We start from the raw sequence: 56,783 nt of genomic DNA on the forward strand, positions 1-56,783 counted from the left end.
TCGACACCGACCAGCTCGGGAAGAGCCTGCAGACGATCTCCGATACGTTCCGGAACACCTCGCCGAACGTCCGCCAGGCCATCGAGGGCCTGTCGAAGCTGTCCAAGACGATCTCCTCACGGGACGCGCAGCTCGCGCGGCTGCTGGCCGGGACCAAGCAGATCACCGCGACTCTGGCCGCGCAGAACGGCAACTTCACCGCGCTCATGCACGACGGCAACCGGCTGCTGGCCGAGATCTCGCGGCGCCGGCTGGCGATCCACGCGTTGCTGACCGGCACTCAGCAGCTGTCCGCGCAGCTCAGCGGCCTGGTCAAGGACAACCAGGCGCAGCTCGACCCGACGCTGCGCGCGCTCGACCAGGTGACCGCGATGCTGCGGCGCAACCAGGGCAGCCTCGACCACGCGCTCGCCGTCGCCGGGCCGTACTACCGTCTGATCGGCAACACGCTCGGCAACGGCCGCTGGTTCGACGCCTACCTGTGCGGCATCGTGCCCAAGAACTACCTCCCGCCGAACACGCCTCCGGATGTCGGATGCATGCCACCGAAGCAGGACGGTCGATGATGCCCAGACTCTCGGTCGCTCCGGCCCGCCGACCCGCCGTGATGAGCGCCGGCCTCGCGCTCATCGTGGTCCTCGTCGGCGCGCTGTACCTGCTGTCACGCCCCGCCGGGACGAGGATCACCGCGTACTTCGGCCAGGCCGTGGGCGTCTACGCCGGCTCGGACCTGCGCGTCCTCGGCGTGCGGGTCGGCAAGGTCGACACGGTACGGCCCGAGGGCCGCCAGGTGCGGGTGACGATGACGGTGGACCACGGAGTCGCCGTGCCGGCCGGGGCGATCGCCGTCGTGGTGGCGCCGAGCGTCGTCGCCGACCGCTACATCCAGCTCTCCCCCGCCTACACCTCCGGCCCCCGGCTGACCGACCACGCGGTCATCCCGGCGAACCGTACGGCGACGCCCGTGGAGATCGACCAGCTCTACGACAGCCTCAGCCGGCTCGCCAACGCCCTCGGCCCGAACGGCGCCAACCGCAAGGGCGCGCTGTCCGACCTGCTGAACACCGGCGCGGCCAACCTCGGCGGCAACGGCCAGGACCTCGGTGACATGGTCGGCGACCTCGGCCAGGCGTCCAAGACGTTGTCCGGTGCTTCGAGCGACCTGTTCTCGACCCTGACGAACCTGCAGAAGTTCACCGCCATGCTCAAGGCCAACGACGGGCAGGTCCGGCTCGCCGAGCAGCAACTCTCGCAGGTGACCGGCTTCCTCTCCGACGACCGGCAGAACCTCGGCGCGGCGCTCCAGCAGCTCGCCACCGCGCTCGGCCAGGTCCAGCGCTTCATCCACGACAACCGTGCGCGGCTGAAGTCCAACGTGACCAAGCTGGCCACGATCACCCAGACGCTGGTGGACCAGCGCGCGTCGCTCGCCGAGGCGCTGGACACCGTGCCGCTCGCCGCCGACAACGTCCTGAACACCTACGACCCGGACAACCGGACGCTCGACGGCCGCGGTGACCTCAACGAGCTGAGCATGGGCGGGCCGCTCACGCCGGAATCGGCCGCGCAGACCGCCGGCGACCAGGTCTGCTCGATGACCGGTTTGGCCCAGTCCATGAAGAACCTGTGTGTCAAGTACAAGCTCGGCTCCGGCTCCGACGCCCTGAAACCCCTGCCGCGCTCGAGCCGGGCGCCGCTCCCGCTACCGCCGGTCGGCGGCGTGTACGGAGGCCGATGATGCGCGCGATGCGGCCGGCCGCCGTCGTGGTCGTGTGCCTCTCCCTGGCGGGCTGCGGCTCGGGCGGCTTCGGCGGCGTGTACGGACTGCCGCTGCCGGGCGGCGCGGACCTCGGCTCCCACCCGTACAAGGTCACCGCGCAGTTCGCCAACGTGCACGACCTCGTGCCGCAGGCGGCGGTGAAGGTCAACGACGTGGCGGTCGGCCGGGTCTCCAAGATCACGCTGCCGCGGAACGGCTGGACCGCGAACGTCGTCATGCTCGTCAACGGCAAGGTCCACCTGCCCGCGAACGCGTACGCGCGGCTCGCCCAGTCGAGCCTGCTCGGCGAGAAGTACATCGAGCTCAGCGCGCCCACCGGCGGTGGTTCGGGCACGCTGGCCGACGGAGCGGTCATCCCGATGACGCGCACCGACCGCGACCCGGAGATCGAGGAGGTCTTCGGCGCGCTGTCGCTGCTCCTCAACGGCGGCGGCCTGAGCCAGCTGCGCACCATCACCCAGGAGCTGAATAAGGCGTTCGACGGCAACGAACCCCAGATCAGGCAGTTGCTCAGCGACCTGAACACCGTCGTCGCCAACTTCAACGACCATCGCCAGGACATCGTCGACGCCATCGACGCGGTCGACCGGCTCTCCGCCACCCTCGCCTCCCGCAAAAAGCAGATCGGCACCGCCCTGGACGACCTCGGACCCGGCCTGGACGTGCTCGAACAGCAGCGCGGCGCGCTGGTCACGATGCTGCGGTCGCTGCAGGAGCTGTCCGGCGTCGCGGTCACGACCATCAACAAGAGCAAGGCCGACATGGTCGCGGACCTGCAGGCGCTCGCACCGGTGCTGGCCAACCTCTCCGCCGCCGGGCGGAACCTGCCGAAGTCGCTGCAGGTGCTGCTGACCTACCCGTTCACCGACGAGGTGCTGAACGGGGTCAAGGGCGACTACCTCAACGTCTACCTGTCGGTGACCGCGCTGCCCGGCACCCAGGTCATCCCACCGCTGGTGCCGGGGCAGGAAGGGCAGGCGAAGTCGTCCCGGCGCAAGGCTGGGAGCGTGCCGCTTCCGCTGCCTCCCGTCGGCGGAACGCAGACCACGCCGACGGGCTCGTCGCCGGTCACGTCTCCGTCCACGCCCGGGTCGCCGCCGGGCTCCGTACCACCGGGGACGCCGACGGCGACGCCGTCCTCCTCTCCGAACGGGGGTGGCTGATGCTCACGCTCGGAACCCGGCTGAAGAACCTGGCGTTCCTCGTCATCGGTGTGCTCGTCATCGGCTACATCGGCTACCGGTACGCCGACCTCGGGCGCTTCGTCGGCCTGCGCGGCTACTACGTCGTGCGGATGGACCTGCCCGAGACCGGCGGGCTGTTCCCCGGCTCCGACGTCACGTACCGAGGCGTGTCGGTCGGCCGGGTCGGCGACCTGCACCTGACCGGCGACGGCGTACGGGCGGACCTGCACATCGACGACTCCGCGCCCCGGATCCCCGCCGCGTCGCAGGCCGTGGTCGCCAACCTGTCGGCGGTCGGCGAGGAGTACGTCGACCTGCGGCCGGCGAGCGGCGACGGCCCGTACCTGAAGGACGGCGCGACCATCGCGCGTAGCGCCACGCAGACGCCGCCGCCCGTGACCAACGTGCTGACGAACGTCGACAACCTGGCCGCCTCGGTGCCGCTCGACTCACTGCGCACCGTGGTGGACGAACTCGGCAAGGCGTTCCAGGGGCAGGGCGAGAACCTCCAGACGCTGCTCGACAACTCTGATGAGTTCCTCCGGGACGCCAACAGCGCCGCGCCCGAGACCAACCAGCTGATCTTCGACGGGCAGACCGTGCTGCGCACCCAGCGCGAGGAGGGCGCCGCCCTGGTGTCGTTCGCCCGCAGCGCGCGGCTGCTCGCCGGACAGCTCGACGCGTCCGACACCGACCTGCGGCGGCTGATCACCACCGCGCCGGTCGCCGCCACCGAGATCAGCGGGCTCCTGCGCGACCTCGATCCGAGCCTCAGCGTGCTGCTCGCCAACCTGACGACCACCTCCGAGCTCACGGTCACCCGGCAGCGCGGCATCCAGGAGCTGCTCGTACGCCTGCCGCAGGTGGTGGCGGCGGGCGCGTCGGTGGTCGACTCGAAGGGACTCAACTTCGGGATGGCCCTGACGTTCTTCTCCCCGCTCCCCTGCACGACGGGGTACGGCGGCACGACGTACCGCAACGGGCTCGACACCTCGGCCGGGCCGCCGCTGAACACGGCCGCGTCCTGCCGGATGCCGGCCTCCAGCGGGGTGGACGTACGCGGCTCGGGTAACGCCCCGTACGGCGGCGGAGTGCCCGCGCCCGTACGTCCGGGCACGTCGGCGTCGGCGGCCTCGGCGTCGCTGCCCGGGGCGCTCGGACTGCCGTCGGTGCCGGCCGGACCGGCTTCCATGAGCGACCTTCTCGGGCTGGAGCGGTGATGCGCGTCCTTGGAGTGGCCCTGCTGGCGGCCGCGGCGGTCTTCTGCGGGTGGTCGGGCTGGAGCTATCACCAGAGCGCGCACTCGTCGTCCGTGCCGTTCGCGCGGGCACGCGACCAGGTGCGGCGGGACGCCCGGCAGGAGATCGCCGTCCTCAACACCCTGGACCCGCGCAAGAGCGACGCCGGGCTGAGCCGCTGGCTGGACGTCTCGACCGGGACGCTGCGCGAGTCGCTGCGGCGTACGTCGGCGCAGGACCGGCAGAAGGCCCTCAAGTCCGGCACCCCCGCGGTGGGCACCGTCACCGACCTCGCGGTGACCGAGCTCGACACGCACGCCGGCACCGCCCAGGTCATCGCGACCGTCCAGGTCAAGCTCGGCAGCTCCCTGGAACGCAAGCGCTTCACCGCCGTGCTGGCGCGTACGGGCTCCCAGTGGAAGCTCAGCTCGCTCACCGCCGTGCCGGTCGGCGCCTAGGAGGAGGGTCGTTGAGCGTCACCGAAGAGCCCAAGGTCACCGAAGAGCCCGAGGCCACCGCGGAGCCGGAGGTCGCGGAGGATTCCGAGGCCGCCGCGGAGCCCAAGGCCGTCGCGAAGCCCGAGGCAGGTGAGAAGCCCAAGACCGTTGAAGAGCCCAAGGCCGCCGAGGAGGCCGAGGCCACCGCTCCCGAGCCGGACGCCGAGGCTCCGCGGCGCCGGTGGATCCGCCGGCCGCGGGTGTTCGTCGTGGTGCTCACGCTGTTGTTCGCGCTGGCCGGAGCCGGATTGCAGGTGCTGAGCGTGCGGGCGCGGCACGATCCGGCGCTCGCCGACCGGGCGCTCGTCGACACCGAGGCGACCTCGGTCGTCATCGGCGACGTCAGCAACGGGCTCACCAAGATCTTCTCGTACACCCCGGACAGCACGGCGACGACCGAGCAGGCCGCGGCCGAGGTGCTGAGCGGCACCGCCGCGAGCGAGTACCGGACGCTGTTCACCCAGGTGAAGCAGCACGCGGCGGCGGAGCGGCTGACGGTCAGGACCCGGGTCGTACGGGCGGGCGTCGTGCGGCTCACCCACGACACGGCGCAGCTCCTGGTCTTCCTCGACCAGGTCATCGTGCGCAAGGACCGGCCCAAGGGCATGTCGGCGGCGGCCCAGCTCTCGGTCACCGCCCGGCGCCAGGGCGGCCACTGGCGCATCGTCGACATGCACGCCCGGTAACCCGTACGGCTCCACGAAAGGTGACAGTAGGTGGCACGGACCACAGCCGAGAAACGGCCCACGGAGCCCGACGAGCACACGGAGCCTCCGGCCGAGGAGCCGGAGCCTGCGGAGACGACGTCCGAGGAGGCCGAGCCTGAGCAGGCGGCGTCCGAGGAGACCGAGGCCGAGTCCGGGTCCGAGGAAACCGCATCCGAAGAGGATGAAGACGCGGAGACCGAAGGCGAGGAGGCCGACGCCGGAGAGACCGAGGTCGAGGACGGCGAGGGCGACTCCGGGGGCGGTTCGGCTGAGGAGGGTTCGGACGGGGAGGCCGCGGAGAAGGCGTCGCGACGGCGCCTGCCCCGGCTCTCCGATCCGGTGCTGCTGGTGGCGACCGTGCTCGTCGTGGCCGCCGCCGCGTGCGCGGGGTACTTCGGGTGGTCCTGGTACGGCGCGGCGCACGACGACTCTCTCGCCTACTCCCGCGACCGCGACGCCGTGCTCCGCGCCGCCGAGCAGGGCGTGCAGAACATGAACACCCTCGACTACCGCAAGGTGGACCAGGGCCTGGCGACCTGGGAGGCGTCCTCGACCGGCGACCTGCACCAGGAACTCGTCCAGGGCCGCGCCCAGTTCGCCCAGCAGGTACGGGCCGCCAAGACGGTCACCAGCGCGAAGATCCTCGACGCCGCCGTGACCGAACTGGACGACCGGGCGGGCAAGGCCGGCGCGATCGTCGCCGTGCAGATCACCGTCACGCCGCCGACCGGATCGCCGGCCACCAAGCAGAGCCGCATGCGGGCGCAGCTGACCCGTACGTCGTCCGGCTGGAAGCTCAGCGCGCTCGGCCAGGCTCCCCTCGGCACGACCGCCGGCTGAGCCCGCCGCCCCTTCGTGAGAGGAACCTCCGCATGCCCTCCCTCCCGTTCGTCATCCGCCGCCGTACCCCCGAGGACGACAAGGCGCCGAAACCGGCCCGTGAGCGCCGGGTCCGGCACCGGGTCCGGCGGCTGCCGGTCGCCCTGGGGGTTCTGACGGTGCTGCTGGGCGGCCTCGCGGTGTGGTTCGCCGAGGAGGCGAACGCGGTGCGCGACCGCGCCGGAGCCCACAACGTCGCCCTCACCGATCCCGGCCGTACGAGCGAGGTCACGGGCCAGGTGACCGACGCGGTGAACACGCTGTTCTCCTACGACTACACCGACGCGGGCCGGACGCAACAGGCCGAGAACGGCCTGCTCACCGGCAAGGCGGTCGGCCAGTACGACACCATGATCGCCCAGGTGCGTGCCCAGGCTCCGGCCCAGAAGCTCGTCCTGACCACGACGGTGACCGACAGCGCGGTGGAGATGCTCGAGGGCGACCGCGCCCGCCTGCTGGTCTTCGCCGACCAGCGCAACACCCGCACGAGCGGCAAGCAGACCACGTACGCGGCGGCCATGCTCGCCGTCGACGCGGTCCGCCAGGGCGGGCGCTGGAAGATCAGCAATCTGGACACGCTGAACGTGCCGCGCTGAGCATTCGCCGCGTCCGCTCGGCCCCGGCCCGACCTCTGTCAGAGCCCGCCCGGAGCCCGTGCCCTGCGGTGCGGCGTGCGGGTTCCCGGGCGGCCTCTCACCCGCGGTTCGCCTCGGCGATGACCGCGGCGGCGAGCCGCGCGGACCGTCCCGCGATCTCGCGCGGAGGCATGGCCTGGCCGTGCTCCAGCCACCAGGTGATCGTCTGCACGAACATGGCCGACAGCACGCTGGGCACCAGCGCCCGCGGATCGTCGTCCGCGAAGTGCTCGGTGGTCATCGCGGCGAGCGCGGCGCGCATCCGGTCGGCGAACCAGGGGCTGCCCCGGCGGCCCAGCAGCGCGCCGTACAGCCGGCGGTAGGCGGCCACGTGCTCGAAGAAGCCCACCCACCGCTCGCCGCTCGGCCGTTCGTCGCCGCCCATCGTGCCGCGCAGCTCGGCCATCGCCTCGTCGAAGATCTGCTCGACCAGGTGGTACTTGTCGCGGTGGTTCCGGTAGAAGGCCGCCCGGCTGACCATCGCCCGTGAGGTGATCTCCCCGACCGTGATCCGGTCGAAGCCGCGCTCCTCGACCAGCTCCACGAGCGCCTCGCGCAGCAGCTTGCGCGTCCGCCGGACCCGCACGTTGTCCTGGGACGGCACGTTGGGCTGAGACACTTCCGGCTCCTTGTCTCGAATGGGACGGAATCCCCGGATCGACGCTTGTCGTGGTCGCGCCGCGCGCCAAGACTGATCGGTCGAGACAAGTTGTCTCGATTCGACCAGAGTGTCACAAAGAGGAGTCGAGCATGCGGGTGATCGGGATACGTGCGTTCGGGCCGCCGGAGGTACTCGACGTGGATGAGAGGCCGGAGCCGGAGCCCGGTGCGGGGCAGGCGGTGGTGGCCGTCGAGACGGCCGGCGTCGGCTACGGCGACGTGATCGTCAGGTCGGGACGGTATCCGGTCCCGCTACCGTACGTGCCCGGCATCGAGGTGGGAGGAGAGGTCGTCGCGGTCGGCCCCGGGACGGACCGGTCACTGCTCGGCCGCCGTGTCGTGGCCACCACCGTGGGCAACGCCGGCGGTTACGCGGAGCGCGCCCTGGTGCCGGTCGCGTGGACGTTCCCCGTGCCGGACGGGATCCCGCTCGCGACCGCGCTGGCGGTCTTCCAGGCCGGCGCGGTCGCGGGCGGCATGCTGTCCGCCATGCGGGTCCGCGAGGGCGAGACGGTGCTGGTCACCGCCGCGGCGGGCCGGATCGGATCGCTGCTGGTGCAGCTCGCCAGGGCGGGCGGAGCGACGGTGATCGGCGCGGCCGGGGCCGGCAAGCGGGCCGCGGTCGAGGACTTCGGCGCCGACCACGTCGTGGACTACGGCACCGAGGACTGGCCGGACCGGGTGCGCGGGCTCACCGGCGGCGGCGTGGACGTCGTGCTCGACGCGGTCGGCGGCGAGGTCGCCGCCCAGGCGCTGCGGGCCGCCGCGGACGGCCGCGGCAGGTTCGGCGTGTACGGTTTCGCCTCCGGTGACTGGCTGCCGCTCGACGCGCAGGAGATCGCCCGGCGGGGGCTGACCGTGGCGGGCCCGCTCGGCATGGTGTTCGCCAAGCCGGAGGCCGAGCAACGCGCCGACGCCGAGCGCGCCCTGGCCGCGGCGGCGGACGGCCGCCTCAGACCGCGCATCCACGCCACCTTTCCGCTGGACCGCGCCGCGGACGCGCACGCCGAGATCGAGAAGCGCCGCTCGGTGGGCGCCGTGCTGCTCACCGCCTGAGAAGCACCGCCCGTACGGATCCGGAGCCCCGAGGTCGGCGGACGGTGGCGGGGTCAGCCGATGGGGGTCACGGCCTCGCCGTGGGCGACCGGGCCGGGCGGCGTCCCGTCGCCGAACGGCCGTCCGCCGAGGTGCTCCCGGTTGTGCGGGGTGAGCCAGCCGGAGGTGTCCGGGCCGAGAGGCACGACGCCGGTGGGGTTCACGTCGCGGTGGACGACGTAGTAGTGCTCCTTGATCTGCGGGAAGTCGATGGTGTCCCCGAATCCGGGGGTCTGGAACAGATCCCGGGCGTACGCCCACAGCACCGGCATCTCGGCTAGCTTGCTGCGGTTGCACTTGAAGTGCCCGTGGTAGACGGCGTCGAAGCGGACGAGCGTGGTGAACAGCCGGATGTCGGCCTCGGTGATGGTGTCCCCGACGAGGTAGCGGCGGGTCGCGAGGCGTTCCTCCAGGAGGTCGAGGCGCCGGAACAGCTTGCGGTAGGCGCGTTCGTAGGCGTCCTGCCCCTTGGCGAACCCGGCCTCGTACACGGCGTTGTTGACGTCGCGGTAGACGTCGGCGTTGATCGCGTCGATCTCGTCCCGGTGTCGCTCGGGGTAGAGATCGGGCGCGCCGGGCCGGTGGTGCCGCCTCCACTCGGTGGACAGGTCGAGCGTGATCTGGGCGAAGTCGTTCGTCACGACCTTGCCCGTGGGGATGTCGACGATGGCCGGCACGGTGATCCCGAGCGGATAGTCCGGGTCGCGCGCGAAGAAGGCCTCCTGGAGCCGTTCGATCTTCAACACGGGGTCCCGGCCGCCGGGATCGAGGTCGAAGGTCCAGCTCCGCTCGTCGTGCGTGGGCCCGCAGACGCCCATGGACAGCACCGGCTCCAGCCCTAGGAGCCGCCGCACGATGACGCTGCGGTTGGCCCACGGACACGCCCGGCTGACGACGAGCCGGTAGCGTCCGGGCTCGACGGGATACCCGTCCCGCCCGTCGGCGGTGATACGCGTGGTGAGATAACGCTGATCTCGGACGTATTCGGACCCATCGGCATTCATGCGACCCTCCGCCTTTCCACCGACAACACGGTAGCCCCTACCCACGGCCGGACCTCGTTCACCACGCCCCGGTCGCCCCGGCCCGGCGGGGATCGGGCCTCATTCGCCGCGCGGGCGGGCGAGCGCCTGGAACCCGCTCCAGCGGACCCGGGGCCGGGCCAGGTCACGGCGGCTCACGTAGCGCCTGGTCCGACCCACAACGCCCCACAACGTAAGTGATTCCTGACACCGTCCAGATGTCGGCACGGCACGAGATCCGGCCGAGTTCAGGGTCGCGCCGCCCGATGGCTGCGAGGGTAAGGGTGTCGCTGTTCCGGCATTCTCGGGTGAACATATTCTCGGCCCCCACAAGGAGACCCGAAACCGAAGATGGCGAGGGCCGCAAGGACGTCGGCGAGAGGACCCCCGGACACCGGGCGGCGTCCGCCATATTCGTCCGTAGTGCCCCACCCGCGTGGTGCGGGCCGCAATGGGAGCGTATGCGCAAGATCCCGACGCGAGAGAGCGCGGGATGAACCAGATCTGTACCGCGGTCCGCGCACAGACGGAGGAGAACGCCTTTTCGATCAGCATGATCTCCGCCGCCCGGCCAAAGGGCGCGCTGCGATTCACGGACGATGAAGGCGGGCCCGCCCCCCGCGAGCTTCATCGACTTCCGTGAACGGCCGCTGCGCCGACCGTGAGAACCCAAGGCCGCACCTCCATTGCAGGGCCCGGGACGGCCGATGGCGGGCAGGCGTACGCCACGACCCGCGTGACCGCGGATCGCACTCGAAGGGATCTTCCCGATCCGCGGCGCCGGCGGTGAGCGGCGCGAGGTCCCGCATCGGCGGTCCGCGGCGCTGTGGTGGCGCCGCGGTCACGCGCGACAGTCGGTGCCCGGCCCGCCCGGCGGCGGCCGGTCCGGCGGCGGCTCGGTGGCGATCATCGTGCCGGGCGGGCCGGACGGCGGCGAGGCCGGTCAGCGCCCCGCGGCCTGGAACTTCGTCTGGGGGACCTTTCCGCCGGGGTTCTTGGCCCGGCTGGGGTCCTTCGCCTCGTACGCCTGGACGATCTCCGCGGGGATCCGGCCCCGGTCGTTGATGGAGATCCCGTGTTCCTTCGCCCAGCCCCGGATGTCGGCAGCCCGCTCACGGTTGTGCGCCGTGCGGCCGCGTCCGCCGCGTCCGGTGCGGCGAGGGCCCGCCTTGCGCCCCTTCTCAACGTACGGCGCGAACACCTTGCGAAGCTTGTCCGCGTTTTTCGTCCTGAGATCGATTTCGTAGGGGACGCCGTCGAGTGAAAAGCTCACCGTCTCGTCCGCCGGCTTGCCGTCGATGTCATCGAGGAGCCGAACGATCGTTTCTTGTGCCATCTCAATATCTCCTGCAGTCTCTCACGGCCAGTCAGTCATCCGGGTTGGCGTCGGGGTGAGCCGCTATGAACTTCTCATAGACCTCATCACCGATCTTTCCCCGCGCGCTGACCTCGACGCCTTCCTGCCTGGCCCATTCACGCACGTCACTATTAGAGTATCCGCGCAGGCGAGGGGCCGTGTCGGCGGTGGGCCGACGAGACCGGCCCGCCTGCTTCACCCGGGTCGCCTTCTCCAGATACGGCCTGAGGACCTCGATCGCCTCTTGCAGTTTCTTGAAGTTCTCATCACCGAGATCGATGGTGTAAGTGGTCTCGCCGATCTCGAAATCCCGCTTCGCGACGTCCTCGCCGTCATGACCGTCGAAATCATCCACCATGATGACCCTGGTTGCCACTAATCGTTCCTTTCTCGGGGACGTTGCCTGAGCAAGGATAGTATTTCGGCACCCGCAGAAGGGGCATCCGGGCGGCCTCGACGCGTCGGTTATGGCGTCCGGCCGCCGTCGCCGCCGTCCGGCGTCCGGATCTTGTGCGACACGCGCGGTTCTCTATGCTGTCGCCGTGGGCGAACCAGCGGGCGAACGTGTGGAAGCGGTCCTGTTCGACTTCTCCGGGACGCTGTTCGACGACACCGGGGTCCTCGACGCGACGGCGCTGGTCACGGCGGCCGCGAGGCAGGGAGTCACCCTCGGTCCGGCCGAGGCCGGGGACGTCATCCGGCGCACCCTGCGCCACGTCGACTCACCCGAGGGGTTCGCCGCCCGCGAGGGCTGCGACCTGTCCCAGCAGGCGCACCGGACGATCTGGACCAAACTGATCGCCGAGGCCGGGCCGTTCGGTCCGGAGCTGACCGAGGCCGTCTACTCCTGTCTCACCGACCCCGGCGCCTGGAGCCCGTACCCGGACACCGTCCCGGTGCTCGGCGCGCTGCGCGACGCCGGTGTGCCCGTCGGGGTGCTGAGCAACATCGGCTGGGACATCCGGCCGGCCTTCGAGCGGGTCGGCGCGCTGGCCTCGCTGCGCGCGGTCGTCCTCTCCTGCGAGCAGGGGGTCGCCAAGCCCGACCCCGCGCTGTTCGCCCTCGCGTGCGAGCGCCTGGGCGCCCCTCCGTCGCGCGTGCTGTACGTCGGCGACGACCCGGTGAAGGACGGCGCGGCGGTACGCGCGGGCCTGCCGGTCTACCTGCTTCCGAGCGAACGCGACGTGACCACCCCCCGCGGGCTCTCGGCCGTGCTCCGCCTCGCGCTGTAGACCGTTCTCAGGTGGAGAGGCCGGACAGGAGAAGGTTCACCGGCATCCCCGTCGCCGGCGAGGGGACGACCCGTCTGATCGACGCCCGGCCGCCGCCCGGGGACCACGACAGGACAAGATCGTCCTTGACCTCCCCGGGATGCCCGTGCCGGCTCATGGCCGAGCCGCCCGCACCGGTCACAGCTGCTACCGGCCTGCCGGTTCGGCGCCGTGGAGAACCTCTCGTCGCCACTGGTCCCGCGGCTGGGTGTGCAACCGCCAGTAGTGCTCGGCGATATCGTCCGGGTCGAAGGCGGTGCCCGGGGCGACGGGACCGGCCACGGTGACACCGGCCACGTGGACGCCGGAGGGCCCGTACTCCTCGTCGAGCAGGTCCACGAGCGTTCGTACGCCCGCCTTGCCGAGCGACAGGCTGACATAGGCCGCCTTCGGTTCGGGCATCCCGCCGGTGATGAGGAACGAACCGCTCCCGCGCCGCGCCATCTCCGGTGCGACGTGGGCGGCGGCGGTGAGCGCTCCGACCACGTTGACCGCCCAGGCGTCCAGCTGGGCCCGCACGGGCAGTTCCCCGGGCCGGTCCGGGCGGATGAGCGCCGCGTTGTAGACGACGGCGTCCGGGAGGCCGAGTTCGCCGGACGCCGCGTCGAGTGCGGCGCGCAGCGCCGTCTCGTCGGCGCTGTCGGCGGTCAGCGTGACGACGGGCACACCGAACGGTGAGACGGCCTCCGCCACGCCCGCGAGCGTTCCGGGGCTCCGCGCGATGAGGGCGACGGGCAGGCCCTCGCGCGCGAATCTCCGGGCGACCGACCGGCCGATCCCCGGTCCGGCTCCGATGACCACTGCTCCCGGCATGACCGGCTCCTTCGCTGGATGATGACCGACAAGCGGGACGTTAAGGTGTCACATCGGTGAGAAGGTCAACCTCGGAGCGGGAAGTCACATGCGGATCGGTGCCCTGGCTCAGCGGACAGGGGTCAGCAGGCGACTGCTGCGCTACTACGAGGAACAGGGCCTGCTCCGACCGCGACGGCTGGCCAACGGCTACCGGGAGTACGCCGAATCGGACGTCACCGCGGTGCGTCACATCCGCGTTCTGCTGGCGGCCGGCCTGCCCACCACCGTCATCGCCCGGCTGCTGCACTGCGTTCACGACGACGGTGAGCGGCTCGTCCCGTCGTCCTGCCCGGGAATGGTCACCGACCTGCGGCGAGAGCGCCGGCGCATCGCCGATACGATCACCCGGCTCCAGTCGTCCCAGCACGCGATCGACACCATGCTCGACGCCGCACTGCGGCGCCCCGGCGGCGACGCCCGGCTCGGGCTTCGATGACCGGCTGCGACGCGTTCGCGGGCCGTCCGGTGTGCGTGCCAGTCGGCGGGAACCGCGCCGAGCTCAAGGACGCATCAGCACCTTGCCGAACGACCGTTCCTCGCTGAGGCGGCGCAGCGTCGCGGGAAGCTCGGCCAGCGACACCTCGGCGGTGACGAGCCGCTCGACGCCGAGGCCGTCCGGCGCGCCGGACAGCACGCCCAGCGCGTGCTCGAAGTCCTCACGCGTGGTCCCGTAGCTGCCGCCCACCAGCGCCGGGCGCCCCTGCCACACGACCGGCTCGGCCAGTTCGGAACGCCGTACGCGGTCCAGGTCGCAGGGCAGGCCCGGTAGGTGGTCGCCGGGCGCGGTGCCGCCGTACAGCATGACGAGGCCGCCGCGGCGTACGCACGTCAGGGCGCGCTCCAGCAGCCCGGGCAGGACGAAGCTCGTCGCGACCACCGCGACGTCGTACGCGCCGCCGGGCGTCTCGGACAGTGGCGCGCCGCCGCCGGACGGGAGGGCGTCGCGCCCGGCGAGGAAGTCCAGCCGGTCCCGGTCGCGGTTGGCCAGCAGCACGCGGGCGCCGTCCGCCTCGGCCAGCCGGGCGATCAGCACGCCCGCCATGCCCGCGCCCAGCACGCAGATCCGCGCGCCGCGCAGATCGCCCGTGCCGAGGTGGCGGCGGGTCATGGTGAGGCAGTGGGCGGCACAGGCCAGCGGCTCGGCGAAGACCAGCCGCCGCTCGCCGACTCCCGGTGGGGCCGCCGGCAGCGCCCGCGCGAGCGCGGAGGCCTCCCCGCCCGCCCACATCCGGCGGGCGAAGCCGGTCCCGCGCCGCAGCGGGACGTTCGGGTCGAGGCAGACCCGCGAGCCGACCGGCAGCAGCGGCGTCGAGCTGCGCGTCACGAGCCCGACGAGCTCGTGGCCGAACTGGCTCGGGCCCGGCCGCCGGCCGCCGATCTCCTTCAGGTCGGAGCGGCAGACGCCGACGAGCGCCGGCTCGACCAGCACGGCGTGAGGCGTGTCCGGGCGCCGTGGCCGCTCGCAGGACAGGCGCGGCCCGGCGGGCGTCAGCTCGACGCTCACGGGCGTCCGCGTGGCCGGTTCGGCGCCGGGCGTCAAAGCGTCTCCAGCGCCTCACCGAACCGGTCCGCGACCAGGTTCGCGTCCTCGACCGACAGCACCAGCGGCGGCCGCAGCTCGATGACGTTGCCCAGGCCGTGCTCGGACACCCGGGTGATGACCCGCAGGTCCGTGAGCGCCTTGTTCAGCGCGGTGGCCAGCCGGTTCGAGCGTGAGCCGTCGGGCTCGACCAGTTCGACGCCCAGCATGAGGCCGACGCCGCGGACGTCGCCGACGCACGGGAAGTCGTCCTGGAGCCCGCGCAGCCGGTCCACGAGGGCGGCCCCGCTGGTCCGCACCCCGGCGAGGAACTCCGGGCGCCGCACCTCGTTCAGCGTCGCGACGGCCGCCGCGGCGGACAGGGTGTGGCTGCCGTAGGTGAAGCCGTGCATCGAGCGCGGCATGCCGACCAGGCGTTCCTCGGTGAGGATGGCGGCCAGCGGGAAACCGCTGCCGGTCAGGCCCTTCGACAGCGTCATGATGTGCGGGGCGACGCCGAAGTGGTCGGCGGCGAAGAGGCTGCCGGTCCGCCCGAGGCCGGTCTGGTTCTCGTCGAAGATCAGGATGATCCCGCGCTCGTCGCAGAACTCCCTGAGGCGCGCGAGGTAGCCCGGCGGCGGCACGACGTTGCCGCCCACGCCGCTGATCGGCTCGATGATCATCGCCGCCACGCTGCCGGAGCTGGCGTAGGTGATGAAGTCCTCGATCCGGTCGACGCACCACATCCCACAGGTGTCCGGCGTCTGCCGGTAGAAGCAGCGGAAGCAGTACGGCTCGGGCACGTGCACGGCGCCCGGCAGGTGGTACGGGAACGGCTCCCGCATGCGGGAGGTGCCGTTGTAGCTGGTGGCGGCGATGCTCTGGCCGACGTGCCCGCGGAAGGGCACGATGACGTCGCGCTTCCCGGTGAGCCACTGAGCGATCTTGATGGCGCCCTCGTTGGCCGTCGAACCGCCGGTGCTGCGCAGGTTGACCCGGGTGAGCGACGGCGGGCTCAACTCCACGAGCAGTTCCATCACGCGGTCGGTCGGCGTGGTCCGGAAGGAGGAACTGGCGAACACCAGGTCGTCGAGCTGGCCGCGCACCGCCGCGAGCACGGCCGGGTGGTTGTGCCCGAGCACGAGGTTGAAGGTGCCGGACACGCAGTCGAGGTACTCCCGGCCCTCGGAGTCCCACACGCGGACCCCCTCGCCGTGCACCAGTTCCGCGTCGCCGAGCTCGTAGTAGGCGAAGACCCGCGCGTCGGCCGCCTCCATCAGCGCACGTCCAGGCTGGCGAGCTGGGCGGTGACCCACGACTCGAGCGTCCACGGCCGCGCGGTCTCGCGGCGGCGCCGCGCCGCCTCCGCGCGTTCGGCCGGCGGGGCGAGCAGGCCGGCGGCGATCGCGTCGGCCTGCTCGACCAGGTCGTAGGGGTTGACCGTGCGGCACACCGGGCCGAGGATCTCGGCCGCGCCGGCCAGCTCCGACAGCACCACGTCGGCGTCGCGCTCGTTGACCAGCGGCGCCTCGAAGACGCTGAGGTTCTGGCCGTCGACGGTGGAGTTGAACACCAGCAGGTCGGCGCGCTCGAAGCAGCCGAAGGTGTGGCCGACGTCGTTGTCGCAGTCCGTGCGCACGGTGTCGGGTCCCAGCTCGGCGTTGGCCTCGGCGACGGCCTTCTCCACGCGGCGCTGGTACTCGGCGTTGGCCTCGACGTACAGCCGGTTCGGGTTCATCCGCACCAGCATCCGGGCGTCGCGCAGCCGCTCGTCCCGCCGGACGGCGAGGAGGAAGGCGCGTACCGCGCGCTCCCCGTTCTTGATCGGGTCGGTACGCCCGGAGTGCACGACGAGCGGGCGGTCGCCGGCCCACTCGGCGATGCCGTCGGGCAGCCGCGCGTCGCGGCGGTGGAGCGTCTCGGGGCTGTAGCCGAGCGGCTGGGTGCGGACCCGGGTCAGGTGCCCGCCGCGCCGTACGGTGCCGGCCTCGGTGTCGACCTCGGCGTCCGGGAGCAGGTCCGCGACGCAGGCGAGGAAGTTCGCGCTCCAGCGGCGCGCGAAGAAGCCGATCGTGTCGGCGGCGAGCATGCCCTCCAGCACGCCGGTGCGCACGGCGCGCGGCAGGATCCGCCAGTAGTCGGCCGCGGGCCAGGGGATGTGCACGAACAGCAGGATCGGCGCGCCCGGCCGCCGCTCCCGCAGCCGCGCGGGGACGCAGACGAGCTGGTAGTCGTGGACGAGGAACACCGGGTCCGGCTCGCCCTCGGAGCGCCGCAGCATCTCGCCGGCGAAGTCCTGGGTGAACTCCGCGAACCGCTCCCAGGCCGCCCGGGTCTCGGCGCCGAACGAGGGCTGCGTCCACCGGTCCCAGCCGTAGTTGTTGCCCGCCCACATCAGCTCGGCGGTGAGGAAGTTCTGCACGACGCGGAAGGTCTCGCGGTCGTGCCGCAGCAGGTGGAGGCGCACTCCGCGCCCCGAGGGCAGCTCGATGCGCATGCCGTCGGGGTTCTCCAGGGCGGCCCGGTGGTCGTCGTCGCTGTCCGCGCTGACGATCCACGCGACGTCCAGGTAACCGGCCTGCTCGGCGACGACGTTCCCCGTGCCGCCCGGGGCCAGCCACGCGCGCAGCTGCCCCGTCTCCGGATCGGGCGCGTAGCTCACCACCGCGCGCTTGCTGGCGAGGAAGACGCGTTTCGTCACAGGCGATCCTCCGCAGTTCGTGGTTCGGGTTTCGCTCCGGCGAGGGCCACGGACGCCAGCCGGCGGGTGCCCTCGTCGACGTCGACCGGCCGCAGCCCGGCGAGCTCCGGCAGGTCCGCCGCCCGCTCGCTGTGCAGGCAGGCGTTGTCCGGCCGGCAGGCGTACGGCGTACCGGCCTTGCCGGCCGGGCGGATCGAGCGGCCGTCCAGGCCGAGTCCCTTGGCGATCCGGCCGGCCCACTCGTACCGGGACAGGCGTTCGGGCCCGCCCAGGTGGAGCACGCCGGTGCGCCCGGCGTGCAGCAGTGCGCCGGTCCAGGCGGCGACGTCGTCGACCAGGACCGGGGTGTTCCAGTGGTCGGCGGGCGCGACGACGGGACGGCCGTCCCGCAGGCCGCGCACGCAGGTGGTGAAGTAGTTGGGCCGGTGCCCGTCGGGGTCCCAGCCGTAGACCAGGCTGACCCGCAGCACCAGGGCGTTGCCGGTGTCGAGCAGGGTCCGTTCGCCGGCCAGCTTGGCCCGCCCGTACGCGTTGGCGGGCGCCACCGGGTCGGACTCACCGTAGCTGTGGCGGGTGCCGGGAAAGACGTTGTCGGTCGAGATCAGCAGGATGGGCCGCCCGTCGGCCGCCGCCGCGAGGTTGGCGGCGCCGGCGCCGTGCGCGGCCATGGCCTGGTCGGCGTGGCGCTCACACCAGGTGATGTCGGAGGGGCCGTGCACGACGACCAGGGCGTCCGGCGCGAGGCGCCGCACCACCTCGGCGCACGCGCGGCCGTCCCGTACGTCGAGCTCGCTCCAGGGCGTGCCGTCCGCGGACCGGGCGGCCGGCGGGCGCCGGGAGCACAGCACCGCCCGGCCGCCGAGCGCGCGCGTGCGGGCACCGATGCGGCCACCGAGGTAGCCGCTGCCGACGACCATCGTCAGCACGGTCCGGCCTCGCGGTACGCGCCTTCGGGGATGAACGGCCGGTTTCCGGATTGATTCGTCGGTCGAGGTGATCGGTGTCCGTCGGTCGGCGCGCCTCGTACCGGCGGCGTCACTGGTTCGGCGCCGGGAACGGCGCTCTCGCTCAAGTGCATCATCACGATCTTTGGCCAAAAGTCGTGTTTGATAAACATTGAGTCGAGAAGGTTACTCTCGCACCGGTGCGGCACCTCCTGACCCGATTGGTGGATCTTGGTAAAAAAGGAGTCCGATGGCGGAGAACAGCTATATCGTTCGTGACCGGATCCCCCTGTCCGCGATCTCGTCGGCCATCGAGGTCAGCCTCGAACGACGGGACACCTACCGCATCCATGTGGTGCCCGAAGCGTCGGCCGCGACCGACGTCCTGATCGACGAACTCGACGGCCGCCGCGCCGCGGTGATCACCGAGCGCACCGTCGCCTCACTACCCGCCTATCGGATCACCGAGACCCTCGACCAGCGTGGACTCCTGCTGGGCAGCATGGTCGTCGACGCCGGCGAGCGCAGCAAGAGCCTGGACACCGCCTACCGTCTCATCGACTGGCTGGCTCAGCTCGGCCTCGCGCGCCGGGACGTGGTGGTGGCCCTCGGCGGCGGAATGATCATGGACACCGTCGGCTGGGTCGCGAGCGCCTTCATGCGCGGCGTGCCGTACGTCAACGTCCCCACGACCCTTCTCGCCCAGGTCGACGCCGGCATCGGCGGAAAGGTGGCCGTCGACCACAATGCCGCCAAGAACCTCGTCGGCGCCTTCTACCAGCCACGTGCCGTCATTTCCTGCCTGGAGTTCCTGGAGACGCTCGATCCGCGGCAGGCCCGCGCGGGGCTTGCCGAAGCGCTGAAAAAGGCGATAATCGCCTCACCGGAACTCTTCGAATACATCGAGCGGCACGCCGACGAACTGGTGCGCTGCCATTCTTCGGCGGTCGGGCCGCTCGTCCGGGCCGCCAGTGCGATCAAGACCGAACTCGTCGGCCGCGACCCGTACGAGGTGGACCTGCGCCGCCCGCTGAACTTCGGGCACACCGTCGGCCACGCGGTCGAGACGATCACCGGTTACGGGCCCGTCCTGCACGGCGAGGCGGTCGCGTACGGGATGGTCGTGGCGCTGGACATCTCCCGCGCCCGCGGCCTGCTCGACGCCGCGCTCGCCGAGCGGATCGTCGACCTGATCCGGCGCCTCGGCCTTCCGGTGCGCCTCGAACAGCTCCGCTCCGTGCCGCCCATCGAGGACGTGCTCGGCGCGCTGGACAAGATCCGCGAAATCCGGGACGGGAGCCTGCGCTTCGTCCTCCCGGTCGAGCTGGGCACCACGCTCATCGCCGAAGACGTCACCGACGACGAGGTGCGGCAGGCCCTGCTGCGCACCGCCGCCGACCACGTCCCGGCGGGCCGCCCATGACCGAACGAAGCGAAGAAGTTCTGTGGGCGGTCGACGCGGGCGGCAGTACGACCACGGCGATCCTGCCCGGGAGCGGGGAGGCCAGGACGTACGGGCCGGTCAACCCGGCCTCGGTCGGGGCCGGGCCGGCGGCGCGGACCCTGCGCGACCTGTTCGGCGACGTCGCCGCGGCGCTGGACGGGAGGCACGGGACGGGGTGGATCGCCACCGCCGCGGTCGACCTGACCGGTGCCGAGGACGAGCCGCTCCGCCTGCGCGACCTCGCCCGCGCGGCCGGGGTGCGCGGGCGGCTGCTGGTCTCCAACGACTGCGTGCCCTGGCTGGTCGCGCCGCCGCTCTCCGGCCGCGGCGTCGTGCTGGTGTGCGGCACCGGTTCGGGATTCGCCGCCGCCGACGGCGCGGACGCACTGTACCGGGTCGGCGGGTGCGAGTACCTGGGCAGCGACGAGGGCAGCGCCTTCGCCCTCGGCCTGGACGGGCTGCGCGCCGCCGTCCGCGCCGCCGACGGGCGCGGACCCGCGACCGCGATCGCCGCCCGGCTGGCCGGCCTCTCCCGGGGCCGGTCACCGGGGGAGCTCGCCCGCGCGCTGGCCGCCGAGGCGTTCCCCAAGGCCGCGGTCGCCGCCCTGGCGCCCGCGGTCTGCGAGGCCTGGCTCGACGGTGACGCCATGGCCGCCACGCTGGTGTCCGCGGCGGTCGGCGAACTCGTCGTGGGCGTCCGCGCCGCCCGCGACCGCGCCGGGCTCACCGGCGCCTGGTCGGTGGCCGCCGGGGGCGGCGTCCTGCGCGGCTGCCCTCCCCTGCTGGCCGAGCTCGACCGGCGGCTGCGCGCCGAGCTGGGCGCCGCCGAGGTCGTGCCGGTGGACCGGCCGGTGGAGACCGTGCGCGCGGCGTTGCGGAGCCTCGCCCACGACGGGGAGGCGGTGACGCCCGCGGGCGCGGTGGGACGCGCCGTGCGACTGCTCGACCTCGATCCGCCGGAGCGCCGCACGCGCCCCGTGCGCCGGCGGAGCACCGGTGACCGGCCGGTGAAGGTCGGGCTGTGCCTCGCGGCCTGGGGCGGCTCGCGGCTGGACGCCGCGCTGGAGCACGCCGCGCGCTGCGGCGTGGACGCGGTCGACCTGCCCACCGACAGCACGTCGGGCCTGGTCGACCTGGCGCGCTGGGCACGGGAGAAGGGATACCGGGCGGAACTGCGCACGCTGGTCGCGGACGCCGCGGTGGAGTGCGTGAGCAACAGCCGCGACAGCCAGCTGCTGCTGGGGCCGCACGGGCCGCACACCGACCCGGTCGTCGCGGGCCCGGCCTCCGGCAAACGGGAGCACGCGCTGCGGTCGGCGCTGGACACCGTACGGCTCGCCGCCGACCTCGGCGCCCCTCACGTCCGGCTGATGTACGGGGTGCCGGACGTGGCGCGCTGGCTGTCGTGGTGGCACAGCACGGTGAGCTGGGCCGACAACATCGCCGCCTGGTGTGAGGAGGCGCGGCCGATCCTGCGGCTGGCCGCCGAGCACGGCGTGACGCTGCTCGTCGAGCCGCACCCCAAGCAGGTGGTCTACGACCGGGCCAGCGCCCGGCAGCTCCTCGACGCGGCGGCCGGGACCGAGCCGTCGGCCTCGGTACGGCTGTGCGTGGACCCGGCCAACCTGGCCGCCACCGGGCACGACCCGGTCGACGCGGTCCGCGGCTGGGGCGACGGCCTCGGCGCCGCGCACGCGAAGGACCTGCAGCGCTGGGACCGCCCCGAGCCGCCGCCCGGCGCCGGATGGTCGCGGTACGGGCCCGGGCCGCCGATCCGGTTCCGCGCCCTGGGCGCCGGAGAGATGCCGTGGCCCGCGATCGTGTCGGCGCTGCTCGACGAGGACTTCCGCGGCGTCCTCTACGTCGAGCACGAGGACGCCCTGCTGCCGCGCGAACAGAGCGCGGCGGGCTCCGTACGGCTGCTGCGCGACCTGCTGCCCCAGGGGGCCCCGCAGGGCCGCACCTGGTGACCACGGCGGAAGGGATCGATGATGCGTGACGTCCGTGCCGCACTGCTCGCCGGCGGCCTCGGCGAGCGGATGGGCCGGCTGACCGACGACATGTGCAAACCCCTCGTGCCCTACGCGGCGTCCTGCCGCCTGGTCGACTTCAGCGTGGCGAACGCCGCGCGGTCCGGGATCCCGGAGGTGGTGCTCCTGTCGATGCACCGCGAGCGGGACCTCGTCCAGCACCTCGCCACGCACTGGGACGGGGCGGGCGTCCGGGTCCACTTCGGCCCGCACGACGCGCTGGTGCGTTCGGGCGGCCCGCCGCCCGGCGTGCCGCTGCCGCCCCGTCCGCCCGAGTCCGGCACCGCCGACGCGTTCCTCACCAACGCCGAGTACGTGTTCGCGCCGGGCGTCCGCGACGTGCTGGTGCAGCACGCCGACCACGTCTACACCTTCGACTACGGGCCGATGGTGACCGCGCACCGCGACGCGGGCGCGGACGTGACGATCGGCGTGCAACGGATCGAACGCCGGTTCGTGCGGCTGTTCGGCATGGTCGAGGTGGACGCGGACCTGCGGGTGCGGCGGCTGGTGGAAAAACCCGCCGAGCCGACGTCGGACCTGGTCTTCACCGCCTTCTGCCTGTTCCGCGCCGACGTGCTGGAGAAGGTGCTCGGCGCCTTGGCGGCGCTCGGCGAGGACGGCTGGCGGCACGACATCAGCCGTGACGTGCTGCCCGCGATGATCTCCGACGGCCGCCACGTGCTCGCGTACCCGGTCTCCGGCTACTGGGCCGACATCGGCACCGTGGAGCGCTACCACCTGGAGCAGATGAGGCTGCTGGACCGGGCGGGCCCGCTGCCGCCGGCCGATCTGCCCCGGACACTGGCCGGCGCTCCCCCGCGATTCGACGCGGACACGCGCTGCCTCCTCGGCGACGGCGTCGTCGTGCCGGGCGAGGCCGACGTACGGTCCAGCGTGCTGTTCCCCGGCTGCGTGGTCGAGCCCGGCGCGCGGATCGAGCGTTCCGTCGTGCTGCCCGGCGCCCGCGTCCGGGCCGGCGCGCGGCTCGCCGAGACGATCGCCGCGGCCGGTGAGGAGGTGACCGGACCGCGTAGCGGCCTGACCGGGCTGGAACCCGCCTGACGCCGACCCCCTGGGAGGACTTCCTGTGCGGCGGACGCACTTCAACGTACTCATCGTCGGCGGCGGGGCCGCCGGCTGCGTGCTCGCGAACCGGCTCAGCGAGGACGAGCGGACCGGCGTCGGGCTGGTCGAGGCCGGGCCCGACTACGGGATGTTCGACGTCGAGCGCTGGCCGGCCGAACTCCTGGACGCGCGCTCGGCGGCCCGCGGGCACGACTGGAGCCCGGGGCCTCCCTGCTGCGCGCGCGCCCGGGTGATCGGCGGCTCCTCGGCGCACAACGGATGCTGGGCCATGCTGGGCGCGCCCGCCGACTACGACGCCTGGGCGGCGTACTCCGGCGGCTCGTGGGACCACACGACGCTGCGGCCGTACCTGCGGAGGGCGATGAGCCGGCTGCGCGTGCGGCCCGTGGCACCGGCCGACCGCACCGCCTGGCACGAGGCGGTGATCGAGGCGGGGCGCGCCCTCGGCCTGCCGTACCTGGAGGACGTCAACGCCGAGCACGAGCGCGAGGGCGTGGGCTGGGTGCCGCTGAACGCCGTGGGCGGCACCCGCTGGCACACCGCGTTCGCCTACCTGGACCCGGCGCGCGACCGCCCGAACCTCCAGGTCGTCGCCCGGTCCCTCGCCCTACGGCTGGAGTTCGCGGGCGACCGGGCGACCGGGCTGGTCGTGGCGGGCGAGGACGGCGAGCGGCTGCTGACCGCCGACGCGGTGATCCTGTGCTGCGGGACCTACGGCAACCCGCCACTGCTGATGCGCAGCGGGGTCGGCCCCGAGGCGGTGCTGCGCCGGCTCGGCGCGCCGGTCCTGCACCCGCGCGAGGGCGTCGGAGAGAACCTCGTCGACCACAGCTCCCTCGGCCTGATGCTGGACCCCCTGGAGAGCCTGCACGCCGCGATCCCCGACGCGGCCGAGTCCTACTTCGCCCAGACGGTGATCAAGGCGCGCTCCGGTGTGGCCCGCGACGCGTTCTGGGACATCCACATCGTGCCGTCGGCCGCGCCGGCCGAGGACGCGCAGGGCTACTACAACGGGCCGCTGACGGCCGGGTTCTATGTGAACGTGATGGCCCCGGACGCGCGCGGCTCCGTACGGGCCGGGTCGCTGGACCCGGAGGAGCCGCCGGTGATCGAGCACGGCTTCTTCACGGACGCCGAGGGCCACGACCGGCAGGTGGTGCTCGACGGCATCGACCTGGCGCACGAGCTGGCGCGCACCGCATCCCTGGCCGGTCTCGCCGGGCTGACGCCGTGGCCGGCCGAGCGCCGGGAGAAGGCGTCGGTGCTCGCGGGCGCGAACGGCTACTGGCATCCGGTCGGGACCTGCGCGATGGGCCCGGAGGACGACTCGCTGGCCGTCGCGGACGAGCGCGGGCGGGTGCACGGCCTGGAGAACGTCCACGTCGCCGACGCGTCGCTGATGCCCGTCATCCCCCGGGCGAACACCCACCTGACGACCGTGGCGGTCGCCGACCGGCTCGGTGACCTGCTGGCCGCCTCCCTGAGCGGCGCGCGTGGAAGGAGTGAGGTTCGATGAAGGTCGGCCTGCTGTCCCCCAGCATGCCGCCGTTCGACTCGCCGGAGGCGGCACGCCTGATCGCGACGCTGGCCGAGCGGTACGGCGCGCACTCGCTGTGGGTGCCGGAGCACGTCGTGCTGCCCGAGTCCTACGACACGCCCTACCCCTACTCCGGCGACGGGCGCATGCCCGTACCCGCCGAGTGGCCCTACCCCGACCCGCTCGCCTGGCTCGGCTACGTCGCCGGGCTGACCTCCACGGTCCGGCTGGTCACCGGGATGCTGATCCTGCCGCAGCGCAACCCGGTGGTGCTCGCCAAGGAGACCGCGACCATCGACTTCCTGTCGGGCGGGCGGCTGTCGCTCGGGGTGGGCCTCGGCTGGTTCCGCGAGGAGTTCGAGGCCGTGGGCGTCGACTTCGACGACCGGGCCGCCCGGTTCGAGGAGTACGTCGGGGTGCTCCGCGCGCTGTGGAACGACGAGGACTTCGACGGTCGTCACCACCGGCTGAAGGGCGTGCGCTGCCGCCCACGGCCGGCGCGGCCCGGCGGCATCCCGCTGATCATGGGCGGCCACAGTGCCGCGGCGGCACGCCGCGCGGGACGGCTGGCCGACGGGTTCTTCCCGGCCGTCGCCGACCCGGCACCGCTGTTCGCCGAGTGCCGGCGGGCCGCGGAGGCGGCGGGCCGCGACCCGGACGGCGTCGAGCTGATCGCCGAGGCCTCCCCGGCGACCGCCGAGCGCGCGTCGGAGCTGCGCGCGATGGGCGTCTCGGTCGTCCTGGTCTACCCGCCGCAGGTGCCGGCGGACGAGCTGACCGACGCCTTCGCCGACTTCGCCGACCAGACCCTGGCCCCCCTCGCCGCGCTCTGACGTGACGTCGGCCGGAGGTCCGCAGGCGTCATATCCCGGTCGCCCGGCGGCCATCGGCGCGTCTTCGGGCCGTCGACCGCGGCGCGGAGAATCACCGCTGACTGCGGCGGATACTCTCGATCGCGCTGGCGGTGGTTCTGCTCGCCGGCGTGGTGATCGCGCTTCTTCGGGGCCACGGCTCCTCCCACCGGACCACCACGGTCCGCGGCGTCATCGGCTCGGAGAAGGAGGCGTTCTTCGCCGACCCCGCGGTGCGGAGGGCGTTCGCCCGCGCCGGGCTCGCGGTCGAGGTCGACTCGGCCGGGTCCCGCCAGATCGCCACCTCCGTCGACCTGAGCCGGTACGACTTCGCCTTCCCCTCCAGCGCGCCGGCGGCCGACCGGATCCAGCAGCAGCGGCACGTCACGCCAACTCGGCCGCGATGTACCTGGCCATCGCCTCGTACGCGGCCAACGGCGACGCGGTCGTGCGGAACGCGGCGGAGGAGCGCCGGGTGCTGCCCACGCTGACGAGACTGTTCGTCGACCAGGACTACACCGACAACACCGCCGAGGGCCCGTTCGCGGACTACCTGTCCCTCGGCATGGGCAAGTCGCCGCTGGTCTGCGTCTATGAGGCGCAGTTCGTCGACGCCGCCGTACGGGAGCTGCTCAAGGCCGGGATGGTCCTCATGTACCCGACGCCGACCGTGCAGTCCCGGCACACCCTGATCCCGTTCGACGACCGGGGCGACCGCGTGGGGCGCGCGGCGACGCCGCGGAGGAGCTGACCACTCAGCTGTCCCTGATCGCCGCCTCGGTGTCGCGGACGGCCGGAGAGGTCGACGCGTCCGAGGAACGACGAATGCGCGACCACACGCGTTACCTGCGGGACCGGGACCCCGAGCCGCCGCCCGTCTGACAGGGTTCGTGCAACTGTCAGCACGCCTGTCAGTGCGCTTTCCTCGTCCGCCCCCGACGATCCGTGCCGTGCGGGCGCGACGACTTGACGGAGCGTGTCAGGCGTTAGAGCCTTGGAACAGCACCGCCCGCGCGACCGGCACCCGGGCGGGCGGCTTGAGCAGTGCGGCTCTTCGTCCCCGACCCTGAGGCGGCTCGTCGATGCCCTCCATGACCCTTTCTCCGCTCTCGGTCACGACGGTGGCCGGGGTGACGGTGGGAACGTTCCCGGCCGAAGCCGACGCCTCCAACGCGTCCGCGATCCGCGACCAGTTGCTGCACCTGATCGGCGCCGGCACCGGCCCCCTGGTGCTCGACCTGACGGCCACCGAGTTCTGCGACTGTGCCTGCGTCGGCGCCATCCTGCGCGCCGGGCGGGAGGCGGCCGTCCGGCGTACCCGGATCTGCCTGGCCCTGCCGCCCGCCGGCCCGGTTCGCCGGATCGCCGCCATGACCGGCCTCGACCGGCATCTGCCGGTCACGACCAGTGTCGCCGGTGCCGGGCGGACGCTCGGGGCCGTTCCCGGGTGAACTCCCGCCGTACCGGCGACCGTGTTCCTGGCGGAGACCGGCGACGCAAGGGCGATCCCGACTTCGCGGCAGGCCCGTGGGCCTGTCTCGAAGTCCCCGTCCGTAGGACAGCGGGGCTTTGAGACAGGCCCTAACGGCGCGTGGTGAACTCGGTGCTGCAGGGATCGCCCCGGTGGCGCGGGCGTACGCAGATCCACTCCTCGCCGATGCGGCGGACGAGGTGGTCCTCGCGCTCGACCAGCAGGAGGAGGACGTCGGCCAGGACGGCCTGATCGGTGGCGACCATGCGTCGATTCTCCCAGCCGGTACTGACAGTTTTCGGGGTGAAACCGCCGGTCAGCCGCCCATCGCGGCCTCTCTCCCCCGGCACGCCGGAGGTGCCGTGGATACGATGCGGCTCATGAGATTCGCCATCGCGATCCCGCAGTTCTACTCCGACGGCGCGTTCGATCCGGGCGCGTTCCGCGCCTATCTCACGCGCGCCGAGGAGCTCGGCTTCGAGAGTGCGTGGGCGCAGGAACATCTGGTGGGGCGCTATCCGGTGCTCCGGCCGATCGAGACGATGACCTACGCGGCCGCCTGCACCGAGCGGCTGCGGCTCGGCTGCGCCGTGTTCGTGTCCACGCTGCACAACCCGGTGCACCTGGCGCAGAGCCTGAGCACGCTCGACCAGCTGAGCCGGGGACGGGTCGAGGTCGGCGTCGGCACCGGCGGCAAGCGACGGCCCTTCGCCGCCTTCGAGGTCGATCCCGACCGCTACGTCGCGCGCTTCCACGAAGGGCTCGACGTGATGCGGGCGCTGTGGAGCGAGCCGAGGGTCACCTTCGCCGGAGAGTTCTGGCGGCTCGAGGACATGGCGCTGCAGCCGCGGCCGTTCCAAAAGCCCTTTCCGCCCGTCTGGTACGGCGGCTCCGGCCGGAACCTCCTTCGCCGCGCCGTCCGGCACGGCCACGGGTTCTTCGGCGCCGGCTCCTCCCCCACGGCGGCATTCGCCGACCAGGTCCGGGCCGTACGCGAGGCGCTCGCCGAGGAGGGACGGCCGCAGGAGGACTTCGCCATCGCCAAGCGGGTCTACGTCGCCGTCGACGACGACGCCGGCCGGGCGCGCGCCCGGATCAACACCGAACTGGAGCGACTGTACGGCCGCCGTTCGGCGGACATCGAGAGCGCCGCCGTCGCGGGCACGCCGGACGACTGCGTCCGCGAGCTGCGCCGGGTCGCCGACGCCGGCGCGGAGCTCATCCTGTTCACCCCGATGTTCGACCAGGCCGAGCAGATGGAACGCGTGGCCGAGACGGTCATCCCCCGGCTCGGCTAGTACTCCGGTCGTTCGCGGCCGAACGGCGAGGTGTCAACGGAGTCCTGGGCGAGCAGCTTTTCGAGCCCGCCCAGCAGGCAACGCAGCCCGAACTCCAAGGGTTCGTCCGCCGCCTTGGCATATCCGCCCCCCTGGATGGCCGCGACCACCGCCGGAAAGTGATCGGCGTGCCGGGTCAGCCGTTCTCCGACGGCGACCGACCACTCGTCGACCCGTAGCCTGTCGGCGCCCGAGGTGTACTGCGCGACGCTGCGAACGTGCCCCACGACGAGCAGGAACGCGTCGTGCTGCTCCACCGGGGTGAAACCGGCCGCCGCCAGGATCGCGAGCGCGGCGTCCATCCATCCGAGCTCGTTCGGACCCATGACGCGGTGCCCGCTCGTCGCCTCCAGGAGCCAGGGGCGCCGGGTGAAGATCCGCAGGCACTGCCGAGCCCATTCGGCCAGCCGGTCACGCCATCCGTCCGGCACCGCGTCGAGGTCGGGCCGCTCGCCGATGGCCATGTCCACCATGAGGGCGACCAGGTCGGCTTTGCCCGGTACGTACCGGTACAGCGACATGGTGGTGAAGCCGAACGTCGCCGCGATGCGCTGCATGGACACGGCCCCGAGGCCCTCGGCGTCGGCGATCTCGACGGCCGTCCGGGTGATCTGCTCGACCGACAGCCTGGGTCTCGGACCACGGCTGGGCCTGTCCGCCATGCCCCACAAGAGATCCATGCTGCGGACGAGGTCGCCGCCCTCGTCACCTTTCGCCGCCATCAGTCCCCCGGCTCGTCTTGCACCTCATCCACGAACTGTATATAACATAAGCAAAACTGTATGCAGCATAAACAGTTACGCTGCCCGAGCCGAGGAGACCTACGAAATGAGCAAGCTCGCGGACAAGACGGCGCTGGTCACCGGGGCTTCGCGGGGCATCGGACGGGCGATCGCCCGACGCCTGGCCGCGGAGGGCGCGTACGTCGCCGTGCACTACGGCCGCGACGAGGCCGCGGCCAAGGGGACGGTCGCGGCGATCGAGCAGGCCGGTGGACGCGCCTTCGCCGTCCGGGCCGAACTCGGCGCGCCCGGCGACGTGGACACCCTCTTCGCCGGGCTGGAAGCCGGCCTGGCCGGGCGCCCGCTGAACATCTTGGTGAACAACGCCGGCGGCTCCATGGGAACCGGCTCCATAGAGCACACGACCCCCGAGGAGTTCGACCGGCTGATCGCGCTCAACATGCGCGCGCCGTTCTTCATCATCCAGCGGGCCCTGCCCCTGCTCCCCGACGGCGGCCGCATCGTCAACATCTCCTCCGCCGACACCCGCATCGCCATCGCCCGAGAACTCGCCTACTCGATGGCCAAGGGCGCCATCAACGTGCTCGGCAGGACACTGGCCCACACGATCGGCACCCGGGGCATCACCGTCAACACCGTGGCACCCGGCGTCACCGACACCGATGCCAACGCCTGGATCCACTCCAGCCCGGAGACAGAGGCCCTCACGGCCACCGCCTCCGCCCTGAACCGCATCGGCCGGCCGTCCGACATCGCCGACGTCGTGGCCTTCCTCGCCTCCGACGACGCCCGCTGGATCACCGGCGACGTGATCGACGCCACCGGTGGCACCTTCCTCGGCCCACGCATCTGATCTTCCAGTGACGTTCTTTCCGGCGGTGCCGATGGGAGGCGCCGCACACCGGCCCCGTCCGATCCGCGATCCGGCTCATCGGCTCGTTGAAAGGCCTCGACCGGTCCCGAGTCCATCCCCTTTGGCCCGGGACCGGTCGATTACGCCGCCGCGGCCGGTGCGGTCAACACCGGGCGGCGCTGAGCGAGCGGGCCCTACCCCATTGTCGGGCCCGCCCTGATTGGTCTTGGTCGCCGATATCCGTCTCAAGGACGGTGAGCGGCGGATTCTTCGGAACGCTTGACCGCGCAACGATCGGAAGCGGCCCTCAGGGGCGTCGCGGCGCCTCGGGCACCGCGGTCACCCACCGCAGCCGCTCGATCGGCATCCCCTCGTCGCCGCAGCCGTCCCGGATGTGCTCGACGGCCCGCGGAAGCACGACGTCGCGTACGGCACGGCCCCGCTCGGTGAGCACGAGGTGCGTGACGCGCCGGTCCCAGGAGTCCTCGACGCGCGACACCAGGCCGCGCGTCACCAGGCGGTCGACCAGGCGGGTCAGCCCGCTGGGCGAGATCTCGACGGCCCGGGCCAGCCGCGCCGCCGCGTCTCCGCGCGTCCGCCGCGCCGGAGGGACCGTCGGGATCACCGACAGAACGTGCATCTCGGTGAGGTTGAGGCGGTGCTCGGCGCGGAGCCAGCCGTCGAGCCGGCGCAGCCGCGAGTGGATGAGTTGCAGAGCGCCGATGAGGTCACCGGGGTCACCGTCGGGCTCGGCCTCCGCCTCGGGGGCGGAGAGCCGCCGAGAATCCGCGCGCCGGCTCTGTCCCGCCTGCCGGGCCTGGAACATCTCCCGTGCGCGCTGCACCGCGTACTCGGTCACGGAACCTCCTTCGTCGGCCCCGCGACCAGGGTGTGCTTTCCGGTTTCCTCGTTCTGTTCGCTCATGGCCTCCCCCGAGTGTCCTGAGTCAGGCAACTTCCCGCTGATCGCCACATATTCCCAGGTCAGCCGATATATCTCACTCTGTGGACACGGATCGATCACCGACCGTCACCGGCGTCACAGGCGTGCCCGGCGGTTGACAGCGTGCGCACGAGACGGGGCAGATGACCCGGCGCGCCCGGACGCCGCACCCCTGACACTTCCAGGGCCGATGGCGCACTAGGGTGAAACCCGTGTCGGAGTCGTTGCCGCGTCGGCTGCCCCGGGGGCGGCACGCGCTCTCACGTGACGAACTGGAGCGCGTCCAGCGCGCACGGCTGTGCGCGGCCATGGCCGAGGTGATGGCGGAGAAGGGCTACGTGGCCACCTCGGTCGCCGACGTGCTCGCCCGGTCAGGGGTGTCGCGGCAGACCTTCTACCAGGTGTTCGACTCCAAGCTCGACTGCTTCATGACCGCCTTCGACTTCGCGTCCGACATACTGACGCGGCGGCTGATGGAGACGGTCGGCGCCGACGAGCACGGCGTGCTCGCGCCCGAGGCGGCGAGCGATCCGCTGGAGCGGTTCGAGCGGGTGTTCACCGCCTACCTCGAAGCGCTCGCCACCGAGCTGCCCTACACCCGGCTGTTCCTGATCGAGGTGTACGCGGCCGGGCCCGCCGCCATCCGGCGCCGGAGCCGGCAGCAGGCCGCGATCGCCACGCTCCTCGCCAACCTGATGGGCGTCACCGCCGAGTCGGGCCGGTTCACGTGTCAGATGATCGTCACGGCGACCAGCACGATGGTGACCAACGCGGTCGCCGAGAACGACCTCACGGCCTTGCGCGCCGTCGGCCCTCCCGTGATCGACCATGTCCGCGCCCTCTGGAAGGCCGGCGCGTTCGGGCACCAGGACGGGTGAGCCGATCGCGTCGCCGGCCGATCCGCCCGGCGACGCGGGCGTTCAGGTCCCGTACTCGCGGAGCAGGCCGCGGCTGATGATGGTCTTCTGGATCTCGCTGGTGCCCTCGCCGATCAGCAGGAACGGTGCCTCGCGCATCAGGCGCTCGATCTCATACTCCTTCGAGTAGCCGTAGCCGCCGTGGATCCGGAAGGCGTCCTGCGTGACCTCCATGCAGTACTCGGAGGCGAGCAGCTTCGCCATTCCGGCCTCGACGTCGTTGCGCTTCCCGGAATCCTTCAGCCGTGCCGCGTTCACCATCATCAGGTGAGCGGCCTCCACCTTGGTGGCCATCTCCGCGAGCTTGAAGGCGATCGCCTGATGGCCGGCGATGGCGCGCCCGAACGCACGGCGCTCCTGGGCGTACGCCACGGCAAGTTCGAACGCCCGGACGGCGATGCCGCAGGCGCGCGCCGCGACGTTCACCCGGCCGACCTCGATGCCGTCCATCATCTGGCGGAAGCCGGCGCCGGGCTCGGCGCCGAGGACCGCGTCCGCCCCGACACGGAGACCGGAGAAGACGGCCTCCGTGGTGTCGACGCCCTTGTAGCCCATCTTCTCGATCTTGCCCGGGATGGTGAGGCCGGGCCGGACCTCGCCGAAGCCCTCCGGCTTCTCGATCAGGAAGGCGGTCAGATTGTCGTGCGACCGCGGCGCGCCCTCGTCCGTACGGGCCAGCAGGGCGATGAGGTTCGCACTTCCCCCGTTGGTCAGCCACATCTTCGTGCCGTCGATGACGTACTCGTCACCGTCCCGCCGGGCATGCGTCCTGATCGCCGCGACGTCGGAGCCGAGGTCCGGTTCGGACATCGAGAACGCCCCGCGAACGGCCCCTTCCGCCATCTTCGGCAGGTAGTGCCGCTTCTGCTCGTCCGTGCCGTACCGCCCGAGCATGTAGGCGACGATGAAGTGGGTGTTGATCACGCCGGAGACGCTCATCCAGCCCCGCGCGATCTCCTCGACGACGAGCGCGTACGTCAGCAGCGACTCGCCCAGCCCGCCGTACTCCTCCGGGATCATCAGGCCGAACAACCCGAGGCGCCGCATCCCGTCGACGATGTCCTGGGGATAGGTGTCGGAACGCTCGAGTTCCCGGACGTTGGGGATGATCTCCTTGGCGACGAAGTCGCGTACGGTGTGCAGGATCTCCTGCTGGAGATCGGTGAGCCCGGCGGTCTGGGCGAGTCGTGCCATCGCGTTCTCCTACCTCGCTCCGCGGCGATCAACGGTCGGGGGACGCTCCGCGGATCACGCCCGCCCGCGACAGGCGGGAGAGGTCCGCCTGCGTGAGACCGAGCACATCGGAGAGCACCTCGTGGGTGTGCGCGCCCAGGCGTGGCGCGGCGACCGGGGGAACCGGGCCGGCGCCGGACCAGCGCAGCGGGCTGCCGGCCGAGGCGACCGCTCCGGCTCCCGGCTGCTCCACGTCCGCGATCAGAGGGTTCTCCCGCTCCCGTTCGACGACTTCGGTGAAGGTCCGGTACGGGCCCCACAGTACGCGTGCGGCACCGAGCTCGCGGCCCGCCTCTTCGGCCGTCCGGTCCTCGAACCAGGGGCGCAGGATGGGCTCGATCACCTTGCGCCAGCGGTATCGGTCGGCGTCCTGGGAGAAGTCGGCCCGCAGCGCCTCCTCCATCGCCGCGAACACCTTCTCGGTGCCGGTGACCCGGCACAGGGAGCGCCACTGCGACGCGGTCAGCGCCACGACCATGACACGTCTCCCGTCGCGGGTCGGGAAGTCGACCCCGAAGGAACCGTAGAGGTGGTTGCCCTGCTTGGCACGGTCACGGCCGGTCGTCTGGGCCTCGGCCAGCCAGCCCAGGTTGGCGACGCTCGCCAGCGCCACGTCGGCGAGCGCGAGCTCGATGAGGCCGCCGCGTCCGGTCCGCTGCCGCCGGTGCAGGGCCGCCAGCAGCCCGGTGGTCGCCGTCATGCCGGTCAGCAGGTCCCAGGCCGGCAGGACGTGGTTGACCGGTACCGCGGTCGTCTCCGGACCGGTCACGCCGGGAACCCCGGTCGCGGCGTTGACCGTGTAGTCGACCGCCGGCCGCCCGTCGGCGTGGCCCTGGACGCGCAGGTGGATCAGGTCGGGACGCCTCTTCGCGAGCGTCTCGTGGGACAGCCACGCGCGCCCGGTGTTCTCCAGGAGGATCCCGGCCTGCGGGCCGGGCGCGGTGATCAACGCGGTGACCAGCTCCCGGCCCTCGGGCGCGGACAGGTCGACGGTCACCGAGCGCTTGCCCTTGTTGAGGCCGTTCCAGTACAGGCTCCCGCCCGCCGGGGCGACCGGCCAGCGCCGGTGGTCGGGCCCGCCGCCGATCGGATCGACGCGGATGACGTCCGCGCCCAGCTGGGCCAGCGCCATGCCGCCGGACGGGCCCGCGACGAAGGTCGCGCACTCGACCACGCGCAGCCCCGCGAGCGGCCGGTCCTGGTCCCTGTGGGTACTCACCCGAACGCCCTCCTCCGAGCGGCCGTCGTGCCGACCACGGCGGTCAGGCCCTCGCGCTCTCCCGGGGTTCTTCCAGCGCCTGGATCGCCGCCGCCGTCAGGCTCAGACGGATGTGGTCCCGCATCAGCGCCGCGACACCGTCCGCGTCGCCGTCACCGATCATCTCCACCATCGTGTGGTGTTCCCGATGATCGCGCATCCGGGGCTCCTCGCCCGGCGGGAGCTGCAGGCCCATCCGCCGGTAGCGGTCGGACTTGTCCCAGATCCCGTCTAGGAGCTCGATCAGCCGCTCGTTGTGCGACGCGACGTACACGGCGCGGTGGAACTCCCGGTGTGCGACCAGGGCCTCTTCTCCCCATTCGCGCGTGACCGGGAGGAGGCGGCCGACGGCGCCGCGCATCGCCTCGAGGTCCGCCCGCGTACGGCGCCTCGCCGCGAGCTCCGCGCCCGTGGGATCGAGCGAGAGCCGGATCTCCAGCAGCTCACGGGCCTCCTTGGCGTGCAGCGGCGCCACCCGTGCGTCGCGGTGCACGTCCAGCTCGACCAGGCCCTCGCCCTTGAGCCGGCGGAGCGCCTCGCGCAGCGGGGTGATGCTCATGTGCAGCGACTCGGCCAGGTCGTACTGCGCGAGCACCGAGCCCGGCGGTAGCTCACCGGAGAGGATCCGCTCGCGGATCTCGGCGTACGCGGCGTCGCTCTTGCTCAGGAAGACGTTGGCCCCGCCCATCCCCACCAGCCTTCGAATCGCACCCCGGTCTTGCCATCGCGCCACACAGCAGCCTAGCATCCCGCCATATCTTATAAGTTGTGAGGAGTTAGGGCTTGAAGATCGTTTCCATCCACGAGGGCGTCGTCCCGATCAGCTCGTCGATCCGCAACGCGTGGATCGACTTCAGCGCCATGGACTGTTCCATCGTGGCCGTGGTCAGCGACGTGATCCGCGACGGAAGGCCGGTGGTGGGTTACGGCTTCAACTCCAACGGGCGGTACAGCGCGGGTGAGATCCTCCGGCGCCGCGTCATTCCCCGGCTGCTCGCGGCCCCGCCCTCGTCCCTGCTCACCGATGACGGCACCAACATCGACCCGGCCAAGGCCTGGGACGTGATGATGCGCAACGAGAAGCCGGGCGGGCACGGGGAGCGCTCGGTCGCGGTGGGTGTCGTCGACATGGCGCTCTTCGACCTGGCCGCCAAGATCGCGGAGCAGCCGCTGTACCGGTTCCTGTCCGACCGCCACGGCGACGGCGACCCCGACACGTCGGTCTTCGTCTACGGCGCCGGCGGCTACTACGCCCCCGGCAAGACCCTGCGGGACCTGCAGGACGAGATGAAACGCTTCATCGACCTGGGCTATGACGTGGTGAAGATGAAGATCGGGGGCGCGCCGCTCAAGGAGGACCTCGAACGCATCGAGGCCGCCCTCTCCGTGCTGGGCGGCGACGGCTCGCGTCTGGCCGTCGACGTCAACGGCCGCTTCGACCTGCGGACCGCCCTGGAGTACGGCGAGGCGATCGAACCGTACGGCCTGTTCTGGTACGAGGAGCCCGGCGACCCGCTGGACTTCGGCCTGCACGCCACGCTGTCCGAGCACTACGCGGGCCCGATGGCCACCGGCGAGAACCTGTTCTCACTGCCGGACGCCCGCAACCTCATCCGGTACGCCGGTATGCGCCCCGACCGCGACACCGTCCAGATCGACCCCGCGCTCAGCTACGGGCTGGTCGAGTACCTGCGCATCCAGGACATGCTGAAGCGGCACGGATGGTCCTCGCGCCGCTGCATCCCGCACGGCGGACACCAGTTCTCGCTGCACATCGCCGCCGCGCTCAAGCTCGGGGGCAACGAGTCCTATCCGGGCGAGTTCCACCCGACGGGCGGCTTCGCCGACGGCGCCGTCGTCGAGAACAGCCGGGTCGGCCTCACCGAGATCCCGGGAATCGGCTTCGAGGCCAAGGCCGCGTTCTACCGCGTCCTTCGCGACCTGCACGACTGACCGGGCACACGGCGCGGAGTGCAGCCGCGTGACCGGTCATCCCGGCCCGACGGACGGCGCACGCGGCGATGGACATCTTCACCCACCCGAGGACGGCGTCCAAGGAGACCGCATGTCACGATCAACCACCGACCAGCAGCGGACACGGCCCGGACTCCGCCTTCTCCGGGAACTGTGGGTGCAGGTGATCATCGCCGCGATCCTCGGCATCGCGGTGGGCCTGCTGTTCCCGGGCTTCGGCAGCGCGATGCAGCCGCTCAGCGACTGGTTCATCGCACTCGTCAAAATGATCGTCGCACCGGTCATCTTCTGCGTCGTCACCACGGGCATCGCCGCCATGGACAACGTGCGGCGCGTCGGGCGGATCGGCGTCAAGGCGATCGGCTACTTCGTCGCCTTCTCGCTCGTCTCCATGCTGATCGGGCTCGTGGTGGCCAATGTGTTCCGGCTGGGCGCCGGAATGCACATCGACCCGCACAGCCTGGACGCCGGCGCCGTGCCGAAGACCTCCTCCGACGCCACCAGTTTCACCGCCTTCGTGTCCTCCATCATCCCGGACACGATGTTCAGCGCATTCACCAGCGACAACATCGTCGCGACGCTGTTCATCTCGATCGTCTTCGGCTTCGCCCTGAACCTCGGCGGCGCGCGCGTCGAGCCGCTCGCCCGGGGCATCCAGAGCCTGTCCGACGTCGTCTTCCGCATCGTGTCGTGGATCATGAGGACCGCGCCGTTCGGCACGTTCGGCGCCCTCGCCGCCGTCGTCAGCACGTACGGGGTGTCCAGCCTGAAGCAGCTCGGCTACCTGATCCTCGTGTTCGCCGGGACGTGCGTCCTGTACATCGTCGTGGTCCTCGGCGGGATCATGCGGGCCTGCAGGCTGCGCCTCCTCCCGCTGATGCGCTACCTGAAGGACGAGCTGCTGATCGTGCTGAGCACCTGTTCGAGCGAGTCCGTGCTGCCGCAGGTGGTCGCCAAGCTCGAGCGCCTCGGCGTCGGCCGTACGGTCGTCGGCATCACGATCCCGGCGGGATTCTCCTTCAACCTGGACGGCTCGGCCGTGTACCTCACGATGGGCTCGCTGTTCGTGGCGGAGGCCGTCGACGTGCACCTGTCCTGGCAGCAGCAACTCGTCATGGTCGGCATCATGATGCTGACCAGCAAGGGAACCGCGGGCGTCGCCGGCGGCGCGTTCGTCGTGCTGGCGAGCAGCATCACCGCCTTCGGGCACGTGCCGCTCGCCGCGCTCGCGCTCATCGTCGGCATCGACCGCATCCTCAACGAGGGCCGCGTGTTCATCAACGTGCTGGGCAACGCGGTGGCGGCCATCGTCGTCGGCAAGTGGGAGAACGACTTCCACGCCGAGCAGGCCACCGCCACGCTCGGCCACCGCGCGGCGCCGGTCGCGGGCGTCCCGTCTCCCGCCGGAGTGTCCGGTCCGCAGCCGGGCGGCCATGCCTGAGACGACCGCACCGGCCTTCAGCCGGGACGATCGAGTGCCGGGCGTTGCGCCGGGCTCAGCCGGTCCGGCCTCGCGGTCAGGGTGTACGTCCGGTCCGCGACGGCTCGCAGGACCAGCGGATCGGCGATGGCCGGCCGCCGCCGGATCTCCAGGGCGGCGGCCACCCGGTCGGGGGGCCGGCCGGGCGCGGTGGCAGCGGACGGGACCGCTCGGTACCTGCACACGAACTGCCGGGTGCACCCGCGAACCGGACCACTGCGGTAGGCCGTCGGCGTCCGGCTCACCGGCCGGTCCGGTGAGCCGGAACGGACACGGGCGACGCGCCGACGCGACCTTTCGGTGCTTTCCCGGTGATCAAGACAAGCCATAACATTCCGCGCGTCCAAGGGCGCGAAACCCCACAAGGCGGGATGGTCATGGCTGCAGAGCTGACAGACGAGGGGCTGATCCGAATGGACCGGCTGCCGATGGCCGACGACCGAGGCGAGGGCTATGCGATCCTGCGCGCGGCCGGACCCGTGGTGCGGTCCGACACCGGTTATCTCGTCACAACGCGTGAGCTGGCTGAACACGTGTTCAAGAATCCCGAGACCTTCTCGTCCCAGAAGGCGTTCGACACGCTCGGAAGTCCCGTCCCGCTGGTGCCCATCGCCTTCGACCCGCCCCACCACACCCGCTACCGGCGCCTGCTCCAGCCGTTCTTCACCCCGCGGGCGGCCGCGGCCATGGAACAGGCGGTGCGGGACAAGGTGGTCGCCATCATCGACACCGTGACCGGGCGCGGTTCCTGCGACGTGGTCGCCGAGCTCGCGCGGCCGATCCCGGCCGCGGTGTTCCTCGCCCTCTTCGGCATGCCCGAGCACGACCTCGACCGCCTCATCGCCTGGCGTGAGGTCATCATCCAGATGGCCGACCTGTCCGGATCCGGAGAGGCGCCGCCCGAGGTGATGCGGTCGGCGGGCGGGCTGTACGCCTACGTCGCCGCGCACGTCGCGGAGTGCCGGGCCGGCCGGGCCGGCGGCCTCTTGCGCGACCTGTTCGAGAGCGACTCGGCGGACGAACCGTTCACCGATGAGGAGGCCATCGGCCTCTGCTTCCTCTTCGTCCTGGCCGGCACCGAGTCGGTGACGAACGCGCTGAGCCTGATGTTCGCCAAGCTGGCCGCGCGTCCGGAGCTGCGCCGCCGGCTCGCCGAGGACCCCTCCGCGATCCCGGTGGCGGTCGAGGAGATGCTGCGGATCGACCCGGCCAACGCCGTCGTCCCCCGGGTGGCGACCAAGGACGTCGTCCTGGAGGGCGTGCACATCCCCGCGGGCGCCACCGTGGGGGTGGCCGTCGGCGCCGCCAACCGGGACCCCGAGGAACTGGACGACCCGGACGCCTTCGACCCGAGCCGCGAGTACAACAACCTCACCTGGGGAAGCGGCCCGCACCGGTGCGTCGGCGTCCACCTGGCCCGCACCCAGCTGCGGGTCGTCCTGGAGGAGTGGCACCGGCGGATCCCCGAGTACCGGCTGGCCCCCGGCGCCCGGCCCCAGGTCGTCTGGCCGACGGGCGTCATCGGCATCAACAGCGTCCCGGTCGTGTTCCCGGCGGCGTCCTGAGCGTACGGGAAGGCCGCCGAACACCCTCCGGGCGCTACCGATGCACGGAGACCTCCGCCAGGCCGACGCGTCCGGTGCCGGGCAGCGTGATCCGTACGTAGCGGCCCTCGGCGTCCGTGTCGACAAGAGTCGGGCGCCGTGCCCTGCCGGTGACGTGAACGGTGGTGGCGTCGGCGAAGTCGGCGCTGCCGGAGATCTGGACGTCGAAGTCGGCCGTGCTCATGGAGGCGTCGTTCCAGATCTCCACCTGCCCGATGCGCCGGGAGGAGCCCAGGTCGACCTGCCACCAGGCCCCCGGCTCGGCGAGGGTGCGCGCGTCGGTGGTCGTGTCGCCGTCGTTCCCGAGTGCGGCGGCGGCCGTGCCGCTCGTGGAGGACTGGGTGGCGGTGCCGGGCCGGGCGAAGTCGGGGCGCAGCCGTTCGACCGGCTCGTGGCCGGGATGGGCGCCGGCCGCCGCGGCGACCCCGAGGGCCTCGGCGGGGAGGAGGTCGAGCCCGGTGTGGTTGTCCACCATGGTGGAGCCCCGGCCGGACAGGGGCGGAGCGCCGGTGTCGGTCCAGTTGCCGCGGACGGTGTTCTCAATGCCGTACCCGGCCCAGTTGGACACCCACTTGTAGCCGACCCGGGTGATGACGTTGTGCTCGACGAGGATGTAGGAGGACTGCTCGTCGAGGTACACGCCGTTGCCGTCGCGTTCGGTGTTGCCGTACGCGGAGCGGTCGACGTAGTTGCCGCTGATCACGGTGGCGGGCTGGGCGCCCTGGGTGTAGATCGCGCTGCCGTCGTGCTGGCCGTACTCCACGAGCATCGCGTCGGTGATCCGGTTATTGGTGACCTTGTTGTCACGCAGCACGGACTTCTGCGCCTCGGGCTGGTTCCAGCCCCAGCCGACCGAGATGCCGGAGTACGGCAGGTGGTCGAGGGAGTTGTGGTCGACCGTCAGCCCCGCCTCGTAGCCGGCCCAGATGCCCACCGCGTCGGTGTACTCGACGCCGACGCGGCTGATCGTGTTGTACGCGACGGTGTTGTGCTCGCCCGCCAGCGCGGCCGGCGGGCTCGGGTCGGTGTCGCCCGCGTAGACGGCGCCGGAGGACAGGTCGGTGAAGGTGGAGTGGGTGACGGCCGAGTCCTTGGTGCCGGACTCGAAGATCAGCCCGGCGCCACCGAGCCGGGTGAACACCGCGTGGTCCACCGCGACGTCACGGCCTCCGCGCACGGTGACGGCGGCGGCCGGCTTGGTGTAGTAGCGGCCCGCGTGGTCCACCGGGCCGGTGGCTCCGGTGAGCGTGAGGCCCGCCTGCGTACCCGCGTAGCCCTCGTCGGTGTCCGGCTGGTGGTAGGCGGCGTAGGAGAAGGTCAGCCCGGACAGCCGGACGTCATGCGCGGCGTCGAGCACGACCAGGTGCTCGGCGCTCGGCGTGACGGCGGCGGCGCGGCGCATGTCCTGGCCGGGACGCGGCAGGTAGGTGACGGTGCGCGCGTCCGGATCCCAGGCGAACTCCCCCGGCCGGTCGAGGAGTTCGACGGCGTTCTCGAAGTAGGAGACGCCCGTGTAACGGCTGGAGTCCACGGCCGTGGTGTCCCAGGCCGGTCCGGTGCGGCCGGTGCCGCTCGAGGAGTTGGCCCAGCAGGGCTGGGCGAACGTCAGCAGATCGCCCGCCACCCCGGCGATCCGGCAGTGGTAGTTGCGCCACCGGACCCGGATGACGGCCTCCGCGGCGGCCGGTCTCGCCCAGGCGGCGATGCCGGTGGCGGTGGCGCCGGTCATCCCGTTCTTGGTGGTGTGGCACACCGCGGCGGCGCAGGCCTCGCCGCGGGCACGCACCGCGCGTACGCCGCCGACGAAGAGCTGACGCGGGGTGACGCCGTCGGGGACCTCGGCGGTCCAGCGGCCGTGGGCGGAGGCACGCCAGCCGGTGATGGCTTCGGCGCCGGAGAGCACGGGCCGGGCGCCGGGCTCGGCCGTCCACGTCACCGTGTGACCGCCCTCGCCGGAGTCGGCCGCGCCGAGGGTGAGCGGCGTGTCCAGGGTGTAGGTGCCGCCCGCCAGGCGTACCTCGATGTCCCGGCCCATGCCCTCGGCGAGCACCTGGCGGACCTTCCGCTGGGCGGTGGCCAGGGAGCAGGGGCGCGCCGGGGCGCAGGCCTCACCGCTGCCCCGGGGCGCGGCATGGTAGAGCTTCGGGCCGGGCTCGGCGGTCGCGGGCCGCGCGACGGCTCCGGCCGCGAGCAGCATGCCCGCCACCGCGAGGATTCTCCTGCCTGTCTTCATGATGAGGTCCCATCGGGCCGTACGGTCGTCGGCGGTAGGGCCGTTCCTTCCGGAACGGGCGGCGGGAGCCGGCTCGGGGTCCGGAGCCGGGGTGCCTGTCAGCCACTCCGCGTGCTGAGGGCGAAGACGTGGATGGCGGGCGTCTTCCCCGCCGCCCACGCGGGGCCGGCGGGCAGGGTGATGGAGACCGGTCGCTTACCGGCGGCGACCGGGACGGCGAAGGAGAAGACATTCGCCGTACGGCCGGCCTGCGCGCGTGCGAACCCGTTCACCTTCGTGCCGTGTACGGCGAGGACGACTCCGGCCGGGGCGTCCGCGCTCCAGTCGGGCACGGTGATCGTGTAGGGCGTGGTCGTGCCGTCGGTGTAGGTGACCGTACCGGTGCCGGTCAGCCCGCCGGGCGGCGCGTACGTGGCGGTGGCCAGCACGCCGATCCGCGCGGGCCGTCCGCTCACCGGGATGACCTGGCCGTGGGCCACGGCGTTGTCGGGCTCTCCCGCAGCGGTGTCCGGCCAGGTGTAGCGGAAGCCGCCCGCGGTGAGGGTCCGGCCGGCCACGGCACCGGCGGACGCGAGATCCTGCCGGGAGAAACTGCTCATCGCACCGTCCACGCTGCCGCGCTGCGGGTTCGCGTCGTCGGTCGTGCCGATGTTGTCGAACGCCTGAGCCAGGGTGGTGAACGGCACCGTCCCCACGGCGGTGGCGCGTGCGGTGAACCGCCCGGCGGTTCCCGCCCCCCGCCGGTAGGCGACGTCCGCGCTGACGCGGTAGTCGCCCGCCGCCGCGTGCCCGGTGGGCAGCGTCACGGGAACCGCGACGGTCCGTCCCGGGCCGATGCGGCCGGGCACCGCGCGCGGTCGCCCGTCCAGCCGCCCCTGGTCGGCCTGCCCGTCGGCGGTGACCCGCAGCGACACGCGGTCGACCGTACGGTCCGAGTCGTTCGTGAGCGTCACCGTGGCGGTCGTGGGACGGTCCGGGGACAGCCGTGCCGGCGCCCGCACCCGTACCCGGAGCGCGCCCGCCCGCGGGGCGAGGAACTGGATCTCGGCGACGGCGCCCGTGGAGCCGGGCGGACCGGCGTAACGCAGCCACCGGTACCCGGAACCGTCGTCCACCGGCAGGGTCAGCCAGTCCATCGTGGGCGTCCACCGCACCCGCGCCAGATCGCGGCAGCCGGTGTCCGGGCCGGTGACACAGCCCTGGATCCGGCCGCCGACCAGGCCGGACAGATCCGCGGTCCGGTTGCTCCTGGGCAGCAGGCGTACCTCGCTGACCGAGGTGTCGCGTCCGGCCCCGAGGTCGATGCCGGCGGTCTGGCCGGTGAAGGCCGTGGCCGGGTCCCCGTCGAACGCGGCCGCCGCGCCGTCGGCACCGTACGGCGTGCCGTGCACCACGGTCGCGTCAGGGTCGCCGGTCTCGGGAACCCCGGGAGCGCTGCCGACCCGGTCGGCGGTCAGCTCGTAGTCGAGGTGGCCGCCGTCCCGCGGCCCGTTCCAGGCGCTCGAGGCCAGGATCTGCATCGGGCGCCTCAGGTAGTGGGCGAAGTAGGCCGCGGGCATGGCGTACGCGTTGTCGCCCCACTCCGCCATCTGCATCCCCTCGACCTGCGGCGAGGATGGGGGCGCGTACGAGCCGTACAGCGCCGCGTCATCCGGTATGTAGTTGCCGTTGCCGGTTCCCGGCGGGTCCTTGGGGACCACGTACAACCGGGAGTGCTCGTTGCTGACCAGCACCTGGTAGCCCTGCGCGAGGAACGTGGCCTCGTCGCCGAGCCAGGCCTGGATCCGTACGTCCTTGTCGACCGTCACCGAGGCGCCGCCGCCGGTCTGCGGCCACCAGCCCCAGATCTCCATGGTCCGGCCGTGGCGACGCACCAGGTCGTCGAGGTGGTTCTCATAAGCCAGGAAGACGTCCTCGGTCTTCGCATAGCCCCGGCTCTTGGCGTAGGCGGCGAGTTCGGGGCACTGGCTCTGCAGGTCGGCGTCCGGCGTCTCGTCGCCGCCCAGGTGCACGACCGGCGCGTCGAACACGGACAGGAACGCCTCGGTCAGACCGTCCAGCCAGGCCACGTTGGCCTGCTTGGTGATGTCCACGGTGAAGCCGGGGTCGATCCGGCCGGCGTGGATGATCTGGTTCATCGACGCGCAGTCCCACCGCAGGGACGGGCGGTAGGCGGTGAGCGAGGTGGCGTGTCCCGGAATGTCCATCTCGGGGACGACGGCGACGTGGTATCGGCGGGCGTACGCCTCGATCTTCCGCACGTCCTCCGGGGTGTAGGACCGGGCGGCGGCCAGACCCGCGTAGCCGGGGAGCCGGAGCCGGAACGCCTCGCTGTCGGTGACGTGCCAGTGGAAGGTGTTCAGCTTCATCCAGGCCATCTGCCGGATGGTGTTCAACAGCGTGGCGACGGGCCAGTACTCACGCGCGGTGTCGATCATGAGGCCGCGCTCGGGCTGGGCCGGCCGCTCGCGGGCGGACCCGGCGGGGAGCGTGGCGTGGTCCTCGGCGGACTTGAGGATCTGTTCGACGCTCTGCTCGCCGTAGAAGACGCCCGCCGCACCGCCACCGCTGATCGTCACATCGCCGGTGCCGACCGTCAGTTCGTACGCCTCCGCGGAGTCTCCGGCGTGCTCGGTGAGGAAGACGTCGCCGTGGCCCGGGCGGTGGCCGGTGACCACGGGAAGCCGTTCGGCACCGGCCGCGGCCAGGTCGGCCGCGAAGGTCCGGGCGTCGTCCCGCAGGTCGGCGGCGTGCGCGGCGTCGACCACGACGCGTGAACCCGGGCGGAGAGAGAACGTGCCCGCGCCGCCGTTCCAGGATCGCAGCGCCGGGACGACCGCCGGGGCCGGGGACGCCGCATCGGCGCCCGCCGCGGCCGGGACGCCCATCAGCCCGGCCGATGTCACCAGCGCGACCAACAGATCGGACCTCTTACGCCACCATCGGCGTCGGCGGCTCGAAGACGTTGTCACAAGTGCTCCCGCCTGCTGCGCGTTTATGCGCGAATGGTGGCTGTTTCGAGGGAATTTGAGCACGCACCATCGTGACCGTCAACCGTCAGGGCCCAAGATTCTGCGGCCGTTCGGAGGATTCCTACGGTGAGCGGGGGCGCGGTGGCCGGTTCTGCGCATTTGTGTTGACTCTGCCGGTGTTCCGATCTAATTTGCGCATGATCGTCGAAATACATCCGATGTCTGGGCGGCTGGAGGCTGGTAATGACACGGACGTGCCGACGGATGATCACGCTGTTCACCGCCCTCCTCCTGGTCCTCGGTCTCTCCGCTCCGGAGGTGCGCACGGCCTCCGCGGCCGGCGGCGCGCTCGGCCGGATGACCGGCTTCACCGTGGACGGGAACACGGTGACCTTCACCTCGGGCGAGGCGAAGGTGCGAGTGATCTTCTATGCCGATGACGTGTTCCGGATCTGGGCCGCACCGGACGGGCACTTCACCGACCCGAACGACGATCCGGCGAACCCGAACGCCGCCGACATGGTGGTCAAGCACGACTACCCGGGGGTGAACCCGCGCGTGAGCCGGACGGGCTCGGGCGTCCGGTTGGCCACCGGCGCGGTGGTCCTCACGGTGGGCAGGGACCCCATGCTGTTCGCGGCCCGGCGTCCCGACGGGACACCGGTGTTCGCCGAGACGGCGCCGCTGTCGTGGTCGGACACCGCGACGACGCAGACGCTGTCCACCCGGCCCGGTGAGCAGTTCTTCGGCGGCGGGGAGCAGAACGGCGGCTTCGTGCACACCGGCCGGACGATCCAGGTGGCGAACGACTTCGACTGGGACGAGGGCGGGCACCCGAACTCCCAGCCGTTCTACCTGTCCACCGCCGGGTACGGGGTGTTCCGGAACACCTTCGCCCCCGGGCAGTACGCCTTCACCGACCCGGTGCGCACCACCGAGTCCGAGCGCCGCTTCGACGGCTACTACTTCATCGGCACGCCGAAACAGGTGATCGGCGACTACACGGCGCTGGTCGGACGGCCGTTCATGCCGCCGATGTACGGGCTGGAGATGGGCGACTCGGACTGCTACCTGCACAACGCCAACCGTGGGGAGCGGCACACCCTGGATGCGATCGACGTCGCCGACGGGTACGTCTCGCGGGACATCCCGCTGGGCTGGATGCTCGTCAACGACGGCTACGGCTGTGGGTATGAGGACCTGGCCGAGACCGGCGACCGGCTACGGGCTCGGAACCTGGAGCTGGGGCTGTGGACCTCCACCGGCCTGCCCAACCAGGCCGAGGAGGTGAAGGCCGGCGTACGGGTGCGCAAGCTGGACGTCGGCTGGGCCGGGCCCGGTTACCGGTTCGCACTCGACGGCGGCCAGACCGCGCTGGAGGGCATCGAGTCGAACAGCGACGCCCGGGGGTTCGTCTGGCAGCCGGTGAGCTGGGCGGGCTCCCAGCGCACGTCGGTGCTGTGGTCGGGCGACCAGTCCGGCGGCTGGGACTACATCCGCTGGCAGATCCCCACGTACGCCGGGTCGACGATGTCCGGCATCGCCTACAACACCGGAGACGTCGACGGCATCTTCGGCGGCAGCCCCAAGACGTACGTGCGGGACCTGGAGTGGAAGAGTTTCCTGCCCGCGGTGATGACCATGGACGGGTGGGCGTCCTCGGACAAGCAGCCGTGGCGCTACGGCGAGCCGTACACCTCCATCGACAAGCGGTACATCCAGCTGCGAGAGCGGCTGCTGCCGTACTTCTACACCTATGCCCACGAGGCGCACCAGACGGGCGTCGGCATGGTCCGGCCGCTCGCGCTGGAGTACCCGGACGATCCGAACGCCTTCACGGATCTGGCGGCGCACGAGTTCCTGTCCGGCACCGACTTTCTCGTCGCGCCGGTGTACTCCGACACCGGCGTCCGGGACGCGATCTACCTTCCCAAGGGCACGTGGGTCGACTACTGGACCGGCCGCCTCTACGAGGGACCGGTGACCGTCAACGGCTACTCGGCGCCGCTCGACCGGCTGCCGCTGTTCGTCCGCGCCGGAGCGGCGATACCGATGTGGCCCGAGGGCACCACCGACTGGGCCGACCGGGACACCGGCCGGCTCGACCTTGACATCTACCCACAGGGACACGGCGGCTTCACGCTGTACGAGGACGACGGGAGGACCCGCGCGTACCAGAACGGCGCGGCGGCCACCCAGACCGTCGGCGTCTCCGCGCCCCGGCGGGGACGCGGCGGGGTCACCGTGAACGTCGGGCCCAGCGTCGGCGAGTACACCGGCAGGCCCGCGGCGCGGGCGTACCAGCTCACCGTGCACACCGGCAGCCGGCCCGCCCAGGTCCTGCTGCGCGGTGCCGCCGGCCGGCCCCGGTTGCGCGAGTACACCAGCGAGGCCGCCTACCGGGCCGCCGGGTCCGGCTGGTACTACGACTCCGGCGACCGCGGCGGCGTGGTCCGCGTGAAGACGCCGCCCATCGGCACCGGCGGCGCGTTCGCCCTCGACCTGACCGGCACCACCGCGGTGGGAGGTGCCGACCCGGACACCTCCTCGGTGCAGCTCGGCGCACCGGACCGGCTGGGCCCGGGCAGCGCCACGACCCTCACCGCGACGTTCCGCAACGGGACGGCGAAACCGGTCCATGACGTGCGGATGCGGCTGGACACCCCGGCCGGGGTGACGGCGACCCCGGTGGACGGATCACCGATGTCCACGGTCGCCGCGGGCGGCACGGCCACCGCGAGGTTCCGCCTGTCGGTCGGCGCCGAGCCGCCCGCGTCGTACGCGCTGCGGGCGTCCGTCGCGTACCGGAGCGGAGGGAACGCCCGCGAGGCCGGCGATCCGCGCCCGGTGACGACCGTGAAGCCGAGCCTCTCGCTCCAGGTCGACCGGCCGGCGTTCGAGCCGGGACAGACCCAGGAGGTGACGGCGACCTTCACCAACCGCGCCACCCTGCCCGACGTCGATGCCCGGATGGACCTGACCGCGCCCGACGGCTGGACCGTACGGCCCGTCTCGCCGACCACGGCCGGGCGGCTGGGCGCGGGGGCCGCCGCCTCCGCACGCTGGGAGGTCACGGCGCCGGACGACGTGTCGGCCGGCCGGCTCACCGGCGAGGCCCACTGGTCGGCCCGGGGCGGAAAGGTCACCGGCGACGAGCAGGCGTCCGCGGACGTGCTCACCCTGCCCGATCCCGGAAAGGCCGTGCTGGCCCTGGACGCGGGCACCGCGGCCGGCCCCGTGGCGCCCGGGTACCGGCGCCTGTCGCCGGACACGGCCTGGGACGCGACGGCGGGCTACGGCTGGGTCGGCGCGGCTCCGCAGGCGCGGGACCGCGGCGCACCCGACGACCTGCGACGGGACCTGCTCGAGCTGCCCAGTACGGACACCGCGACCTTGCGCCTTCAGGTCCCCGCGGGCCGGCATACGCTCTACCTGCTGGTCGGCGACCAGTCCTACGCCGCGCAGAGCACCGAGGTGAGCGTGGACGGCAAGCGGATCCTCGCCCAGGAGGACGACCTGCCGCCGGGCCGGTTCCAGTGGTCCACCGCGGAGCTCGACGGCGGCACCGGGGGACGCACGGTCGACCTCGTCTTCTCCGCCGGCCAGGACTGGTGGAAGTTCAACGCCCTGCTGCTCGGACCCGCCCGGTAACGGCCGGCGACGCATTCCCCGGAGGGAACCATGAAGCCGACCCGCCGTCCACGCCGCTGGGCGCTCGTGTCGATCGCCGCGCTGCTCACCGTGCCGGCCGCCGTACCTCGGGCGTCGGCGCGGCCGGCCGGGCAGCTCCGGTTCGTCCAGCCCACGCCGCACGACCTGAGCGGCCTCACCGACGTCGAGGTGACCGCGCCGGCCGGCACCACGGCCGTGCGCCTCTCGATGGACGACATCGCGTTCGCCGAGCTCACGGACCAGTACGCGAAGGGTACGGGCCTGCCGCCGATCTGGCGGACCGCCACGGACGCCGGCTGGTTCCCGCCCGGGCGCCACGTCCTGCGGGCCGAGGCGGACACGCCGAAGGGCGTCGCGACCACGACGATCACCGTGGTGACCCACCGGCCGGCGGCCGCGCCGGAGTCGGTGTCGCTCGACGGAGGCTGGGCGTTCGCCTCCGCCGCGGAGCTTCCCGACGGCGCGCTGGAGGGAGACCGCCCGCCCGCGGTACGGCCCGGATTCGACGACCCGGCGCTGACCACCGTGCTGGTGCCCGACTCGTTCGGCGCGGTCCGCGCCCGGTGGAACGACGACAACGGCCTGGTCGGCGTCTACCGGCGCACCGTCGACGTGCCGCGGAAGGCGAACGGCGAGCGGACCACGCTGGTGTTCGACTCCTGTTACTGGTCCTGCCGGGTGTTCGTCAACGGAGAACCGGTGGGCACGACCACCGGCGGGTACCTGCCCGCCCGGTTCGACGTCACCGACCACCTGCGCGCCGGGGCGAACACGGTGGCGGCCATCGTCGACAACCGGGCGGCCGAGGAGTTCGCCGTCAACGCACAGCTGTACTGGAACTGGGGCGGCATCCTCGCCGACGTCCACCTCGAACGGACCGCGCCGGCGGCGTTGCGCGGCTTCACCGCGCAGGGGGCCGCGGACGGCACGCTGACCCTGCGGCCCAGCGGGACCAACGCGACCGGCCGCGCTCAACGCGTCGACGCCACGGTCACCGTACGGGGCCCGGACGGCCGTGTCGCACTGCCTTCGCGGCAGGTCACCACGACGCTGCCGCCCGGCGTCCCCCAGGCCGACGGAACGCCGATCACACTCCACCTCGACCGGCCACGGCTGTGGGACCTCGACCATCCGACGCTGTACACCGTCGACCTGCGACCGCTCCACGGCGCCGGGCACCGGCTCACCGAACACACCGGCTTCCGCGACGTCACCACCCGGGGCCAGGACGTGCTGCTCAACGGCAGGCCCGTGGCGGACCTGCACGGCTTCAACCGGCACACCGACTATCCGGGGCTGGGCCGCGCCCAACCCGACGGGCTCGCCTACCGCGAACTGCGGCAGCTGCGCGACAAGGGGTTCCGCATCTTCCGGCCGGCGCACTATCCCACCACCCCCGGCGAGCTCGCCGCGGCCGACCGTCTCGGCCTCCTGGTCATCGAGGAGGTCAACGTCACCCAGCGGTACGACGCCACCGCGCTGTCCAGCCCGGAGATGGTGGCGTTCGGCACCTCGCAGCTGACCGGGATGATCCGGCGTGACCGCGGCCATCCGAGCATCATCGCCTGGTCCGTCGGCAACGAGAACGGCACCGACTCCACGCAGGGCGCGCAGTACGTCCGGCAGACCATCGCCCAGGGCAGGGCGCTCGACGACAGCAGGCTGTTCACTCACGTCACCGCCTGGCACACGGCCGACAAGGCCTACGCCTACGACGATCTGATCAGCGTCAACGACTACGACGGCTGGTACTACGGAGCCATCGACGACGTCGACGACACGCTGGACGCGATCGCGGCGATGGACGGCGGCAAACCCATGGTGCTGAGCGAGTACGGCGCCGAGGCGGTCAAGGGACACCTCGGCTACGGCAAGGGCACCGAGTACTACCAGGGCCTGCTCATCGACGGCTACAACCGGCTGCTCGACCGGCGACCGCATCTCCTCGGCCAGATGTACTGGACCTCCACCGAGTTCATGCTCGACCCCGACGGCAGCACGCCCGTCGCCGTGCCCGGCTTCCACAACAAGGGCCTGCAGACCTACTGGCGGGAGCCGAAGCTGGGGTGGCGGGTCATGTTCGCACCGATCCGGATCCGTCCGCTGCCGGTCCTGCAGCCGGGTGACGACGCCGAGCTGGCCGTGACCATCGACGACACCGGCCACCGGCGCACCCACGGGCGCCTGGTCGTCACGCCACCGGACGGATTCACCGTGACCGGCGGCGACACGCCGTTCACCGTGCCCGCGGGCGGCTCCACGACCGTGCACGTCACGCTGCGCGGGCACCTGGACGGCCTGGCCGCCCTACAGCCCGGACTGGTACGCGCGGTCGTGGACGGCGACACCGAGGCGCAGCCGCGTACCTTCCAGCTGCTCGCCGCGCCGCCGGCCGCGCCGTGGCATACCTTCGCCTCCACCGACGCCCACTTCATGCAGGCCGGCGACCGGCTCGGCGTCCTCGCCGCCGGCGCCGACACCTGGCAGGACGGCCACGCCGACGAGTACGGCACCGTGTACCGGCCCGGCGCGTTCACCGACCACGGCCAGGCGACGGTCCGCGTCGACTACCAGGAACCGGTGGACGACTTCGCCAAGGCCGGGCTCATGGTGCGCGACGACCTGACCGCGGCCGGCTCCTCCCCCGGCTATGTCGAGCTCAACCGCACACCCGGGCACGGCGTCTCGTTCGGCTGGGACGCCGACGGCAACGGCTACATCGACCACACGATCAAGAGCGGGGCGACCGCCCCGTCGCCGGTATGGCTGCGGCTGACCCGCGACGGCACCACCTACACCGCCGCCTACTCCGCCGACGGGAACACCTGGACGCGGCTGGGCCAGGCCACGGTCCCGCGAGCCGCCGCGAACCAGGACGTCGGCGTGTTCGGCTGCAGCCGCGCCGCGGGCAGTCCCGGACTGGCGGAGTTCAGCGCCTTCTCGCTCGCCGGCGGCCCGCTCTCCCCGACGGGCCGGTAGGACCTCGCCTCCGCCTCGGGCCATCGGCGGGAGGCGGGGCGTCCGGGTCACCGGCCCGGACGTCCACGGCCGCACGCGCGGGGACGGTCCGTCATCGGGTCAGGCGCACCTCGCCGAGTTCGCCCGCGACGGCCTCGGCGGTCACGTCCCCCGCCTCCAACACTCGGGTGTTGGCGCGGGCGGTGGCCGTGGCCAGGCGCAGCCGGTCGGTGATGTTCCCGTGCCGTGCCGGCTCCCGGCCGAACGCGCCGAGCCGGGCGGCCGCCCATCCCGCCGTGAAGGCGTCTCCGCTGCCCACCGGCAGCGGGTCGGGTACCGGGTCGTGGACCACCGTCAGCCGTTCGCCGTCCGGGCCCAGGCAGACCGCTCCCCGCCCGCCGAGCGTGACGACGACCGAGCGCGCGCCCGCGCGCCGGAGTGCGCCGGCCGCCGCCCACGGGTCCGGTTCGCGGTGGCCGGCGGCGCGCGCGGCCTCGGCGTGGTTGACCTTGAGCAGATCGGGCCCGGCCTCGATCGCGCCGCGTACGTGGGGGCCGTCGGAGTCGACGAGCACCTCCGCTCCGGCCGAGCGCGCCCGGCCGACGACGAACCCCAGAGCGTCGGCCGGCATGCCCGCGGGCACCCGGCCGGAGACGACCACGACGTCATCGTGGCCCAGCGCCGCGAACGCGTCCTCGGCGGCGCGGACGAAACGCGGCCAGATGGGCTCGAACACCGGCCGGACCGGCTCGTAGACCTCGGTCAGCTCTCCGGTCGTCTCGTCGAGCAGGCACGAGCACTGCCGCGTCTCGGCCCCGCCGTCCACCCAGGTCACCGCGAGGCCCTCCGCCTCGGCCAGCCGGCGGAGCCTCTCGCCGGTGCCGCCGCCGGCCAGCACGAGCGAGCGCACCGGTACGCCCAGGGCGCGGGCCGTGCGGGCGACGTTCAGGCCCTTGCCGCCGGCGCGTTCGACCACCGAGGACGGACGGTTGACCGCTCCGACGGCGAGCCTCGGAAGCCGCAGGTACCGGTCCAGCGACGGCGCGAGGCTCACGCACACCAGCGAGCCGGTCACCGGCGCACCGGCGCGGGTCCGTCCAGCAGCCCCGGGTCCAGGTCGGCGGTCATCGGTCCCTCGACGCCGATCACGTGCGCCGCGACCCGTACGCCCGCACCGGCCGCGGCCACCGGGGACGCACCGGCGATACTGGCCGCGATGAAGGCGGCGGCGAACGTGTCGCCCGCGCCGTCGGCGTCCACGACCTCCACCGGAACGGCGTCCAGACGCGTCGTGCTCCCCCGCTCGCGCACTTCGGCGCCGCCGGGCCCGTAGGTCGTGCACACCGTCGTGCCGGATTCGGCGATGCGGCCGGGGTCCAGCCCGAGCGCCTCCATCTCCCCCTCGCTCGGCAGCAGGACGTCGGCGTGGCCGATGGCCTCGACGAGCGCCGTCCGCGCGCCCTCGTCGAGCGCCTCCGGGCGTACGTTCGGGTCGACGGAGGTACGCGCCCCGGCGCGCCGCGCCCGGTCGAAGGCGGCCAGCGCGGTCGAGGCCAGCGGATCGCCGAAGACCAGGGCCGAGCCGGACAGGTGCACCCAGTCCGCGTGCTCCGGCAGCGTGCCGAGGTCGGCCTCGCGTACGGCGCCGGCGGCCGTGCCGCGTACGTCGAAGTCGAACTCGCGGTGCGCGTCGCCGCGATAGGTGATGCGCGCGCTGGCGGTTCTCAGGCCGGAGACCACCCGGAGGCCCTCCAGCCCGACGCCGGTGCGCTCGAAGGCGCGCCTCATCACCTGTCCGCGCTCGTCCGCGCCGACGCCTCCGACGAACCGCGTGTCCACGCCGAGCCCGGCGGCGACGTACGCCGCGATCGCCGGAGAACCGCTGGCCCACGGGCCGGTGAACGCCTGCCCGGTGTCTGTGCCACCGGCTCCCAGGTCGCGCTGGTAGGCCACGATGGCCTCACCGACGATGAGCAGCACAGACCTCTCCTTTCCTGGTCCGGTTCCGCGCGTGCGCTCAGAGGCGGGCCGCGGCCTGCTCGACGCTCCGGCCTTCGTGGACGATGTCGCGCAGTGCCTCCAGGATCGCCGCGGGACGCTCCGCGCGGAACACCCGGCGGCCGAACATCACGCCGGCCGCGCCGGCCGCGATCGAGTCGTGCGCGAGACGCAGCGTGGACAGGGCGTCGTCACCGCCGGGACCACCGGCGACGAGCACCGGTGCGGGGCAGCCCTCCACCACCGGGGTGAAGTCGTCCACCGATCCGTTCCAGACCACCTTGACCAGGTCGGCGCCGATGTCGGCCGAGATCCGGCAGTACAGCGAGAGCACATCGGTGGAGAGGTGCTCCGCGCCCTCGCTCTCCAGGGCGGAGCGCGGCTCGATGATGACGCCGATCCCCGCCTTCGCCGCGTCTCGTACGATGCGGGCGTTGCGCTCGATCTCGTCGCGTTCGAGGCGGCTGTCCCGCTGGCCGATGTAGAGGTAGGTCATCACGGCGTCGATCCCCGCGGCGGCCACCTCCTCCAGCGTGGCGAGCTGGGCCAGGACGCCCTCGCTCCGGCCGTCCGCTCCCGGCGTGTAGATCCGCCTGCCGTGGTTCTTCCAGTCCAGGTGCAGGACCGGCGCGGGCCGGCCCCGGCCGACGTAGAAGTCCTCAAGGAGCGGCAGCATGCCGGGCGTCACCATCACGCCGTCGGCGGCGTCGAGTTCGCCGAAGACCGACCGCATCTCGGCGGTGGTGCGCAGCCCGGCCGGCGGACCGCTCATCACGCCGTGCGAGGCGGCCACCACCACGCTCCGGCCGGTCGCGGGGGACAGCAGCCGGCCCAGCCGGATCTTCTTACCGGTTCGGGAGTCCATCGATGCCTTTCTCCAGTGTCACGGGCGGCCGTCCGGCCGCGGGGCCGATCGGCGGTGTCAGCCCGCCGGGCAGGTGAAGCTGTAGAGGTACTTCTTCACCTCGGGGGTCTGCAGGTTGTCCTTGGTGGCGACCAGGGCGCCGGTCTCGGTCTTCTTCCGCACGGGGGCGCCGGTGAGCGCGTTGACCGCCTCGGTGGCGGCGGCGACGCCCTCGTCGTAGGGCTTGAGCACGACCTGCGCGGCGACCTGGCCGTCCTGGATCTGCTTGATCCCCGGCGGGTTCGCGTCGAACCCGACGACGGTGACCGCGCTGCTCTTGTTCGCCGACTTCAGCGCCGAGACGGTCCCCTCGGTGTTGAACGCGGCGGTGGAGAACACGCCGGCCAGGTCGGGGTGTTTCGCCAGGGTCCCGGACACGATGGAGGCGGCGGTCTGCACGCTGTTGTTGGAGTACTGCTGGCCGAGGTACCTCAGCTTCGACGCCGCCGCGAGCCCCTGGGCGAAGCCCTTGGCGCGGTCGTCGGTCGTGGTGACGCCGGCCGAGAGGTTGACGGTGAGCACCGAGCCCTGCCGGCCGCCGAGCAGCTTCACCAGCGTCTGCGCGGCGACCTTGCCCGCCTCGACGTTGTCGGAGGTGACCTGGGCCTCGGCCAGTGAGGGGTCCTGGAGGGTCGTGTCGACGAGCACGACCTTGATGCCCTGGCTGGTGGCCCGCTTGAGCGGGGCGTACAGGGCCTTGCTGTCGGTGGGGGCGATGATGATGACGTCGGGTTTCGTGGCGATGACCGCCTGGACGATGGGCACCTGGTCGGCGGGCGTGAACGACTTGGGCGCCTGGACCTTCACGCTCGACCCGGTCTTCTTGGCGGCGGCCTGGATTCCGCAGGCCACCGAGCCATAGTAGGCGTCGTTGGCGACACCGGGAACGAATGCGATCTTGAACGGGGCCTTGGCCCGGGAGGCGCCGCCGGAGCCGCAGGCGGCCAGCCCGGCGGTGGCGGCTGCCAGGGCGAGCGCCGCGGCCATTCCGCTGCGTACGCGCATGGGGGTTCCTTTCTCGAGACCGGTGTGGTGGTGCGGTCAGCCCGCGGCGCGGTGGCGTCGTCGTAGCTGGTCGAGGTAGACGGCGACGACGAGGACGACGCCGACGGCGAAGTCGCGCCAGAAGGAGTTGAGGCCGACGATCACCAGGCCGTTGGACAGGACCGCGGGGATGAGCGCGCCGATGACGCTGCCGAAGACGGTGCCGACGCCGCCGAACAGGCTGGTGCCCCCGATGACGACCGCGGCGATGACGTTGAGGTTGTCGGTCGCGTGCCCCGACAGGGTGGTCGAGCCGAACTCGGCGTAGCTGAGGATCCCGGCGAGGCCGGCGAGGGTGCCCGCCAGCGCGTACACGCTCAGCAGGTGCCGGTCCACGTTGATGCCGGCCCGGCGCGCCGCCTCGGCGTTGGAGCCGATCGCGTACGTCCGCCGGCCGTACCGGGTGATCGCGAGTACCACACCGCCGAGCAGCGCGATGACCAGCGCGACGAGGACGAGGTACGGCACGCCGGCGAGACGGCCGACGCCGAGGGTGTCGACGAGCTCGTTCGGGATGTCCTTGAGGTCGTTGCCGTCGCTGAGCACCTGCGCGAGCCCCTGCGCCGCGCCGAACGAGCCCAGCGTGGCGATCAGCGGGGGCACCCGGAGTCGGGTGACCACCAAGCCGTTGACGATCCCCCACGCGGTGCCCGCCGCGACCGCGACGAGCACGCCGACCAGGCTGACGCCGACGCCCTGCCCGCCCATCGCCCGCATGACCATCCCGGAGACCACTCCGGAGAAGACGAGCACCGAGCCGACGGACAGGTCGACCCCACCGGTGATCAGGACGAAGGTCGCGCCCACGCCCATCACGATCAGCAGGGAGGCGCTGATGAGGATGTTGCTGAGGTTCTCCAGCGTCAGGAACGAGCCCACGTCGCTGACCGAGAACACCACCACGATGATCAGCAGGATGGCGGTGATGTCGGTCGCCGACCCGAGCAGGAGCCGGCGCCGCCGGGGACGACTCTGACCGGGCGCGGTGGGAGCCGAGGTACGGGTGGTCATGACTCCTCCTTCATCGGAGGAGTGACCAGGCTCGCGTGTTCGTTGATTCGCTCGCTCATGCGGCCTCCTCCTGGGTGAACGCGCCGGTCATCGCGCCGACGACCTGCTCCTCATCGGTCTCGGCGGTGACGAACCGGGCGACGCGGCGGCCGAGCCGGAGCACCTCGATCCGGTCGGAGACCGCCATGACGTCGGGCAGGCTGTGGCTGATGAGGACCACGGACCGGCCCGAGTCGCGGACGGTGCGGATCAGGTCGAGCACCGCGCGGGTCTGGGGCACGCCGAGGGCGGCCGTGGGCTCGTCCATCACGACGAGGCGGTCGGCCCAGGTCACCGCGCGGGCGACCGCGACGCTCTGCCGCTGACCTCCGGACAGCGTCGCGACCGGCGCGGACGAATCCTTGATCGACACCTTCAGGTCCTTGAGGACCCGTTCGGCGTGCTCCGCCATGGCCTTCTTCGCCAGCACCCCGAGCCTCCCGAGCAGCCCGGGGGCGGGCAGCTCGCGGCCGAGGTAGAGGTTGGCGGCCGTGTCGAGATCCGGTGCCAGCGCCAGGTCCTGGTAGACGGTCTGGACGCCGAGCGCCTGGATCTCCCGTGGCGGGAGGCCGTCGATCCGCCGGCCGCCGAGCATCACCTGGCCGGCGTCCGGGGCGTGGACGCCGCAGATGGTCTTGATGAGCGTGCTCTTGCCCGCCCCGTTGTCACCCATGAGGGCGACGACCTCGCCCGGACGTACGGAGAAGGCGGCGCCCCGTAGGGCCTCGACCGCCCCGAACCGTTTGACGATGCCCCGTGCCTCGAGCAGGAGAGCGCTCATCGGCCTGACTCCTCGTTGGCTGTGTTCGATCAGAAAACTGATTACCGGACTGTAGGAACCCCCT

General features: G+C 72.3%; 52 protein-coding genes (1 of these 52 only partly in view). 26 read left to right on the forward strand and 26 right to left on the reverse strand.

Annotated elements, in window-relative coordinates:
* The 8 genes in view from OG417_RS31550 to OG417_RS31585 are tightly spaced (at most 32 nt apart) and all read left to right on the forward strand, a layout consistent with a single transcriptional unit that may run on beyond the window.
* A protein-coding gene (locus tag OG417_RS31550; protein WP_329236262.1) for an MCE family protein crosses the window boundary here: on the forward strand, window positions 1-566 show its 3' portion. It extends 445 nt beyond the left edge of the window; only the last 566 of its 1,011 coding nucleotides appear in the window; its start codon lies beyond the left edge, outside the window; the stop codon is at window positions 564-566.
* Window positions 563-1,738: an MCE family protein gene (locus OG417_RS31555; protein ID WP_329236264.1), complete on the forward strand. Its 1,176-nt coding sequence runs from the start codon at window positions 563-565 to the stop codon at window positions 1,736-1,738. The genes OG417_RS31550 and OG417_RS31555 overlap by 4 nt, the downstream gene beginning before the upstream one ends.
* Window positions 1,738-2,943, forward strand: coding sequence for an MCE family protein (locus OG417_RS31560; RefSeq protein WP_329236266.1), 1,206 nt, complete (start codon window positions 1,738-1,740; stop codon window positions 2,941-2,943). Before OG417_RS31555 ends, OG417_RS31560 begins: the two co-directional genes overlap by 1 nt.
* On the forward strand, window positions 2,943-4,184 hold the full coding sequence (locus OG417_RS31565; protein WP_329236268.1) for an MlaD family protein: 1,242 nt from the start codon (window positions 2,943-2,945) through the stop codon (window positions 4,182-4,184). Before OG417_RS31560 ends, OG417_RS31565 begins: the two co-directional genes overlap by 1 nt.
* Complete coding sequence (locus OG417_RS31570) at window positions 4,184-4,660, forward strand: hypothetical protein (protein WP_329236269.1); 477 nt, start codon at window positions 4,184-4,186, stop codon at window positions 4,658-4,660. The genes OG417_RS31565 and OG417_RS31570 overlap by 1 nt, the downstream gene beginning before the upstream one ends.
* An 11-nt stretch (window positions 4,661-4,671) precedes the next feature.
* Window positions 4,672-5,385 carry a hypothetical protein gene (locus OG417_RS31575; RefSeq protein ID WP_329236271.1) on the forward strand — a complete coding sequence of 238 codons (714 nt, stop codon included), beginning with the start codon at window positions 4,672-4,674 and terminating at the stop codon, window positions 5,383-5,385.
* A gap of 30 nt (window positions 5,386-5,415) precedes the next feature.
* On the forward strand, window positions 5,416-6,246 hold the full coding sequence (locus tag OG417_RS31580) for a hypothetical protein (RefSeq protein ID WP_329236273.1): 831 nt from the start codon (window positions 5,416-5,418) through the stop codon (window positions 6,244-6,246).
* Window positions 6,247-6,278: 32 nt separating this feature from the next.
* A complete protein-coding gene (locus OG417_RS31585; protein ID WP_329236274.1) occupies window positions 6,279-6,881 on the forward strand; it encodes a hypothetical protein in 603 nt (200 codons plus the stop codon).
* Window positions 6,882-6,978: 97 nt separating this feature from the next.
* Here OG417_RS31585 and OG417_RS31590 read toward each other — a convergent pair whose 3' ends face one another.
* Window positions 6,979-7,539 carry a TetR/AcrR family transcriptional regulator gene (locus tag OG417_RS31590; protein WP_329236276.1) on the reverse strand — a complete coding sequence of 187 codons (561 nt, stop codon included), beginning with the start codon at window positions 7,537-7,539 and terminating at the stop codon, window positions 6,979-6,981.
* Between the two features lie 131 nt (window positions 7,540-7,670).
* On the opposite strand from OG417_RS31590, the gene OG417_RS31595 reads away from it, so the two are divergent.
* Complete coding sequence (locus tag OG417_RS31595; RefSeq protein ID WP_329236278.1) at window positions 7,671-8,636, forward strand: zinc-binding dehydrogenase; 966 nt, start codon at window positions 7,671-7,673, stop codon at window positions 8,634-8,636.
* A 53-nt stretch (window positions 8,637-8,689) separates the two neighbouring features.
* On the opposite strand, the gene OG417_RS31600 is transcribed toward OG417_RS31595, so the two are convergent.
* From OG417_RS31600 to OG417_RS31610, 3 genes are all read right to left on the reverse strand, one after another.
* The gene (locus OG417_RS31600) at window positions 8,690-9,679 is read right to left on the reverse strand and encodes a glutathione S-transferase family protein (protein ID WP_329236280.1); all 990 of its coding nucleotides are present in this window, start codon (window positions 9,677-9,679) and stop codon (window positions 8,690-8,692) included.
* A gap of 961 nt (window positions 9,680-10,640) precedes the next feature.
* On the reverse strand, window positions 10,641-11,033 hold the full coding sequence (locus tag OG417_RS31605; RefSeq protein ID WP_425550844.1) for a histone-like nucleoid-structuring protein Lsr2: 393 nt from the start codon (window positions 11,031-11,033) through the stop codon (window positions 10,641-10,643).
* Window positions 11,034-11,064: 31 nt separating this feature from the next.
* Entirely contained in the window at window positions 11,065-11,430 is a 366-nt protein-coding gene (locus OG417_RS31610) for a histone-like nucleoid-structuring protein Lsr2 (protein WP_329236282.1), read from the reverse strand.
* Between the two features lie 166 nt (window positions 11,431-11,596).
* On the opposite strand from OG417_RS31610, the gene OG417_RS31615 reads away from it, so the two are divergent.
* Window positions 11,597-12,286, forward strand: a complete 690-nt coding sequence (locus OG417_RS31615; RefSeq protein ID WP_329236284.1) for an HAD family hydrolase — start codon at window positions 11,597-11,599, stop codon at window positions 12,284-12,286.
* 7 nt (window positions 12,287-12,293) lie between these two features.
* Here the strand turns inward: OG417_RS31615 and OG417_RS31620 are convergent, their stop codons facing one another.
* Together OG417_RS31620 and OG417_RS31625 are read right to left on the reverse strand one after the other, a co-directional pair.
* Window positions 12,294-12,467 (reverse strand): hypothetical protein, encoded by a 174-nt coding sequence (locus tag OG417_RS31620; RefSeq protein ID WP_329236286.1) that lies wholly within the window; start codon window positions 12,465-12,467, stop codon window positions 12,294-12,296.
* A 5-nt stretch (window positions 12,468-12,472) separates the two neighbouring features.
* Window positions 12,473-13,138 carry an SDR family NAD(P)-dependent oxidoreductase gene (locus tag OG417_RS31625; protein ID WP_329236288.1) on the reverse strand — a complete coding sequence of 222 codons (666 nt, stop codon included), beginning with the start codon at window positions 13,136-13,138 and terminating at the stop codon, window positions 12,473-12,475.
* 88 nt (window positions 13,139-13,226) lie between these two features.
* Here OG417_RS31625 and OG417_RS31630 point away from each other — a divergent pair, with 88 nt between their 5' ends.
* Entirely contained in the window at window positions 13,227-13,616 is a 390-nt protein-coding gene (locus OG417_RS31630) for a MerR family transcriptional regulator (protein ID WP_329236290.1), read from the forward strand.
* Window positions 13,617-13,679: 63 nt separating this feature from the next.
* On the opposite strand, the gene OG417_RS31635 is transcribed toward OG417_RS31630, so the two are convergent.
* Genes OG417_RS31635 through OG417_RS31650 form a run of 4 tightly spaced genes read right to left on the reverse strand, consistent with a single transcriptional unit; the run spans window position 13,680 to window position 18,317 of the window.
* Complete coding sequence (locus tag OG417_RS31635) at window positions 13,680-14,684, reverse strand: alcohol dehydrogenase catalytic domain-containing protein (RefSeq protein WP_329236292.1); 1,005 nt, start codon at window positions 14,682-14,684, stop codon at window positions 13,680-13,682.
* 32 nt (window positions 14,685-14,716) lie between these two features.
* Complete coding sequence (locus tag OG417_RS31640; RefSeq protein WP_329236294.1) at window positions 14,717-15,976, reverse strand: aspartate aminotransferase family protein; 1,260 nt, start codon at window positions 15,974-15,976, stop codon at window positions 14,717-14,719.
* Window positions 15,976-17,400 (reverse strand): trehalose-6-phosphate synthase, encoded by a 1,425-nt coding sequence (locus OG417_RS31645; protein ID WP_329236296.1) that lies wholly within the window; start codon window positions 17,398-17,400, stop codon window positions 15,976-15,978. The genes OG417_RS31640 and OG417_RS31645 overlap by 1 nt, the downstream gene beginning before the upstream one ends.
* Window positions 17,397-18,317 carry an SDR family oxidoreductase gene (locus OG417_RS31650; protein ID WP_329236298.1) on the reverse strand — a complete coding sequence of 307 codons (921 nt, stop codon included), beginning with the start codon at window positions 18,315-18,317 and terminating at the stop codon, window positions 17,397-17,399. Before OG417_RS31650 ends, OG417_RS31645 begins: the two co-directional genes overlap by 4 nt.
* Before the next feature lie 277 nt (window positions 18,318-18,594).
* Here OG417_RS31650 and aroB point away from each other — a divergent pair, with 277 nt between their 5' ends.
* From aroB to OG417_RS31675, 5 genes are read left to right on the forward strand one after another with little or no spacing between them, the layout of a single operon-like run.
* Window positions 18,595-19,767: a 3-dehydroquinate synthase gene (gene aroB, locus OG417_RS31655; protein ID WP_329236300.1), complete on the forward strand. Its 1,173-nt coding sequence runs from the start codon at window positions 18,595-18,597 to the stop codon at window positions 19,765-19,767.
* Window positions 19,764-21,758: a TIM barrel protein gene (locus OG417_RS31660; protein ID WP_329236303.1), complete on the forward strand. Its 1,995-nt coding sequence runs from the start codon at window positions 19,764-19,766 to the stop codon at window positions 21,756-21,758. The genes aroB and OG417_RS31660 overlap by 4 nt, the downstream gene beginning before the upstream one ends.
* A gap of 21 nt (window positions 21,759-21,779) precedes the next feature.
* Window positions 21,780-22,883 carry a sugar phosphate nucleotidyltransferase gene (locus OG417_RS31665; protein WP_329236305.1) on the forward strand — a complete coding sequence of 368 codons (1,104 nt, stop codon included), beginning with the start codon at window positions 21,780-21,782 and terminating at the stop codon, window positions 22,881-22,883.
* Window positions 22,884-22,908: 25 nt separating this feature from the next.
* The gene (locus tag OG417_RS31670; RefSeq protein WP_329236307.1) at window positions 22,909-24,423 is read left to right on the forward strand and encodes a GMC family oxidoreductase; all 1,515 of its coding nucleotides are present in this window, start codon (window positions 22,909-22,911) and stop codon (window positions 24,421-24,423) included.
* Window positions 24,420-25,277, forward strand: a complete 858-nt coding sequence (locus tag OG417_RS31675; protein ID WP_329236309.1) for a TIGR03619 family F420-dependent LLM class oxidoreductase — start codon at window positions 24,420-24,422, stop codon at window positions 25,275-25,277. Before OG417_RS31670 ends, OG417_RS31675 begins: the two co-directional genes overlap by 4 nt.
* Window positions 25,278-25,368: 91 nt before the next feature.
* Here the strand turns inward: OG417_RS31675 and OG417_RS31680 are convergent, their stop codons facing one another.
* On the reverse strand, window positions 25,369-25,683 hold the full coding sequence (locus tag OG417_RS31680) for a hypothetical protein (protein WP_329236311.1): 315 nt from the start codon (window positions 25,681-25,683) through the stop codon (window positions 25,369-25,371).
* Between the two features lie 15 nt (window positions 25,684-25,698).
* On the opposite strand from OG417_RS31680, the gene OG417_RS31685 reads away from it, so the two are divergent.
* Together OG417_RS31685 and OG417_RS31690 are read left to right on the forward strand one after the other, a co-directional pair.
* A complete protein-coding gene (locus OG417_RS31685; protein WP_329236313.1) occupies window positions 25,699-26,046 on the forward strand; it encodes a hypothetical protein in 348 nt (115 codons plus the stop codon).
* A 340-nt stretch (window positions 26,047-26,386) separates the two neighbouring features.
* Complete coding sequence (locus OG417_RS31690; RefSeq protein WP_329236315.1) at window positions 26,387-26,746, forward strand: STAS domain-containing protein; 360 nt, start codon at window positions 26,387-26,389, stop codon at window positions 26,744-26,746.
* A gap of 130 nt (window positions 26,747-26,876) precedes the next feature.
* On the opposite strand, the gene OG417_RS31695 is transcribed toward OG417_RS31690, so the two are convergent.
* Window positions 26,877-27,032 carry a hypothetical protein gene (locus OG417_RS31695; protein WP_329236317.1) on the reverse strand — a complete coding sequence of 52 codons (156 nt, stop codon included), beginning with the start codon at window positions 27,030-27,032 and terminating at the stop codon, window positions 26,877-26,879.
* Window positions 27,033-27,146: 114 nt separating this feature from the next.
* Between OG417_RS31695 and OG417_RS31700 the strand changes: the two genes are divergently transcribed.
* Window positions 27,147-28,064, forward strand: coding sequence for an LLM class flavin-dependent oxidoreductase (locus tag OG417_RS31700; RefSeq protein WP_329236319.1), 918 nt, complete (start codon window positions 27,147-27,149; stop codon window positions 28,062-28,064).
* On the opposite strand, the gene OG417_RS31705 is transcribed toward OG417_RS31700, so the two are convergent.
* Window positions 28,061-28,825, reverse strand: a complete 765-nt coding sequence (locus OG417_RS31705; protein ID WP_329236320.1) for a TetR/AcrR family transcriptional regulator — start codon at window positions 28,823-28,825, stop codon at window positions 28,061-28,063. The two genes, OG417_RS31700 and OG417_RS31705, sit on opposite strands and share 4 nt — an antisense overlap.
* A gap of 106 nt (window positions 28,826-28,931) precedes the next feature.
* Here OG417_RS31705 and OG417_RS31710 point away from each other — a divergent pair, with 106 nt between their 5' ends.
* A complete protein-coding gene (locus tag OG417_RS31710; RefSeq protein ID WP_329236322.1) occupies window positions 28,932-29,699 on the forward strand; it encodes an SDR family NAD(P)-dependent oxidoreductase in 768 nt (255 codons plus the stop codon).
* A 307-nt stretch (window positions 29,700-30,006) separates the two neighbouring features.
* Here the strand turns inward: OG417_RS31710 and OG417_RS31715 are convergent, their stop codons facing one another.
* Window positions 30,007-30,558 carry a MarR family winged helix-turn-helix transcriptional regulator gene (locus OG417_RS31715; RefSeq protein WP_329236324.1) on the reverse strand — a complete coding sequence of 184 codons (552 nt, stop codon included), beginning with the start codon at window positions 30,556-30,558 and terminating at the stop codon, window positions 30,007-30,009.
* A gap of 295 nt (window positions 30,559-30,853) precedes the next feature.
* Here OG417_RS31715 and OG417_RS31720 point away from each other — a divergent pair, with 295 nt between their 5' ends.
* The gene (locus OG417_RS31720) at window positions 30,854-31,519 is read left to right on the forward strand and encodes a TetR/AcrR family transcriptional regulator (protein ID WP_329236326.1); all 666 of its coding nucleotides are present in this window, start codon (window positions 30,854-30,856) and stop codon (window positions 31,517-31,519) included.
* A gap of 42 nt (window positions 31,520-31,561) precedes the next feature.
* Here the strand turns inward: OG417_RS31720 and OG417_RS31725 are convergent, their stop codons facing one another.
* Genes OG417_RS31725 through OG417_RS31735 form a run of 3 tightly spaced genes read right to left on the reverse strand, consistent with a single transcriptional unit; the run spans window position 31,562 to window position 34,737 of the window.
* Entirely contained in the window at window positions 31,562-32,752 is a 1,191-nt protein-coding gene (locus OG417_RS31725) for an acyl-CoA dehydrogenase family protein (protein WP_329236328.1), read from the reverse strand.
* A gap of 28 nt (window positions 32,753-32,780) precedes the next feature.
* On the reverse strand, window positions 32,781-34,010 hold the full coding sequence (locus OG417_RS31730; protein WP_329236330.1) for a CoA transferase: 1,230 nt from the start codon (window positions 34,008-34,010) through the stop codon (window positions 32,781-32,783).
* 43 nt (window positions 34,011-34,053) lie between these two features.
* The gene (locus tag OG417_RS31735; RefSeq protein WP_329236332.1) at window positions 34,054-34,737 is read right to left on the reverse strand and encodes a GntR family transcriptional regulator; all 684 of its coding nucleotides are present in this window, start codon (window positions 34,735-34,737) and stop codon (window positions 34,054-34,056) included.
* 95 nt (window positions 34,738-34,832) lie between these two features.
* Between OG417_RS31735 and OG417_RS31740 the strand changes: the two genes are divergently transcribed.
* Both OG417_RS31740 and OG417_RS31745 read left to right on the forward strand, forming a co-directional pair.
* Window positions 34,833-36,002, forward strand: a complete 1,170-nt coding sequence (locus tag OG417_RS31740; protein WP_329236334.1) for a mandelate racemase/muconate lactonizing enzyme family protein — start codon at window positions 34,833-34,835, stop codon at window positions 36,000-36,002.
* Window positions 36,003-36,114: 112 nt separating this feature from the next.
* Window positions 36,115-37,464, forward strand: a complete 1,350-nt coding sequence (locus OG417_RS31745) for a cation:dicarboxylate symporter family transporter (RefSeq protein ID WP_329236336.1) — start codon at window positions 36,115-36,117, stop codon at window positions 37,462-37,464.
* Window positions 37,465-37,481: 17 nt separating this feature from the next.
* On the opposite strand, the gene OG417_RS31750 is transcribed toward OG417_RS31745, so the two are convergent.
* Window positions 37,482-37,688 carry a hypothetical protein gene (locus OG417_RS31750; protein ID WP_329236338.1) on the reverse strand — a complete coding sequence of 69 codons (207 nt, stop codon included), beginning with the start codon at window positions 37,686-37,688 and terminating at the stop codon, window positions 37,482-37,484.
* A 192-nt stretch (window positions 37,689-37,880) separates the two neighbouring features.
* Between OG417_RS31750 and OG417_RS31755 the strand changes: the two genes are divergently transcribed.
* Window positions 37,881-39,068: a cytochrome P450 gene (locus OG417_RS31755; RefSeq protein ID WP_329236340.1), complete on the forward strand. Its 1,188-nt coding sequence runs from the start codon at window positions 37,881-37,883 to the stop codon at window positions 39,066-39,068.
* A 34-nt stretch (window positions 39,069-39,102) separates the two neighbouring features.
* On the opposite strand, the gene OG417_RS31760 is transcribed toward OG417_RS31755, so the two are convergent.
* The gene (locus tag OG417_RS31760; RefSeq protein ID WP_329236342.1) at window positions 39,103-41,340 is read right to left on the reverse strand and encodes a galactose-binding domain-containing protein; all 2,238 of its coding nucleotides are present in this window, start codon (window positions 41,338-41,340) and stop codon (window positions 39,103-39,105) included.
* 98 nt (window positions 41,341-41,438) lie between these two features.
* Entirely contained in the window at window positions 41,439-44,258 is a 2,820-nt protein-coding gene (locus tag OG417_RS31765; protein ID WP_329236344.1) for a family 20 glycosylhydrolase, read from the reverse strand.
* Window positions 44,259-44,576: 318 nt separating this feature from the next.
* Here OG417_RS31765 and OG417_RS31770 point away from each other — a divergent pair, with 318 nt between their 5' ends.
* Complete coding sequence (locus tag OG417_RS31770) at window positions 44,577-47,963, forward strand: TIM-barrel domain-containing protein (RefSeq protein WP_329236347.1); 3,387 nt, start codon at window positions 44,577-44,579, stop codon at window positions 47,961-47,963.
* A gap of 30 nt (window positions 47,964-47,993) precedes the next feature.
* Window positions 47,994-50,963 carry a glycoside hydrolase family 2 TIM barrel-domain containing protein gene (locus tag OG417_RS31775; RefSeq protein ID WP_329236348.1) on the forward strand — a complete coding sequence of 990 codons (2,970 nt, stop codon included), beginning with the start codon at window positions 47,994-47,996 and terminating at the stop codon, window positions 50,961-50,963.
* 91 nt (window positions 50,964-51,054) lie between these two features.
* Here OG417_RS31775 and OG417_RS31780 read toward each other — a convergent pair whose 3' ends face one another.
* Genes OG417_RS31780 through OG417_RS31805 form a run of 6 tightly spaced genes read right to left on the reverse strand, consistent with a single transcriptional unit; the run spans window position 51,055 to window position 56,719 of the window.
* The gene (locus tag OG417_RS31780; RefSeq protein ID WP_329236350.1) at window positions 51,055-52,017 is read right to left on the reverse strand and encodes a 1-phosphofructokinase family hexose kinase; all 963 of its coding nucleotides are present in this window, start codon (window positions 52,015-52,017) and stop codon (window positions 51,055-51,057) included.
* Complete coding sequence (locus tag OG417_RS31785) at window positions 52,014-52,922, reverse strand: carbohydrate kinase family protein (RefSeq protein ID WP_329236353.1); 909 nt, start codon at window positions 52,920-52,922, stop codon at window positions 52,014-52,016. Before OG417_RS31785 ends, OG417_RS31780 begins: the two co-directional genes overlap by 4 nt.
* A gap of 37 nt (window positions 52,923-52,959) precedes the next feature.
* Entirely contained in the window at window positions 52,960-53,805 is an 846-nt protein-coding gene (locus OG417_RS31790) for a class I fructose-bisphosphate aldolase (protein WP_329236355.1), read from the reverse strand.
* Between the two features lie 57 nt (window positions 53,806-53,862).
* On the reverse strand, window positions 53,863-54,849 hold the full coding sequence (locus tag OG417_RS31795; protein WP_329236357.1) for an ABC transporter substrate-binding protein: 987 nt from the start codon (window positions 54,847-54,849) through the stop codon (window positions 53,863-53,865).
* 36 nt (window positions 54,850-54,885) lie between these two features.
* Window positions 54,886-55,899 carry an ABC transporter permease gene (locus tag OG417_RS31800; RefSeq protein WP_329236358.1) on the reverse strand — a complete coding sequence of 338 codons (1,014 nt, stop codon included), beginning with the start codon at window positions 55,897-55,899 and terminating at the stop codon, window positions 54,886-54,888.
* A 55-nt stretch (window positions 55,900-55,954) separates the two neighbouring features.
* Complete coding sequence (locus OG417_RS31805; RefSeq protein WP_329236361.1) at window positions 55,955-56,719, reverse strand: ATP-binding cassette domain-containing protein; 765 nt, start codon at window positions 56,717-56,719, stop codon at window positions 55,955-55,957.
* Window positions 56,720-56,783: the final 64 nt, after the last annotated feature.

The organism is Actinoallomurus sp. NBC_01490, from assembly GCF_036227085.1.
GTDB classification, from domain to species: Bacteria; Actinomycetota; Actinomycetes; order Streptosporangiales; family Streptosporangiaceae; genus Actinoallomurus; species Actinoallomurus oryzae.

Bases quoted from the DNA above. Each gene is read 5' to 3' on its own strand.
- OG417_RS31555 (WP_329236264.1), top strand. From the start codon at position 563: ATGATGCCCAGACTCTCGGTCGCTCCGGCCCGCCGACCCGCCGTGATG.
- OG417_RS31560 (WP_329236266.1), top strand. From the start codon at position 1,738: ATGCGCGCGATGCGGCCGGCCGCCGTCGTGGTCGTGTGCCTCTCCCTG.
- OG417_RS31565 (WP_329236268.1), top strand. From the start codon at position 2,943: ATGCTCACGCTCGGAACCCGGCTGAAGAACCTGGCGTTCCTCGTCATC.
- OG417_RS31570 (WP_329236269.1), top strand. From the start codon at position 4,184: ATGCGCGTCCTTGGAGTGGCCCTGCTGGCGGCCGCGGCGGTCTTCTGC.
- OG417_RS31585 (WP_329236274.1), top strand. From the start codon at position 6,279: ATGCCCTCCCTCCCGTTCGTCATCCGCCGCCGTACCCCCGAGGACGAC.
- OG417_RS31595 (WP_329236278.1), top strand. From the start codon at position 7,671: ATGCGGGTGATCGGGATACGTGCGTTCGGGCCGCCGGAGGTACTCGAC.
- OG417_RS31600 (WP_329236280.1), bottom strand. From the start codon at position 9,679: ATGAATGCCGATGGGTCCGAATACGTCCGAGATCAGCGTTATCTCACC.
- OG417_RS31605 (WP_425550844.1), bottom strand. From the start codon at position 11,033: ATGGCACAAGAAACGATCGTTCGGCTCCTCGATGACATCGACGGCAAG.
- OG417_RS31625 (WP_329236288.1), bottom strand. From the start codon at position 13,138: ATGCCGGGAGCAGTGGTCATCGGAGCCGGACCGGGGATCGGCCGGTCG.
- OG417_RS31630 (WP_329236290.1), top strand. From the start codon at position 13,227: ATGCGGATCGGTGCCCTGGCTCAGCGGACAGGGGTCAGCAGGCGACTG.
- OG417_RS31640 (WP_329236294.1), bottom strand. From the start codon at position 15,976: ATGGAGGCGGCCGACGCGCGGGTCTTCGCCTACTACGAGCTCGGCGAC.
- OG417_RS31650 (WP_329236298.1), bottom strand. From the start codon at position 18,317: ATGGTCGTCGGCAGCGGCTACCTCGGTGGCCGCATCGGTGCCCGCACG.
- aroB (WP_329236300.1), top strand. From the start codon at position 18,595: ATGGCGGAGAACAGCTATATCGTTCGTGACCGGATCCCCCTGTCCGCG.
- OG417_RS31660 (WP_329236303.1), top strand. From the start codon at position 19,764: ATGACCGAACGAAGCGAAGAAGTTCTGTGGGCGGTCGACGCGGGCGGC.
- OG417_RS31665 (WP_329236305.1), top strand. From the start codon at position 21,780: ATGCGTGACGTCCGTGCCGCACTGCTCGCCGGCGGCCTCGGCGAGCGG.
- OG417_RS31675 (WP_329236309.1), top strand. From the start codon at position 24,420: ATGAAGGTCGGCCTGCTGTCCCCCAGCATGCCGCCGTTCGACTCGCCG.
- OG417_RS31685 (WP_329236313.1), top strand. From the start codon at position 25,699: ATGTACCTGGCCATCGCCTCGTACGCGGCCAACGGCGACGCGGTCGTG.
- OG417_RS31690 (WP_329236315.1), top strand. From the start codon at position 26,387: ATGACCCTTTCTCCGCTCTCGGTCACGACGGTGGCCGGGGTGACGGTG.
- OG417_RS31695 (WP_329236317.1), bottom strand. From the start codon at position 27,032: ATGGTCGCCACCGATCAGGCCGTCCTGGCCGACGTCCTCCTCCTGCTG.
- OG417_RS31700 (WP_329236319.1), top strand. From the start codon at position 27,147: ATGAGATTCGCCATCGCGATCCCGCAGTTCTACTCCGACGGCGCGTTC.
- OG417_RS31705 (WP_329236320.1), bottom strand. From the start codon at position 28,825: ATGGCGGCGAAAGGTGACGAGGGCGGCGACCTCGTCCGCAGCATGGAT.
- OG417_RS31710 (WP_329236322.1), top strand. From the start codon at position 28,932: ATGAGCAAGCTCGCGGACAAGACGGCGCTGGTCACCGGGGCTTCGCGG.
- OG417_RS31725 (WP_329236328.1), bottom strand. From the start codon at position 32,752: ATGGCACGACTCGCCCAGACCGCCGGGCTCACCGATCTCCAGCAGGAG.
- OG417_RS31735 (WP_329236332.1), bottom strand. From the start codon at position 34,737: ATGGGCGGGGCCAACGTCTTCCTGAGCAAGAGCGACGCCGCGTACGCC.
- OG417_RS31745 (WP_329236336.1), top strand. From the start codon at position 36,115: ATGTCACGATCAACCACCGACCAGCAGCGGACACGGCCCGGACTCCGC.
- OG417_RS31755 (WP_329236340.1), top strand. From the start codon at position 37,881: ATGGCTGCAGAGCTGACAGACGAGGGGCTGATCCGAATGGACCGGCTG.
- OG417_RS31760 (WP_329236342.1), bottom strand. From the start codon at position 41,340: ATGAAGACAGGCAGGAGAATCCTCGCGGTGGCGGGCATGCTGCTCGCG.
- OG417_RS31770 (WP_329236347.1), top strand. From the start codon at position 44,577: ATGATCACGCTGTTCACCGCCCTCCTCCTGGTCCTCGGTCTCTCCGCT.
- OG417_RS31775 (WP_329236348.1), top strand. From the start codon at position 47,994: ATGAAGCCGACCCGCCGTCCACGCCGCTGGGCGCTCGTGTCGATCGCC.
- OG417_RS31790 (WP_329236355.1), bottom strand. From the start codon at position 53,805: ATGGACTCCCGAACCGGTAAGAAGATCCGGCTGGGCCGGCTGCTGTCC.
- OG417_RS31795 (WP_329236357.1), bottom strand. From the start codon at position 54,849: ATGCGCGTACGCAGCGGAATGGCCGCGGCGCTCGCCCTGGCAGCCGCC.
- OG417_RS31800 (WP_329236358.1), bottom strand. From the start codon at position 55,899: ATGACCACCCGTACCTCGGCTCCCACCGCGCCCGGTCAGAGTCGTCCC.
- OG417_RS31805 (WP_329236361.1), bottom strand. From the start codon at position 56,719: ATGAGCGCTCTCCTGCTCGAGGCACGGGGCATCGTCAAACGGTTCGGG.